This window comes from Phyllobacterium sp. TAF24 (assembly GCF_052113785.1).
Taxonomy (GTDB): domain Bacteria; phylum Pseudomonadota; class Alphaproteobacteria; order Rhizobiales; family Rhizobiaceae; genus Phyllobacterium.
Window position 1 is genome coordinate 1 of sequence record NZ_JBFRDN010000011.1, and the last position, 56149, is coordinate 56149.

The following is a 56149-nucleotide window of genomic DNA, read 5'->3' on the forward strand; positions in this document are numbered from 1 at the left end:
TGATCTCCCCCCTTGTGGGGGAGATGTCCGACAGGACAGAGGGGGGTGAATACATCCACCAACATTGCAGTTGCAGAACACACCTCTCCCATCGCCACGCCCGCTTTTGCGTCTGGCTATTGAAAGGTGGGAAAGACGGGCGATCCAAAGGGGAACGCGGGTGTCTTTATTGGTAGTGCAGTGCATGCGTTCCCCAGAGATTTTCCTGTTTCAACCAAGAAAACTCCCGGATCACCCGTCTCGATGACTGATTTTATCCTTGTGAGATAAAACCTTTCCCCTGCGGTTGGGTTCTCCCCGCAGATGAAATCACCGATCCTTTCCTGACTTCGAAAGTTTTCCGGAGCATTCCCGCCGGAAAGGACACCATCAGAATAAGCGAGGTGAGATGGTGTTGGATAAGTTGGTGTGATTTTTTTGAAAATGGATTGCTGCATTGATGTGGTTCGTGGTTCGACAAGCTCACCATGAGGGAGAGGGCGGGTTGCAACGATGATCGCCAACGTTGCAGAATTATGACTCCCGTTCATCACCTCTCTCCCTCATGGTGAGCTTGTCGAACCACGGACCACGAACCACGAACCACATTCATCCAGCCCCTCCGCAGCCTCCCATCACCTCAATCAAAACCCGAATTTAATCGCCTGTTAAGCAAAACATTGTTTTATGGCCGTGTGATTAATCAGGCCATGATGACCTGATTCCGCATTCCTTCGGGTCATTGCCATGTGGACAAAACAGAGACGGAAAACCAATCGTGGACGGCTTGTCGTGCCGATCCTTGCAACCATGTTTTTCGCCTATTTCGGTTTCCACGCCTATCACGGCGAATATGGTCTTTACTCCACGATCAAGCTGCAGGAACAGACGCAGCTGCTTCGCGCGCAATACGATGCCGTCAAGACTTCGCGCATAGAGCTTGAACGGGAGGTGCAACTTATGCATGATGGGACAATTGAGCGGGATATGCTGGATGAACAGGCCCGCAAAGCGCTGAATGTTTCGCGGCCGGATGAAGTCACAATCATGCGTGGCTCCGGCGATTTGACTATTAACTGATATCCGGTTAATTCACCTTTTATTGTGCATTTTGAACATCTTATTTGCATAGCTCTTATTCAAATCTGCATATTGTAAGTTCTGCTCCTGCTGCTATTGTCACCAGACAAAATAACAGGGAGTGAGATATGGCTACGAGGGCGAAAAAAAGCCCTGCGCGTCCCGCGCAGACCTCTGCTGTCAAAGCACCAAAACCAATCCAGTTCACAAAAGAGCAAGAGCTCGAAGCCTACCGCGAGATGCTGCTGATACGGCGTTTCGAAGAAAAAGCCGGTCAGCTTTACGGTATGGGTTTTATCGGTGGTTTCTGCCATCTCTATATCGGTCAGGAAGCTGTTGTCACCGGTATGCAGGCAGCGCTGATCGAGGGTGATCAGGTGATTACCGGTTATCGCGACCATGGCCATATGCTGGCCTGCGGCATGAGTGCCCGGGGTGTGATGGCTGAGTTGACCGGACGCCGCGGCGGCCTTTCCAAGGGCAAGGGCGGCTCCATGCATATGTTCTCGAAAGAGAAGAACTTCTACGGCGGTCACGGTATCGTCGGTGCGCAGGTCTCGCTCGGTACGGGCCTCGCTTTTGCCAATCGCTATCGCGAAAACGGCAATGTCTCTCTGGCCTATTTCGGTGATGGCGCAGCCAACCAGGGTCAGGTTTACGAAAGCTTCAATATGGCGGCGCTGTGGAAGCTGCCTGTCATCTACATCATCGAAAACAATCGCTACGCCATGGGCACCTCGGTTTCCCGCGCTTCGGCCGAAACTGATTTCTCCCGTCGCGGCATTTCTTTCAACATTCCCGGTATTCAGGTTGACGGCATGGATGTCCGTGCGGTTCAGGCCGCTGGCGAGGAAGCCACGGCATGGGCGCGCTCCGGCAAGGGCCCGATGATCCTGGAAATGCAGACTTACCGGTATCGCGGTCACTCCATGTCTGATCCGGCGAAATACCGTTCCAAGGATGAAGTGCAGAAAATGCGCTCCGAACACGATCCCATTGAGCAGGTGAAGAACCGGTTGATCGAAAAAGGTTGGTCCACCGAGGACGACCTGAAGAACATCGACAAGGATGTGCGCGATATCGTTGCTGATGCAGCGGATTTCGCCCAGTCCGATCCGGAGCCGGATGCATCCGAGCTCTACACCGACATTCTGCTCTAAGGGAGGCGCGATCATGCCTGTAGATATTCTGATGCCAGCGCTCTCGCCGACCATGGAAGAGGGCAAACTGTCGAAATGGCTTGTTAAGGAAGGTGACAAGGTCACTTCCGGCGACGTTCTCGCAGAAATCGAAACCGACAAGGCGACGATGGAAGTGGAAGCTGTCGATGAAGGCACAATCGGCAAAATTCTCGTTGCCGAAGGCACCGACAATGTGAAGGTCAACACGGTCATTGCCGTTCTGCTTGGCGAAGGCGAAAGCGCCGATGCTGCCAGCGCGCCAAAGGCTGCTGCTGCCGAAGCGCCTGCCAAGACGGAAGAAGCACCAAAGCAGGAAGCCGCAGCTGAAAAGCCTGCTGCAACCGTTCCGGCTGCACCAAAGACTGAAGTTGCCGCTGATCCGGATATTCCGGCAGGCACCGAAATGGTGTCGACCACCGTGCGCGAAGCACTGCGCGACGCCATGGCGGAAGAAATGCGCCGTGATCCCAACGTCTTTGTTATGGGTGAAGAAGTCGCCGAATATCAGGGCGCCTACAAGATCACGCAAGGCTTGCTCGACGAATTTGGTCCAAAGCGCGTTGTCGATACGCCGATCACTGAACATGGCTTTGCCGGTGTGGGTGTGGGTGCTGCGATGACCGGCCTGCGTCCGATTGTTGAGTTCATGACTTTCAACTTTGCCATGCAGGCAATCGACCAGATCATCAATTCGGCAGCCAAGACACTTTATATGTCGGGCGGCCAGATGGGTGCACCGATGGTGTTCCGTGGTCCAAGTGGTGCGGCTGCCCGCGTTGGTGCTCAGCACTCCCAGTGCTATGCCGCATGGTACAGCCAGATTCCGGGCCTGAAAGTCGTCATGCCCTATACCGCTGCCGATGCGAAAGGTCTGCTCAAGGCCGCGATCCGTGATCCGAACCCGGTTATCTTCCTCGAAAACGAAATCCTCTACGGTCATTCCTTTGATGTGCCGAAGCTTGATGATTTCGTCCTGCCGATTGGCAAGGCCCGCATCCACAAGAAGGGCACGGATGTTACGCTCGTCTCCTTCGGCATTGGCATGAACTATACGGTCAAAGCCGCCGAAGAGCTGACAAAGCTTGGCATTGATGCGGAGATCATCGATCTGCGCACGATCCGCCCGATGGATATTCCAACCGTGGTGGAATCGGTCAAGAAAACCGGCCGCTGCGTGACCATCGAGGAAGGCTATCCGCAGTCTTCGGTCGGTACGGAAATTGCCACCCGCGTCATGCAGCAGGCATTCGATTATCTCGATGCGCCAATCCTGACGATTGCCGGTAAGGACGTTCCGATGCCCTATGCCGCCAATCTGGAAAAGCTGGCATTGCCGAACATTGCTGAAATCGTCGAGGCCGTCAAAGCTGTGACATACACAGCGTAAAGGGGAGGAAATCGATATGCCGATCAATATCACCATGCCGGCGCTTTCTCCCACGATGGAAGAGGGCAATCTCGCCAAATGGCTTGTCAAGGAAGGCGATAAGGTTGGTCCCGGCGATGTGATTGCCGAGATCGAAACCGACAAGGCAACAATGGAAGTCGAAGCTGTTGATGAAGGCACGGTCGCCAAGATCGTGGTTCCTGCTGGTACTGAAGGCGTCAAGGTCAATGCGCTGATCGCCATTCTGGCGGGCGAGGGCGAAGATATTGCTGCTGCTGCCAAGGGTGGCGGTGACGCTGCTCCCGCCAAGGCAGAGGCTGCACCTGCTCCAGCGACAGCCGAAGCGTCCAAGGAAGAGAAAAAGCCCGAAGCCGCTCCAGCACCTGCGGCAGCCCCGGCTGCTGCTGCCGCTCCAGCAAAGTCTGGCGACCGCAGTTTCTCGTCACCGCTGGCACGCCGCATAGCCAAGGATGCCGGGATTGATCTGGCTGCCGTTACGGGTTCCGGCCCGCATGGCCGCGTGATCAAGAAGGACGTTGAAGCAGCAATCTCTGGCGGTGGCGCCAAGGCAGCCGCGCCTGCCGCCGCAGCATCCGCTGCACCAGCAGCAGCGCCGAAGCCTATGTCTGACGACACGGTGCTAAAACTGTTCGAGGCAGGTTCCTACGAATTGGTGCCGCATGACGGCATGCGCAAGACGATTGCCAAGCGCCTGCTCGAAGCAAAATCAACCGTTCCGCATTTCTACCTGACAGTTGATTGTGAACTCGATGCGCTTCTGGCGCTGCGTGCGCAGATCAATGCGGCATCGCCAATGCGCAAGACCGAAAAAGGCGATGTTCCTGCCTATAAGCTGTCGGTCAATGACATGATCATCAAGGCGATGGCTCTGGCCCTGCGCGACGTGCCGGATGCAAACGTATCCTGGACGGAAGCCAATATGGTCAAGCACAAGCATTCCGATGTGGGTGTTGCCGTTTCGATCCCCGGCGGACTGATCACACCGATCATCCGCAAGGCCGAAGAAAAGACCCTGTCCACCATCTCTAACGAGATGAAGGATCTGGCCAAGCGAGCGCGCGATCGCAAGCTGAAGCCTGAGGAATATCAGGGCGGTACAACGGCTGTTTCCAACCTCGGTATGTTTGGCGTCAAGGATTTTGCCGCCATCATCAACCCGCCACATGCCACCATTCTGGCAATCGGTGCGGGTGAGGAGCGGGCCGTCGTCAAGAAGGGTGAGATCAAGGTTGCCACGGTCATGTCCGTGACGCTGTCGACCGATCACCGCGCTGTTGATGGAGCCTTGGGTGCCGAGCTTGCGCAGGCCTTCAAGCGCCACATCGAAAACCCGATGGGCATGCTGGTCTGAGGCCGCCAATGAAAACGGTTCTCTGCTATGGCGATTCTCTGACCTGGGGGTATATCCCTGACGGGTCAGGGCGTCATGCACTGGAGGACCGCTGGCCACAGGTATTGCAGGCGGAGCTTGGCAGCAGCGTGAATGTTGTTGCCGATGGTCTGAATGGGCGGACAACCGCCTTCGATGATCATCTTTCAGGATTTGAGCGCAATGCTGCCAAGACGCTGACCACGGCGCTTGGCACGCATTTCCCGCTTGATCTGGTCATCATAATGCTCGGCACCAACGACATGAAGACATTTATTTGCGGCAATGCATTGGGTACCAAACGCGGTATGCAGCGGCTGATCGAGATTGTACGCACTGCGCCTTACCAGCTTGGTGTGAGAGCACCCGATATCCTGATCATGTCGCCACCAGCACTTGGTGAGGCAGGCGGGCCGGAATTCAGGCTGGTGTTCGAGCAGGGTATCGAGCAGTCGCGCCTGCTCTCAGCCTATTATGACGATGCCGCCAAAGAGGCCGCTTGCGGCTTTTTCGATGCGGGATCGGTGGCAAAAACATCGCCTGTCGATGGCGTGCATCTGGATAGAGACAATACACGGGCAATCGGCAAAGCCATTGCACCAATCGTTCGAGGCATACTCGATATTTAGTTCAGTCTTAGGAGGACCCGAGTCTTGGCCAATAATTACGACGTGATCATCATTGGTTCCGGTCCGGGCGGCTATATCGCTGCCATCCGTTCCGCGCAGCTGGGATTGAAAACCGCCATTGTGGAGCGCGAGCATCTTGCCGGTATCTGCTCCAACTGGGGCTGTATACCGACAAAGGCGCTGCTTCGCTCGGCCGAAATCTTTCACTATGCCGAACATGCCAAGAATTACGGCCTGAAGATTGAAGGCAGCGTAACCGCTGACCTCAAGGCAATCGTTGCGCGCTCGCGCGGCATTGCCGAGCGGATGAATGGCGGCGTCGGCTTCCTGATGAAGAAGAACAAGGTGGATGTCATCTGGGGCGAAGCCAAGCTGACCAAGCCGGGTGAAATCATCGTTTCCAAGACCACCAAGAAGCCGATGGAGCCGCAGGCACCGTTGCCCAAGAACGCCTTGGGTGAGGGCACCTACACGGCAAAACACATCATCATTGCAACCGGCGCCCGTCCGCGCGCGCTGCCGGGTATCGAGCCGGATGGCAAGCTGATCTGGACCTATTTCGAGGCGATGAAGCCGGAAGAAATGCCAAAGTCGCTGCTGGTCATGGGCTCAGGCGCCATCGGTATCGAATTCGCCTCGTTCTATCGCACCATGGGTGTTGATGTGACGGTGGTCGAAGTGATGTCGCAGGTCATGCCTGTCGAAGATACGGAGATTTCCAACTTCGCCCGCAAGCAGTTCGAAAAGCAGGGCATGAAGATCATCCTTGATGCCAAGGTCACCAAGGTTGAAAAGTCGGCCAACTCGATCACCGCCCATGTGGAAAAGAAGGATGGCAAGGTCGAAAAGATCACCGCTGACCGTATGGTTTCGGCTGTCGGCGTTCAGGGCAATATTGAAAATATTGGCCTTGAAGCGCTTGGGATCAAGACGGATCGCGGCTGTATTGTCATCGATCCTTATGGCAAGACCAATGTTCCCGGCGTTTATGCCATTGGCGACGTGGCTGGTCCGCCCATGCTGGCGCACAAGGCCGAGCATGAAGCTGTCATCTGCGTGGAAAAAATCGCCGGATTGCCGAATGTCCATCCGATGGACAAGGCAAAAATTCCGGGCTGTACCTATTGCAACCCGCAGGTCGCTTCCGTTGGTCTGACCGAAGCCAAGGCGAAAGCCGAAGGCTACGATATCCGCGTTGGCCGCTTCCCCTTCGTTGCCAATGGCAAGGCGATTGCGCTTGGTGAAGATCAGGGCATGGTGAAAACGGTTTTCGACAAGAAAACCGGCCAACTCCTTGGCGCGCATCTGGTCGGTGCGGAAGTCACTGAACTCATTCAGGGTTTTGTTGTCGCGATGAACCTTGAAACCACCGAAGAAGAACTGATGCATACGATCTTCCCGCATCCGACCCTGTCGGAAACGATGAAGGAAAGCGTGCTGGATGCCTATGGACGCGTGTTAAACGCCTGAGTTTCGAAAGGATTACCGGCCCGTTGGTCACCATCAAGGATAGTAAACCCTGGATTCGCCTGTCATGGGCAATCCTCAAATGGTCGACACTGATCGGCTTTGGGCTGGGGTTTGTCGCATCCGCCTTGAGTCTGCTTTCCGGCAACACCATATCCATCAATGGCACCGCCATTGGCGGTTGGGCCGGTGTCTGGACAGTGACTTTGGCCTGCGGGTTGGGCGGTTTTCTTTTCGGTGTTATATGGGCTCTGGTGTTTCGTGCCATTGCAATTGCGTCAGGACGATAGAGCGAGMAGAGATGACAGATCAACCAGTCAGTATCATGAGCATGCCAGGGGTCGGTTTCTTCGGAATGCTGCTCATCGGTTTCATCGCAGGATATATCGCTGAGAAAGCGATGAACCGAAATCACGGCTTGTTCACCAATATTCTTGTTGGTATTGCCGGGTCTTTCGTCGGTGGCACACTTGCCGGATTGTTGAATTTCAACTTTTACGGCTTTTTTGGAAATCTGATCGTTGCGACTGCTGGTGCAATTATCATTCTGTGGATTTTTGGCAAAGCCAGATCCTCAAACTAGGACATTGTGATGGTAACGGTTCTCGATACGATCGATCAAAAACGGCGCCTGCGGCATCCTGAAAAGGCGCATCGACCGGATACGGAGCTTCTAAAGAAGCCGGATTGGATTCGCGTCAAGGCGCCTGTTTCCAAGGGCTATTCGGAAACGCGCGACATCGTCCGTTCGCACAATCTCGTGACGGTTTGCGAAGAGGCTGGCTGCCCCAATATTGGTGAATGCTGGGACAAGAAGCACGCGACCTTCATGATCATGGGCGAGATTTGCACACGCGCCTGCGCGTTCTGCAATGTTGCAACAGGCTTGCCGACGGCGCTTGATCCGAACGAGCCTGAAAATGTCGGCAAGGCCGTCAAGAAGATGGGTCTGACCCACGTTGTTATCACTTCCGTTGATCGTGATGATCTGCCCGATGGTGGTGCCCAGCATTTTGCCGACGTCATCAACGCAATCCGCGAGATTTCACCCGGCACCACGGTTGAAATCCTGACACCGGATTTCCTGCGCAAGGATGGCGCTCTGGAGATCGTTGTTGCTGCGCGTCCTGATGTGTTCAACCACAATCTCGAAACCGTGCCGTCCAATTATCTCAAAGTGCGTCCGGGTGCCCGTTACTTCCATTCCATCCGCCTGTTGCAGCGGGTGAAGGAACTTGATCCGACAATTTTCACCAAATCCGGCATCATGGTCGGTCTTGGCGAAGAGCGGAACGAAGTTCTGCAACTTATGGATGATCTGCGCTCCGCCAATGTGGATTTCATGACCATCGGCCAGTATCTGCAGCCAACGCGCAAGCATCACCCGGTTCTCAACTATGTCACGCCGGATGAATTCAAATCCTACGCGACGATTGCCAAGACCAAGGGTTTCCTTGTGGTTGCATCGAGCCCGCTGACCCGTTCATCGCACCATGCGGGTGACGATTTTGCCAAGCTGAAGGCTGCACGCGAGGCGCTGCACGCCAACAGAAGCTAACTGAATGCCGAAATTCGATACGACACGCCCTGTGGTGCATCGGGCCGAGCAGATGTTTGATCTGGTCGCCGATGTGGAAAGCTATCCACAATTTCTGCCCATGTGCGAGAGCCTGAAAGTGCGCTCGCGCAAGGAGCGGGATGGCAAGACCCTGCTGATTGCCGATATGACTGTTGGCTACAAACTTATCCGCGAGACATTTACCAGCCAGGTTCTGCTCAAGCCGGACGAGAAGGTCATCGAGACCAAATATATCGATGGCCCCTTCCGTTATCTCGACAATAAATGGCAGTTCGTGCCATTGGCCAATCCTGAGCATTCCGAGGTAAAATTCTATATCGATTATGAATTCAAAAGCCGCACACTCGGTTTTTTGATGGGATCGATGTTCGATATTGCCTTTAGGAAATTCACCGAAGCCTTTGAAAAACGCGCTGACCAGATTTATGGGCGGGGGCCTTAGAGCCCATATTTGATTGATTTCTCCGGCTAAATATATGCTGCTGATTGCCTATTCTCATGGGGGCAACGTTGTTATCTGCAAAAGTTGCAAACCAATCGCGCGTGGTTCGACAAGCTCACCATGAGGGAGAGGGGTGGGTTGCAAAGATGGTGACCAATGTAGCAAATCTTGGCTCCCTTTCATCATCACTCTCCCTCATGGTGAGCTTGTCGAACCACGAACCTGCAATATTTTTGGCACATCAAGCGATTGATCGCGTCTGGCCGATTCAGCTAAAGCAAGAGCGCAATCAGCATGGGAGACAATGATGCGCCGCAGTGAGTCCGATTTTACAGTTCATATGGAAACGCCATCCATTGACGATTACTGCCGGTTGCGTGCGATCTCGGGCCTGAGCCTAAAGAGCAGGGAGGCGGCTGCCATTGGTTTGCCGAATACGATTTGCGGGGTAACGATTAAACTGGATGGCAAGGCTGTCGGCATGGGCCGTATCGTCGGGGATCGTGGCTGTTTTTATCAGGTGGTGGATATTGCCGTTGACCCTGATCATCAGGCACGCGGGCTTGGCAAAAAGATCATGACAGCGTTAAAGGCATATCTGGATGCGGAAGCGCAGGAGGGGGCTTATGTCAGTCTCGTCGCTGACGGTCCGGCAAAATATCTCTATGCAAAATTCGGCTTTGAGCCTGTGACACCGGAAGCAATCGGTATGGCTTACCGGGTAACGCGCAGCTGATTTCAGATAAGTGTTTTGAGCACCAGATCGAGCGCCGTATTAACTGCGGCGTGACGGATGCTTGCGCGGCCATGATCCGGGAAAATATGGCGCACCGCCTGTGGTGCCTGTCCTTTGAGGACGACGCCAAACCAGACAAGCCCAACCGGTTTTGCGGCGGAACCGCCGCCGGGACCGGCAACACCTGTGACCGACACGGCAATTCCCGCGCGGGAATGCTTCAACGCACCCGCCGCCATGGCAAGCGCCACTTCCTCCGATACGGCGCCATGTGTGTCTATGAGTTTCGAGGAGACACCAAGCATGTCGTGCTTGGCTTCATTGGAGTACGTGACGAAGCCGCGATCCACCACGTCGGACGAACCAGATATATCGGTAAGGGAGGCCGCAATCAGGCCGCCTGTGCAGGATTCCGCTGTCGCCAGCAAAACGCCTTTGGCGCGGCAGGCTTCCAGAACCGCGATGGCCTTTACCTCCGCAATCAGCCCGCTCATTCCGGCAAACCACCGGGATAGATCACCGACGCAGTGGCGATGGCGGCAATGCCTTCCTTGCGGCCGATAAAGCCCAGTTTCTCGTTTGTTGTCGCCTTGACCGAAACGCGGTCGGGCGTAATTCCAAGCATTTTTGACAGAGCTGCGGTCATTGCCGCGCGATGAGGACCAACTTTCGGTTCTTCGCAGATCAGGGTGATATCCGCATTTGCGATCCGTCCGCCCGCTGCTTTGACGATCTTTACCGCATGTTCGACAAAAATATGCGAGGCAGCGCCTTTCCATTGTGGATCGGATGGCGGGAAATGCGTGCCGATATCGCCAGCGCCGCGTGTGGCCAGCAGGGCATCGGTCAAGGCGTGCAATGCCACATCCGCATCGGAATGGCCGTTGAGCTTGTGGTCATGCTCGATGAACACACCGGCAAGCGTCACACCATTGCCGGGTTCGAAGGAGTGGACATCGTAGCCATTGCCGGTGCGCACATCCGGAAAGGCGGCATGTCTCTCGGACAGGCGGTCATCAGCCATATCAATATCCTTTGCCCAGGTGAGTTTCGTGTTGTCAGCCGAGCCCTCGACAATGCGCACCGGCAGACCCTGCCATTCGGCAATGGCGGAATCATCGGTGAAATCAGAGCGGCCAATGGCGAATGCTGCATCATGCGCCGCCATGATCGGCTCATAGGGGAAAGCCTGCGGCGTTTGGGCGGCATAAAGCCCGGCACGCGGAACCGTGGCGCTGACCATGGCATCATGGCCCGCTGCCTTCAGCGTATCGGAAACGGCAAGTACCGGCAGAACACCGATATGCGGCGTCAGATTGAAGATCACCCGTTCAAGCAGATCAGCGGAGATGAAAGGGCGCACGCCATCATGGATAAGCACATGATCCGGAGCATTGTCTTTGAGGGCAAGCAGTCCAAGCCGCGTTGATTCCTGCCGTGTCGGCCCGCCCGTGACTTTCGTCACCTGCAGGGCATAATCACCAGCTGCCTGCGCAAAAAGCGTTTCGTCTTCCTTATGGATGACCACAACGACATGATCGATGAACGGACAGCCGAGAAAAGCACGCAGCGTATGCGCCAGAACCGCTTCACCGCCGATCTTGCGATATTGCTTTGGTCCTTCAACGCTTTGGCCCGCGCGTTCTCCGCGACCAGCCGCCACAATGACGGCTGCTACCCGCATCTGTCTGTCGTCTGTACCTGCCGCCACACTTCTCTCCGTAACTTCCAACTGCGTTACCTGTTGCCGAAGCGAAAGACCAGAGGTTTAAACGAAAACTAGTCACTTCCAGGTGCTCTTTGCCTTGCCTAACCAGGTGTTCCTGTCTAAAGGATAGGCGATTGGAAAATTGCATACGAAACAGGCAATAGTGACGTGACTGATCTGCATCAACCACTCAACATAGGCGGCGTTGTCCTGCGTAACCGGGTGTTCCTTGCGCCAATGTCCGGGGTTTCCGACCTGCCATTCCGCCAGCTGGCGTGGAGGGCAGGAGCGGGCATGGTCGTGTCTGAAATGGTTGCAAGCGCGGAACTTTGTACGCGTGAGCGCGGTAATCTGCTGCGGCTGCGCGGTGATGGTCTTGGCACACATGTGGTACAGATCGCCGGGCGTGAGATAAAGTGGATGGCGGAAGCCGCGCGCATTGCCGAAGGTGAGGGCGCGCATATTATCGATATCAATATGGGCTGCCCGGCTAAGAAAGTGACGGGCGGTTTTTCCGGCTCGGCGCTGATGCGCGATCTCGATCACGCTTTGACGCTTATCGAAGCGACTATCGGTGCAGTCAAGGTTCCTGTGACGCTGAAAATGCGGTTGGGCTGGGACGATGACACCATCAATGCGCCGGAACTTGCTAGCCGCGCCGAACAGGCCGGTATCCAGATGGTGACGGTGCATGGGCGCACACGCTGCCAATTCTATGAGGGCAAAGCCGATTGGCGCGCAATCCGCGCCGTGAAAGATGCGGTCTCGATACCGCTTGTTGCCAATGGCGATGTGCTGAACCGTGATGACGCAACCGGTATTCTTGAAGCTTCCGGTGCTGATGCCGTCATGGTCGGACGGGGTTCCTATGGGCAGCCATGGCTTCCCGGACTGATCGTGCATGGCAGTAAGAGCAGCCAAAACACTGATATGATTGCGGATTACGCTGTCGCCCATTACGAGGCGATGCTGGCCCATTATGGCGAGCAGACAGGCATTCGCCATTCCCGCAAACATCTTGGCTGGTATCTGGAAAAGCACGGTGTTGATATCAGCGCCGCTGAACGCGCCGGGATTATGACCGAGACAAACCCGCGTCTGGTTGCTGGACGCCTGCATGCCGCGCTCTCGCGGTCTGACGAACACGACATGAAGAAGGTTGCATGATGACGTCGGCAGACAATGTTACGATGGACGACAAGTTGGCAGGCACTGTTCTCAATGCCATCCGCCATCCGGTGATCATGCTCGATGAGACGGGGCATATTTCCTATGCCAATGCCGATGCGGAAGCCTTTTTCCGCTCCAGCGCCAGCATATTGAGCCGCAATACGCTTGAAATGCTGTTGCCATTCGGCAGCCCGTTGCTGGCTCTCGTCAAACAGGTGCGCGAAAGCCCGTCGCCGATCAATGAATATCGTGTCGATGTCTCTTCGCCGCGTCTTGGACAGGACCGGATCGTTGATCTCTATGTAACGCCCGTCAGCGAAGCACCGGGATCAATCGTTATCCTGTTCAAGGAACGATCCATGGCCGAGAAGCTCGACCGCCAGATGACCCATCGGGGTGCGGCACGCTCGGTGACGGGCCTCGCGTCAATGCTGRCACACGAGATCAAAAACCCGCTCTCAGGAATTCGCGGTGCGGCGCAGCTATTGGAAACCGGGCTCAATGATGATGACCGTGCGCTGACACGGCTGATCACCGATGAGACTGACCGGATCGTCTCGCTTGTCGACCGCATGGAAGTCTTTTCCGACGAGCGACCAATCGAGCGTGAAGCCGTTAATATTCACGTCGTGCTTGATCATGTGAAAGCCATTGCCAAGAACGGCTTTGCCAGCCACATCAAATTCCACGAGGATTATGACCCGTCACTGCCCTATGTCTTCGCCAATCGCGACCAGTTGGTGCAGGTCTTTTTGAATCTGGTGAAGAACGCCGCCGAATCCATCGGGACAAACGAACCGGGCGAAATTACCCTGTCGACGGCCTTCCGGCCCGGTATTCGCCTGTCTATTCCGGGCATTCGCAACCGCGTGTCACTGCCATTGGAATTCTGCGTGCAGGATACTGGAGCAGGTGTTTCGCCTGATATCATGCCGCATCTCTTTGATCCGTTTATCACAACCAAGCCCAATGGTTCGGGTCTCGGCCTTGCGCTTGTTGCCAAGATTGTGGGCGATCATGGCGGCGTGATCGAGTGTGATTCCGTACCGCGCAAAACCACGTTCCGCATTCTGATGCCCGCATGGCAAAGCGATCCTTCGGTCGAGGATCATGCGGATGAAATGATTATTACGAAAAAGGCAGGGTTCTGATCATGAGCTTGGGAAGCATTCTCGTCGCGGATGACGACGCAGCAATCAGAACAGTCCTCAATCAGGCACTTTCGCGTGCCGGTTATGATGTGCGCATCACATCCAATGCCGCCACCCTGTGGCGCTGGATTTCTGCTGGCGATGGTGATCTTGTTATCACCGACGTGGTAATGCCGGATGAAAACGCCTTCGACCTGTTGCCACGCATCAAGAAGTCGCGTCCAGATTTGCCCGTCATCGTCATGAGTGCGCAGAACACTTTTATGACCGCAATCCGCGCTTCGGAGGCGGGTGCCTATGAATATCTGCCAAAGCCCTTCGATCTGACCGAACTGGTCAGCATTGTTGGCCGCGCTTTGAAGGAACCGAAGAAAAAGCCGGAAAAGTGGGCCAATGAAGAACAGCCCGACACGATGCCTCTGGTTGGCCGTTCGCCAGCCATGCAGGACATTTACCGTGTTCTCGCCCGCATGATGCAGACCGACCTCACAGTGATGATTTCAGGTGAGTCCGGCACAGGTAAGGAACTCGTAGCGAGTGCGCTGCATGAGTATGGCCGCCGTCGTAAAGGTCCGTTCGTTGCCATCAATATGGCGGCTATTCCGCGCGATCTGATTGAATCCGAGCTTTTCGGCCATGAGCGCGGTGCCTTCACCGGCGCGCAGAACCGCTCAAGCGGCCGGTTTGAACAGGCCGATGGCGGCACGCTGTTCCTCGATGAAATCGGCGATATGCCGATGGAAGCGCAGACGCGGCTGCTGCGGGTGCTGCAACAGGGCGAATATATGACGGTTGGCGGTCGCACGCCGATCAAAACAGATGTGCGTATCGTGGCCGCGACCAACAAGGATCTGCGCACGCTGATCAATCAGGGCATGTTCCGCGAAGATCTCTATTATCGCCTGAATGTCGTGCCGCTGCGCCTGCCTCCGCTGCGCGAGCGCGGCGAGGATATTCCCGATCTGGTCCGGCATTTCTTCAAGATGGCGGCAAAAGACGGTCTGCCGGAAAAACGCATCACTGCCGATGGTCTCGATCTGATGCGCCGCTATCCTTGGGCGGGCAATGTGCGCGAACTGGAAAATCTGGTGCGTCGTCTGGCTGCGCTTTATCCGCAGGAAGAAATCAATGCGGATGTGATCGAAGCGGAGCTGAAAGCCGATCTTCGCCCGACCGAACCTTCCTCCAATTCAATGTCCAACGAGGATATAACCATTGCCCAGGCGGTGGAACTGAACATGCAGCGCTACTTCCTCTCCTACGGCGATGATCTTCCGCCGGTCGGGCTTTATCAGCGTGTGCTTGAGGAAGTGGAATATCCGCTCATCCTGTCATGCCTGACAGCCACCCATGGCAACCAGATCAAGGCAGCGGAACTGCTAGGGCTCAACCGCAACACGCTGCGCAAGAAAATCCGCGAGCTTGGCGTGAACATCTACAAGAACACCAAGAGCGATCTGGGGCGGTAACGCCGCGTTTAGAAATCTAGCGGCGCGTTGTCGATTACTTCTTTCATCACGAAAAAAGTCCGCGTCTGGCGAACACCGGGCAGGGCGATGAGCTGGCTGCCGTGAATGCGGTTGAAGTCGGCCATGTCCTTGACGCGGATTTTGAGGAAATAGTCGAAATCGCCAGCGACAAGATTGCAGTCGAGAACAAAACTCAGTTTTGTCACCGCTTGCTCGAATTGGGCAAAACTCTCAGGGGTTGAGCGGTCCAGCACCACGCCGACCATGACAAGCGCACCACGGTCGACTTTTTGCGGCTGCACCATCGCCCGCACGGTCTTGATATACCCGTCTTCAAACAATCGCTGTGTCCGCCTGTGGCAGGTGGCGGGACTGACATCGGTAAGCGTTGCCAGTTCCGCATTGGTCAACCGCCCATTCTTTTGCAGGTGCCGCAACATCTTCATATCGATACGATCGAGATCACCAGTCATGAAAGAATCTTCCATTGTTCAACCAAGATACAAGAGATTATCGTATCAAGCGAAATTTTGAAGATCAGTTTCGGAAATTTTAAGCTTAACTATGAGAGCACCTTTCTCTTGATGGGTGGTAGCGTTTTGCCAGCAACAATGTTCCATCAAGGGGAAAACTATGCTGGAAAAATTCGAACGCTATCCACTGACATTCGGACCGACGCCTATCGAGAAACTAAGCCGACTGTCGCAACATCTCGGCGGCAAGGTGGAGCTTTACGCCAAGCGCGACGATTGCAATTCCGGGCTGGCATTTGGCGGCAACAAGCTGCGCAAGCTTGAATATATCGTGCCGGACGCGATTGCTTCGGGTGCCGATACACTTGTTTCCATTGGCGGCGTGCAGTCAAACCACACCCGCATGGTTGCGGCGACGGCTGCAAAGATCGGTTTCAAATGCCGTCTCGTACAAGAAAGCTGGGTCCCGCATGAGGATGCTGTTTATGATCGCGTGGGAAACATCCTCTTGAGCCGCATCATGGGCGCTGATGTGGAAATGGTGGATGAAGGCTTTGATATCGGTATTCGCGAAAGCTGGGAAAATGCCATCGAAGATGTAAAAGCCAAAGGCGGCAGGCCCTATGCCATTCCAGCCGGCGCTTCGGTGCACAAATATGGTGGACTTGGTTATGTCGGCTTTGCTGAGGAGGTGCGGGCACAGGAAGCGCAACTTGGTTTCAAGTTTGACTATATCATTGTCTGCACGGTAACGGGATCAACCCATGCGGGCATGCTGGTTGGTTTCGCCAAGGATGGGCGTGAACGCAATGTCATCGGTATTGATGCCTCGGCAACACCTGCACAGACCAAAGCGCAGGTGCTGGAGATCGCACAGCGCACGGCAGAGCTGGTCGAGCTGGGTAAGGATCTGACCGAAGCAGACGTAATCCTGAACGAGGATTATGCCTATCCGATCTACGGCGTACCGTCCGAGGAAACCAAGGCGGCCATACGACTTTGTGCGCGCCTCGAAGGTATGATCACCGATCCTGTCTATGAGGGAAAATCCATGCAGGCCATGATTGATCTGGTCAATAAAGGCTTCTTCCCTGAAGGGTCAAAGGTGCTTTACGCCCATCTCGGCGGTGCCCCGGCGCTCAATGGCTATGCCTATACATTCCGTAATGGTTAGCTAATTGCGGCAAAGTCGTTGTGTGGCTGGGAGGCGAAAGAAACATGTCTCCCAGCTGTATTATTAATTTAATCGACTAACTAGTTTTCCGAGGCTTCTCTTGATCAGGCTGTCAAGTAGAATCCATAGATTCTGTAGGATACCAACATAATTCTCATATTGCGTTTTTTAAGATAATAATGCAATAGGCCAAAGCATTGGGAAGCTTTGTTACTATGGGAAGCTTTGCTATTATCTGAATTTCACAGTGGTCCTTTGAACACGAAAAATGCACCGGCGCAGATCATGGCAAAACCTACGAGATGATTGATAGTGATTTTCTCGCCCAGATACATCACCGAGAAACCGGCGAAAACCAGAAGGGTAATTACCTCCTGAATCGTCTTCAACTGGGCTGCGGAATAGATTTCGTGGCCATAACGGTTTGCTGGCACAGCAAGGCAATACTCGGCAAAGGCAATCATCCAGCTGACAAGGATAACCAGAAAAAGAGGCCGGTTTTCAAACTTGAGATGCCCGTACCAGGCAAATGTCATGAAAACATTGGAGCCAAGCAACAGGAGAATGGGGCGAATATAATCAAAGGATGGCATGAGGTGTCCTTGGCTGTGGCGAGGTGTAGCGAAAGGCAGTAACGTTCAATCAATCAGAACGATCCGGACATATGGCTTTTGCGCGCACCATAGGAAATGTGACGTATTGCCCATAGGCTGACGTAATGTAGCGCAGCTATGAAAGGAGTGAAGATTGACGGGAGATATGAATCAATGAGATTTTTCATGGGCGGCCATTTGGTTGCCCGCAGCATACAAGGTGCATTCAGTCTCATTCTTTTTCCGACCCTTCTGACATAGAGTAATTGCTCGCTTTGCGGCCTCTTCCTGGGTTCGTGCCCATGTTGTCCAACCCCAGGCACCCTCGACGTTTGTTGCAAACGCTTTTTCGTAGGACTGCATCGCCAGATATTCCTTAAATGCATCGTATCCCCGCGAGGACATATTGTCGGGTGGCAACAAATTGGCGTTTGACAGAGTAACCAGTTCTTCATTGGAAAGTTTGTTCTTCTTCAGGAAGAGAGCGACCCGTTGCCACCAGAAGCTTTCCGGAGCGGATATCAAAATGGTGTGGCCATCGTCCTCGAAGGCAGCCGTTTGAAAAAACTCTGCCACACCACCTGCTTGCCGGTAATTATCAAACATTTTCCGGCCAAGAGTTGGCGAGAATGACATGTCGTTAGCCGAATATATCCAAAGAGTTGGGATATGGGCTGTCTGTCCGTAAGATTTGATCGCATTCATGAGACCATTCTGGTCGCAAAACCGCCCTTTCTCCGGAGCGCCACGTCCGCCGTCAAAGTTGATGACAGCCTGCACACCCGGTGGATTCAAGGCACCCGTTGCAAGCACTCCGAAGCCGCCAGAGGACATTCCAATGAGAAGCGCCTGATCACTTGATGCCCAGGGTTGGTCCCGTATCGCTTTCAATGCGGCAATGAGATTGTCACGCGTAACTTTACCCGCCCTCGCATGCCTAGGGGACTTGCAGGTGCCGCCCCCATATTCATTATCGCCAGTTGATTTGCCGTATCCCTGCCGCAGGACGACAACGGCGGCATAGCCATGCCGGGCAAATGCAATGGCGGGAGAAGAGAAGCGATTTGGGTTAAGTTTGCGATCGCTCGCATCTCCGTTGGTACCGTGTGTAATCAAGGCAATGGGAAACCGTCCAGACTTGTTCGGGCGCGTTACAAAAGCATCGAGAGTTGCCTGCCGGCCATCCTGCAAAGTCACCTTCAGTAAAAGAGGTTCTCTTACCAAACCATCAAGTTGCTCATTGACTTGCCGCGTTCGATTTTCATCCGCAACGCTGGCGGACATTGCGCCAAGCAGGATCGCGGCAAACACCAAGGTACCGTTGCGCAATGCGATGAAGAGCTGACGCATCGTCCGATTTTCCAAGATTGAAATGAGACGCTTCAAAGACATCCCACTTGTCACCAAGCAACCGATAAATTCGTTCTACGAGGCGGTAAGCGGGCGTTGAGGCGCGCGTGTAAATTGCATGAAGATAAAGCCTGCGGCAAGAAGCGTAACTGCAAAACTCAGGAACGATAGCAGACTGGTCAGATGGCGCGGAATATCACTCCAGCGCGGACGAATAATATTGGCGGTATTATAAGGATCGCCGCTGTACTGGCACATGACAAACGACCCGCCATTGCGCACAAGTTCGGCATCAATATCGGAGACCAGTGCGTCAACAGTGGTCCTGTGCTCAGGCATGTCGCGCATATAGACCAGCACCGCCTTCACTGCAGCCAGATAGGCATGCGAGCACGCGTTGAAAGGGCTCTCCTCGTCGGTAACACTGCCGGGAACGATGCCCCAGAGACAGTAGCTGTACTGAATATTGGTGTAGTTGACGAGCCGCCGGAATGTTTCGTCGGTGCGGGTCATCCGTGTCGCAAGGTCAAGGATCGGCTTGCGATAATTGGCAATGATGGCCATTTCACCGTGGGATAGACTTGGAATGGAAATACCTGATGTATCGGTGCCTGCGCTGCTGCGATGTGCCCATGCAAGCGAGTTTGGTGATAAAAACAACAGTATGCAGGTGATGATGGCTCCGGCAAGCGGACCAATTGCGCGTCGCCGATATTTTCCTGATGTTTCCGATCTCATAACAATCCAATCGGCGGCGGGAGACGCGTCTATAAGAGTCGGGCCTGAACGCCGCAATGCAGGCGTTCAGGCAAGTCGATCAGCGAGCGGTTTGCAAGCGGTAGCTTGGACGGTGCGAAGCCAAAACCCGTTCAGCCAGAACGCCGAAGACAAGGCCGATGGTCGTCCAGATGACCACGTGCAAGCCAAGCGAGGCAACGCGGAAGTTCCATAGAACGGTCGGTGAAAACTGTTCCGGAACTTCGTTGACTGCCGGCAGAAGATACTGCACGAGAGCAATGAAAACGACATAGGCGGCACCGGCAATCAATGCCGAATTCCACGCACCATGCTGGGCACGCAGGCGATTTGCCAGTCCCGTAGCTGCAGCAAGAGCACCGACAGATACCACCAGCATAACAAAGAACAATTCCGTTCTGGCGGCAATCGTATCAGGATTGCCGACTGCCGGCGGGTTCATGGGATATTTGACGGCGGGCACCAGCACAATCGCAATGAAACCAGCCAAGGCGAGCAGCGCCGCCGTTGCACGCGGGCTGAATGAACTGACCCGGCCATGGGCAAAAGCGAAGACCAGAGAAAACAGTCCACCAAGAGCTGTGCTGAAAACAACAACGCCGGTGAAAAGGCCAAGGCCAGCCTGCGTTTCGCGGGAGACGATCTCAGGTTCGGCGACTTCACCGGCGGCCTGGCTCATCTTTTCCTCGAAAGCAATGGCATGATCGACCTGTGGTTCACCGAAAACCCGGGCAAAACCAAAGGCCAGCAAACCAGCCAGCAAACCCGCGATCATGCCGCGGATCAAAAGGTTTCTAGTCATTGACCGATCTCCTTAATGGCAGGGGAAGCCGAGAAGATGGCGGCCGTCATGCACAAATTCATGCACATACATGCCCGAGAAGAGTGACATTGCGCCTTCTTCCGCGCCGATAAAATAGATCGCAAGCAGCAGAAGCAGGCCGCCAAAAATGGCCCACGGCAGAACTTCACCAAGAGGAATTGGTGTGACGCCGGCAGCAGGCGCTAGAGTGATATCGGACATAAACTTTCTCCCAGAATGACGCGTTCGATAACGGAATGAATGATGCTACGGTTAGGGTCTGGCTTACAACCAGCATATGAACAGCTGACTGAATTACAGTGGCGCGACCGCTCCGGAATTTCACCGGCTTCCAAACCCGCAACTCCACGTTTATATCTGTGCGCGCTGCACGCTGTCAATGAACGGCCATGGGGCTGTTTTCGTATTTTTCTCAAGAGTTTGCAGGGGATATTTTGACAAAAGCCACGCGTTTGACATTTGTTTGTCACGGAGCGACATCAGCGACGCATGCGGGTGCATTTCCGCTTGATGAAGCGCTTGCTCCGGGAGAGACACAGCGCACGGCTGGATTCGCCGGTCAATTGCGCCATGCGCACCATTTTTTGACCAGCCCTGCGCTGCGTGCGCGGCAGACCGCCGAAGCCTTAGGGCTGGAAGCCACAGTCGATGCAGCCATGGCAGATATGGATTATGGACGCTGGGCAGGAAGAACGCTCAGCGATATTCATGCGTCAGATCCTGATAATGCCGGGAACTGGATGGCTGATCCAGATTCGGCGCCACATGGGGGCGAATCCTTCAATGATCTTCTTCAAAGGGTTTCGAGCTGGATGGAGGCGCATTTGGATGATGGCGGTCATACTATCGTCGTGAGCCATGCCTTGGTCGTCCGTGCTTCCATTCTCTATACTTTGCAGGCACCCGTTTCCGCATTCTGGCGTATTGATGTTGAGCCGTTGAGTTTCACCGAACTGCGCAGCGATGGGCGTAGATGGATGTTGCGGGCCTGTGCCAATTTGCCATCGCCTATAGAAGGCAACACGACATGAACGGGCCAAAATCCGGCTTAATTTCCACTGCAACTGTGTAACAGCGTCTTCTCAACCATCGCCTCAAGGAGTTCCCATGTCCAAGCTGCCCCATATTCTCACCCTTGCCGCCATTCTCAGCATCGGCATAGCGGGCGAGGCACTTGCGCACGCACATCTGAAAAGCGCAACACCTGCCGAAAACGCAGTTGTAACCACATCGCCGAGCGAGCTTGATCTGACATTTTCGGAAGGGCTTAATCTGAAATTCTCGTCGGCAACTTTGACCGGAACAGACAAAACCGCCGTTGCGACTGATAAGGCGAAGTTGGCAACGGGCGATAACAAAACAATGGTGATACCAATCTCCAAACCTCTTGCGGCGGGTGGATACACGGTCAACTGGCAGGTGCTTTCAACCGATGGCCATAAGACAAAGGGCAGCTACACCTTCACCGTTAAGCCCTGATGGAACCGGAAACCGCGCTCATTCTTTGCAGGCTCATTCGCAACCTATCTGCGATGTTCCTGTGGGGTGCGTTTGCCTATCTGGCGTTGCTTGTACCTCAAGCTCTTAGATTGGACATCGGGCAACGCCTTCGCACTGCGCGTGTCAGCGCCATTATTCTGGCTATTGCATCGACATTCCTGGCGCTTCCGTTTCAGGCGGGAGCCATCGGGCAGGGCTGGAGCGACGCTGTTGATCTATCGACGATCCGGGACGTTTTGCTCGAAACCAGCGTTGGTAACGCCTGGCTCATTCAGGCAATTGCCGCATCGCTGCTCACGCCCGCGCTCGTCTTGCCAATGCGAAAAGCAATTGCTGTCACCGGGGCTGGATCTGGATTGCTCCTGATAAGCTTGGCTTTGTCAGGCCACGCAACAATGCAAGATGGTTGGGTTGGCTTGGCCCATCGTCTCAACGACATGGTGCATGTCCTATCGGGCGGCGCGTGGATCGGAGCGCTGATCCCGGTCATGTTGGTTCTTCGCCTGTTGCGCCAGCCCGGATATCATCAGTCTGCGCAATTGGCGCTGATGCGATTTTCCACGGCAGGTCATATTGCTGTTGCGCTTGTGATCATATCCGGTGTGATCAACACCATTCTTACCCTTGGACATATTCCAAAGGACTTTGCCTCGCCCTATCAGGCATTGCTGGCGTTGAAGATCATCCTCGTAATCCTCCTGACGGCGCTGGCCATTGTAAACCGCTATATTTTCGTGCCGCGCATGCGAACCCGCAATGTAAATTCGATACAGGCGATATGGTATGGAACGCTTATGGAGATTGTTTTAGGGGTTGGCGTGCTCGGGCTTGTGGCATGGTTTGGTATGCTTGAACCCGTGTGAAACTGCTTACGTGCGATGGTTGCAGGCCGCCCGTCATCCGGAAAAAGCCAGAATATGATTCTTGAGGCGCGAGCCTCCCAAAGAGTTGGGAGGCTGGCAAAACGCAATCTGGTTCTAGCAAGAGGGACAGAACCGGAATCCGGTGCCTGTTTTTGCCGATGTTTTAACCGCGCTTTCGTTTCAGCCTAGGGACCGATGCCCTATGCTCAGGCCAATCGTAAGAGAATGGCCCATGAAAAGCATATCCGACTTGAACAGCAGATCATCCGGGCGAGCCGGGAACAGCACTCCGGTAGAGCAGGGCCATCAGGTATTGCTCTCCGGTGTCGTCGGACGTTCACCAAAATCGGCAAAGCGCACAATGAGCCAGTATTTCAAGACGTTGTCGGATGTGGATGCGGCGCGTAATCAGGTCGATACAGCAAGACGCGCAGCTGATGAGAGCTTGAACAAGGCCAAGGCGGCACCAAAACCGCATGAAATCACCAACCCGGCCTTCGTCGCTCTTTTTGAAGCACACCAGCATGACCGGGAAGTGCTTTTCGCTGCCATGCGCACACTGGATCGTATGCAGGAAGTCTTGCGATCAGAGTCCGAAAAGGCAGGTCAATTTACACAGGACGATAAGTTTTCGCTTTAAAAACACGAAAGCTAAAAGTGTATAACTGACCGGCTTGATTGTATTTTGCAGACTTTTGCGTTTCTCCAGACTATCAATCCGTTGTTTGATGTCATCAACAACGGAAAATCTGCGTGAAAAAACTCATTTCCCTGATCGTCGTGGCAAGCTTTGCCTGTTTTAACCTGTCGGCGGCAGCGCGGGCAGAAAGTGCCGCAACTGAATTGTTCCAGAAATATCTGGCCAATGGCCGGATCGGTGAAGCCGATGAGCAAATGATTGCTCTGGCTGCCAAAGCCACTGACAACGCCGATGCGCAACTCGGTCTCGGACTCGTACGCTCGGCCCGGGCATTCGAAAAGCTGTCACAATCGCTCTATCGTTATGGATTTGGCTCTAAATCCGATGGTTATGAGATGTTTCTCGGACGTGGTTCCAGCGAGATTGCCAGAAATTATAAACCCGAGCCCATCACCTACGATCAGTTTCGCGGGATTCTTGCAGCATTCATTGCTGACCTCGATTCCGCCGACAAGGCGCTTGCGGCCGTTGGCAACAAGCCGGCAAAGCTGAAGGTCAATCTTTCCGTTGCGCGGTTTGACTGGAATGGTGACGGGACAGTCGGCCCGGAGGATCACATTGGCCGAGCTTTCTCAGATACGGATGAGAAGGGCGAGCCTGTACCATTCATCGTTGGTTTTGACACCGCCGATGCGAAATGGCTGCAAGGTTATGATAATCTTCTGATGGCTGTCGCCAAGGCATGGCTTTCCCACGATTTTTCCGAAAGCTGGAACAGCAGTTTCAGTGTTGTCTTTCCGCGAGCCGTCTCGACCATGTCAGAGGCCAATGGCAAGGGCGGCGAAGACGAGACGATGTTCGGTGTCAGAAAAGCGCAAGCTGATGATATCGCCGATTTTGTTACACTCATCCACACAATCCGCTGGCCGGTTGCTGACAAAGCCATGTGGAGCGAGGTGCGCGATCACCTGAAAAAGGTCATTGTTCTCAATCGCGAAACCTGGGCGCTGATTGACAAGGAAACTGACGACGATCACGAATGGCTGCCAGGACCAAAGCAGAAGAGCGGTGTTCTGCCGTCCTTTGATGTGACGCCTGAACGTATTCAGGCCTGGCTTGCCGTGCTCTCACAGTTTGAAGCGGCCCTTGATGGCAAGATCCTCGTTCCTCACTGGCGCTTTGACAAAGGCATCAACCTTGCAAAGGTTTTCGACGATCCAAAACCCTTTGACTTGGTGCTTTGGGTAACTGGCCCGGCAGCCGTACCGTATCTGCAGGATGGTCCGGCCATGACCAGCGGTGAATGGAGCCAGATTACCAATATCTTCGAAGGAAACTTTGCGTCCTACGCCTTTTACTTCAACTAGAGTAAAAAGGATAAAAGACCGGCGAGATACGAGCTGCCGCAATGGGATGCGTGATTTCTGATCACGTTGCTCCATTGCGGCAACCGCTCGGGCAGTCAGCAATGCTGCTGGACACAAATGATCGGTCTGGGGTTGGAAACGAACAGATTATGCAGGGAAAACGTGAGAATGAGTCCGTCGGATTTTATGCGCGATTCTGGAGTTTCGTTGTGCGCAACCGTGTAAGCATACAGGATTTGGGTATTTTGCTGGCGATTTTGCTGGTGCTTGCCTATGTGGCTTTTCAGATCGATATTTTCGAAACCGAAGGAAGCGTCAGTTCAGGCGAATTGCTGATCGAACTGGATGAGACGCTACTGCTCGGGTCCGTCCTTGCACTTGGCTTGCTCGGCTTTGCCATAAGGCGTTATCTAGAGCAGAAACGTGAAATCGCGCGCCGGATTGAAGCAGAGAAACAGGCCCGCATTCTGGCCTATCAGGACCCTTTGACTGGCCTTGCCAATCGCCGGCAATTCGAGGAAGCGTTGCGGATGGCAGTTGCGTCTCCGCCACGCACCGGCGCCGTTCATGCTGTGATTATTCTTGATCTTAATGGCTTCAAACAGATCAATGATGCCTATGGTCATGGTGTCGGCGACGACGTGCTTGTTGTGATTGGCCAAAGGCTGCAGCGTACCATTCGCGATGGCGATCTTCTTGCGCGGCTTGGCGGCGACGAATTCATTATTCTGGCCCAGCATTTGGCTGGAGCAGAATCTGCCGCCAATATCGCTTTGCGTATCGTCGATGAATTGCGCGACCCCATCATTGTCGGGTCCATTCATTATGATGCAGGCGCAGGTATTGGTATCGCATTGTTGCCAACGGATGCTCACTCGGGTGAAGATGCTGTACGCAAAGCTGATGTGGCACTCTACCGTGCCAAGGCAGAACGCCGTTCGACTTTCCGCTTCTTTGAACAGGATATGGACAGGCTCGTGCAGGAGCGCGAACAGCTTGAGCGTGATTTGCGCGCCGCTGTTGCCAATGATGGCATCAATGTCCGCTTTCGACCGTCATTTGACCTGCGTTCCGGCAAGGTGATCGGCTTTGAAGCTGTGCCAAGCTGGATTGCTGGTGATGGCAAGGAAGTGCCACCTGAACGGTTTCTGCCCATAGCGGAGGAGACAGGGCTGATTTACGCCCTTGGTCAGCGCATTTTTGAAAAAGCGTTCATGGCGGCCAGACAGTGGCCAGCCAATGTTACCCTGTCGATCGATGTGCTTCCCGGACAGCTTAGAGACCGGGAGTTCGGCAAGACAATCCTGCAATTGCTTCAATCAACCGGATTCGCCGCGCAGCAACTGGATATAGAAATCACCGAAAGCCTCGTCGTGCATGATCTGGAGGCAGCCAAGCTGGCACTCGGGCCGCTGCGCGCAGCTGGAGTGAGATTAACCCTCGACAATTTCGGCACGGGTTATTCCAACCTCTACCACATACAGGAATTCAAGCTCGACAAGATCAAGATTGACCGCCGTTTCATCGAGAACATGAACGAGGAAGAAACTGCGAAAATGGTGCGCGCACTTGCCGGTCTTGGGCAGGGGCTGGGATTGGTGGTCAGTGCAGATGGGCTGGAGGGGCGTGCAAACAATGAAACGCTGCTGCGATCCGGTGTCGATCAGTGGCAATCATCAGGGGATCTCGTGACAATTGAAGAAACAGAGCGCTTCTTTAAACCTTAGTCAGCCAGTGATACCGATTTATTCAGCCTGTTCCGGACAATAAACTTTCGCATAAATCTTGATAAGAACAGCCTCGTTTTTCGAGGTCTTTTCTTTCATTCATTGTATTGAAGTTCACGTCGTCTAAAGTGCGGCAAACAACAGGAGAAACACCATGAAAATCAGTGCGCGCAATCGCTTGAAGGGCACCATCGTCGAAGTCACCAAGGGAGCCACGACGGCCCATGTGCGTATCGATGTGGGCGGATCAATCGTCACTGCATCCATCACCAATGAGGCAGTTGATGAACTGCAGCTCAAGGTCGGCAACAGCGCCTACGCGGTTGTGAAAGCGTCTGATGTTATGGTCGCTGTCGACTGATCACCGCTGAGCGCCGCGTGCAAACACGCGGCGTTACTTTTTCGTGCGGCGCAAAAGCTCGATTGCTATGTGCAGCACATCTTTTTCCTTGATGCCGACGGTCACATCTTCGAAATCATCGATCGTTTCGCCATCCACAAGGCGGATCGGGTTGTGTCCCTTGGCAACAATCATAGTCCTGACACGGCGCGGAATTGCCGGAAGCAGAAAGCGTTTGACGCATTCCACCAGAACCTCGCGCTTGTTGGGAGCTAGCTTGCCAAGCTTTTCGCGCAGCAAAGACCCAAACATGTTACCATCAGCAAAACCAAATTTGCTATCAAGATCAAAGGCATGCAGCTGGTATTCAATGTGAGCCATTTTGCTCTCCCCTAGGCATCTGTCCAGAGTGACAGATTTTCTATGCCTCGATACATCAGAGATATGGTGATCGCCCCTCGGGTTTTCACGTTCTTTTTTGTGTTGTTGACACCAGATGTTACATTGAGCCTGAAAATTTGATAATTCAATTGCGCTTTGCGACGAGCTTTCATTGTCACAGCGCGCCGGGTAGGTTACAGGATGCATATCTGCGGTGCTGCACGATGCGGCGCACTGTAGCGCAACCGGTAATATTGCCGAGGGCGCCTCCAGCAGATATCCAGATGACACATACAAGGACTACCCCGGATTGAAACACCTTAATGAATTTGCCGATCGCCGCAAAGCGGCGGCCGAGGCTAAGCAACTGCTTCTCAAAAAGTTCGAAAAAGCACCAAAGCCGACAGACCCTGAAATGTTGGCCAAGCGTGCGGAACGGGAAGCAATCGCCGCTGCGCGCGCAGCCCGGCAGGAAGAACGCGAACGGATGAAGCAGGAAGAGCGGGACCGCAAACTTGCGGAAGCCGCCGCCATTGCCGAAGCAGCAGCGGCTGCAGCAAATGCGATTCAGGCTGAATCCAGCAACCGCATTGCCCGCGTTGTTGCTGACGAAGCCGAACGCAAGGCCGAACGTGATCGCCGCTACGCTGCCCGTAAAGCCAGGCAGCGCTAGTTGCTCTGACGCCTACATTCAGTTGCTGTAAGCACCAAGATAATCCAGCTTGCCAATGGGAACGCCATTGTGCCGGAGGATGTCGTGTGCCGTGGTGATGTGGAAAAAGAAGTTCGGTAAAGCGAACTTCAACATGTAGCCATGTCCGTCGAGATGTGCCTTGTTTTCGCCGAAACTCAAGGTCACTTCGCGCTGATCGCTGGTATCCAGCGCTGATGCATCAAGGCCTTCCAGAAACGCCACCGTATTGGCAATGCGTGTTTTCAGATCGGCGAAACTTGTCTCGGTATCAGGAAAGCTTGGTGTTTTGACATCGGTCAGGCGGCCAATCGTTGCTTTGGATGTGTCGCTGGCACGCTGGACCTGACCTGAGAACGGCAGCATATCAGGTGCAAGACGGGCATTGACGAGTACGTTGGGGTCGATCTTCTTTTCAGCGGCATAGGCCTCGGCTTTGGCAATCAGCGCCGAGAGAATTGAAAAGCCACGGATAAAGACCGGGACTGAAATCTGGTACATTGAAAGCGACATGGAGCGTTCCTTCCGGGAGCATACTTGTTTGGCATATTGCGCTTCCGACCAATCGGAACAGCAATCGCCTCAGGCAAATATATGCGGCTCGCCAAGGACTTCAATGCGTACGTGATCGTCAATTGAAGGCAAATTGACAGCAGAACATTTGATCTGCACTGGCGCAGGTGTCCCACCGTTGAAAACGTTCTGATTATCAAGGATCGCAACCATCAACGTGCATACGGCACCGCCGAATTCAATATCAACCACCTTGCCATAGCGAACGGTATTTTCTGGCGTCTTCACGGCTTCGTTTTCGGGCACGGTGACGAGTCTCAACTGTTCCGGGCGCAGCATGATCTGCGCAGAGCCAAGACGCTTGTTGGTCTTGGCCGCAAGGCGCCCAAAGGCGCAATCAACCCACCCATCGCCAAGTTCGGCCGGCAAAAGAATGGCATCGCCGAGAAAGGATGCTGTCGTAGGGTCTGTCGGGTTGAGATACAATGTGCGCGGCGGGCCTGCCTGAACCAGTTTTCCCTGTCGCATCACAGCAACATGATCGGCAAAGGACAGGGCTTCTGCCTGATCATGCGTCACCAAAATGGTCGTAATACCAGCTCTCTTCAGAACCTCAGCAACCACTTTGCGCATGCTCTCACGCAAGCCCGTATCGAGAGCCGAGAATGGTTCATCGAGCAGCATCAATTGGGGTTGCCGTGCCAGTGCGCGGGCGAGGGACACCCGCTGCTGCTGTCCTCCCGACAGTTGATGCGGCCGACGGTGAAGCATAACGCGGTCAAGTTCCACCATGTCCATAAGTTCCAGAATGCGCGCATCACGATCCGGGCTGCGTTTGTCCAACCCGAACCCGATATTGGCGGCAACGGTCAGATGTGGGAACAACGAACCGTCCTGTGTGACAAAGCCTACGCTGCGACGATGCGCAGGAACAATCGAGAGGCCTTGCGCCAGAATCTCGCTGTTAAGCGTTATCCGGCCATTATCGGGCGCTTCAAAGCCGCCAATAAGACGGAGCAATGTTGTCTTGCCTGACCCTGACGGACCCACAATGGCGGTGCGGCTGCCCGCTTCAATGGAGAGCGTCACATCATCAACAGCTGTGGTCACGCCATAGCGTTTTGTTACGCCCTGAATGTCGAGAAAACTCATCGTCCAACAATCCGTTTTGATTGGGCGTGCAGTAAAAGTGTCAACGGGAGTGACAGCACGACCATCATCAGTGCATAGGGTGCCGCCGCCGCATAATCAATCTCACTGGTCAGCGCCCAGAATTCCGTGGCCAGCGTGCGTGTGCCATTGGGCGCGAGCATCAGCGTTGCCGTCAGCTCATTGGTAATGCCAAGGGCAACAAGTGCAATGCTCGCGGCAGCGCCCGGTGTTGCCAGTCGCATGGTAATCTGCATGACGGCCTGTGCGGGCGTTCGTCCAAGGGCCATGGCGGCCCTTTCGAGTTCGACCGGAGCCTGCGCGATGCTGGCGCGCAGGCCCACCAATGCCCGTGGCAGGAAAAGCAGGGCATAGGCCAGAAGCAGCGTCGCTGCGGTCTGATAGAGCGGCAGGACAACGCGTACCGTGATCGTTACAAGCGCCAGTGCAACAACAACCCCGGGCAGGGAGCCAACATAGTAGTGGCAGGCCTCAAGCACACGTTGAACGCGGCCCGGCGCTCTGACGGAAAGCCATGCCATGGGGATGACCGCAACCGTGGCCAGAAGTGCCCCGGCAACAGCCAGAAAAAGTGTAGTGGAAAATGCCGTGCTGATGGCATCAAGATTCCAGACAGCCGTTCCTCCGGCAATAAGCCAGCGGGTCAGTGTCACAAAGGGAACACCGAGCGCCAGTGCCGTGGTAATCAAGGGAATCAGCAGACAGGGAAGGGTAAACCAGCCGAGCCGATGTTTGGTGATCGGACGCGCTGAACCCGAGCCCACACGTGCATAACGTTCATTGCCGCGGATCAGGACTTCAAGCCCCAGCAAGCCCGCGCAGCACAACACAAGTACGCCCGCCAGCATATTGGCAGCAGGGCCGTTGAACGTGGACTGGAACTGGTCGACGATTGCCGTCGCAAAAGTATCGAACCGGATCATAACAAAAAGGCCGTATTCCGCCAGAAGATGCAGGCCGATCAGCAGCGAACCGCCGCAAATGGCAAAGCGCAGCTGTGGCAGCAATATGCGAAAAAAAACGCGCCACGGACCAAGCCCAAGCGATGCGCCGACATCTTCCATGGCCGGATCGACACGCCGCATCTGGGCAGCAACCGGGAGATAAAGAAACGGGAAATAGGCAAGCACGGAAACGAGAACCCCGCCGGACAGGCCATGCAGGCTTGGCGCAATGCTGATCCAGGCATAGCTGTGGACAAATGCCGGCACGGCAAGCGGCGCAACGGCTAGCCACGCCCAAAGCCGCGCGCCGGGCAGATCAGTGCGCTCCGTGAGCCATGCGAGGCTGACTGCGAGAATGATCGACAGCGGGATCGTCCAGACTTCCAGCAAGACCGTATTGATCAGAAGTTCCCCGACACGGCCGCGAAACACCAATGCAATGACCGTATCCCAGCCGGTCTGAACAGTAACCCAGATAACAAATCCGAGTGGAAGCAGGCTAAAAGCCGCGACAATGCCCGCAAGGCCAAAAACAGACAGGAACGGCAAGCGGCGCCTGACTTTCAGTGGCACCGGCGGCAGCGGCGAAGCGGCTGTGCTGCTTATTGATCCTGATGATACCAATTCACATTTGCTTTCATGGGCATGGGCGCTTCGCAGCGGCCTGTTTGGCCTTCTTATCTGAAGGAAAATAGAAGAACACCCCCCGCAGGACCAAATGTCGCTGCAGGGGGTGCCCGTAGGTTTTTTCAGTACCTGATTGTCGGCGTCGGGATTACAGCAGGCCCGCAGCAGTCATCAGATCAGTGACCTTCTTGCTGTTGAGCTTGGAAGGTTCAACCTTCGGGGCCTGCAGATCAGCCAAGGGAACGAGTGCAGCATTGGATGCAGCATCCTTGCCAACAGCATACTCGAAGGAATCGCCGTCCTTCAGGATTGCCTGACCAGCCTTGCCCGTAACCCACTTCAGAAATGCCTGCGCGTCTTCCTTATGCTTGCTTGAAGCGAGGACACCGCCACCGGAAATGCTGACAAATGCACCCGGATCTTCATGCTTGAAGTAGTGCAGGGAAACATTCTTGGTATTTTCGCCTGTCTTGGCCTTATCACCAAAATAGTAATAATGATAAATGACCGCGCCTTCGATTTCGCCTGCGTTAACGGCTTTCATGGCGACGCTGTTGCCCTTATAGGCCTTCGAATTTTCTTTTAGCGCCTTCAACCATTTGGCTGTGGTTTCTTCACCTTTCAGTTCCAGAAGCGCACTGACGATGGCCTGAAAGTCAGCGCCGGCTGGTGCTGCACCCCAGCGGCCTTTCCAGCTGGTATCAGCAAGGTCGAGCAGTGACTTTGGCAGTTTGTCTTCAGTCAGCTTGGTCTTGTCATAGGCAAACACTGTTGAACGGGCAGCAACGCCGGTCCAGCGGCCATGTTCGGGGCGGAAATTCGCTGGAACCTGTTCAAGCACGGCCTTATCAAGCGGCGCGAACAGCTTGGCATTGTCAACGAGAACCATGCCGGGGGAGTTTTCCGTCAGGAATGCATCGGCCGGTGAGGCGGCGCCTTCCTGAACGATCTGGTTGGCCAGTTCCATGTCTTTACCGTTACGGATCGTGACTTTGATGCCTGTTTCTTTGGTGAAGCCATCAGCCCATTCCTTGGTCAGGCTTTCGTGCTGGGCGTTATACACAACGATGCCATCGGCATTCTGCGCCATAGCGGGTGTGGCAATGATGGCGACCGCGAACGCGGCGACGCTTGCAATAGTCGGAAAGTTGATCTTCATAAAAACTCCTTTGATTTGTATAGCTTGCAGAGCAAATTTGAGGTTGCTCCAGCAACTGCCCCAGAACCATTCAGCCATACAAAACATGAAATATTTAGTCAACAATAATGGGCGCATTTTTGATCCCAGAATCGCGATCACGAAGATGTTATATGTCCTGTGAAAGAGTGTGATTTGCCATACCAGTCAAAGAGGAATCTACTAAATTTCTGCCCGTGAATTTTGTCTGCCAGTCTTTGACGACAAAAGCGGCACAGCAAAAAACTTAGCCATATCAGGGAGTGTGTCATGCCTTTTTCAAGCAGAGACCAACGCATCCACTCCACCACGGATTGGGACATCATGCAGCACGCCCATGACCGGGCATCAAAGATGCTTGATCGCTGCCCGAAAACCCATGTGCGTTGCAACCAACTCGCCAAGATCGTGATCGCCATCTATGAAAGCGGTGTCCACGATATTGATGAACTGGCGGTGATGGCGGCGAACCGCGAACTCAATGTTCTGGCGGAGAAGGGGCTTTTTCAGCAACCCTTTCGTTTTACACCAACCGATAAACACCCGAAAGTACTCCATTCGTAAGGCACTCGTCTAAAGCACGCGACTGGCGGCAACCCAGAGAGTGTTTTTGCGCGCGTGCCAATCTGGTATCACCGTTTGCGCCATATCCCGATTGGATTCGCTTGCGGAGAGACATTCATGACTATGCAATTCCACTGGCTGAACGAGCCAGCATCCTTTCGGGGTGATGCCCACGAGCTTACGCTTTCAACGGGTGAAAATACCGATTTCTGGCAGCGGACATTCTACGGTTTCGAGCGCGACAATGGCCACGCCTACCTCACTCCCGTCAGCGGCGATTTCAGCGCGAGCGTCACTGTACGCGGTGATTACAGGGAGCTTTATGATCAGGCGGGACTGATGCTTCGCATTGATCATCAGAACTGGATCAAGACTGGCATCGAATATACAGATGGTCTGATGCATTTCAGTGTCGTCGTGACCAACCGGATTTCTGACTGGTCGGTTATTCCACTGCATGGCGCTCGTACCGACGATGATGTGCATATAAGGCTTACCCGCCATGACGACGCCGTACGTGTTCAGTTTGCGATCAATGATGCGCCATGGCAGCTTGCGCGCCTTGCCCCATTTTCCAATGCAGATGCATCGGTCGGTATCATGGCATGTTCACCGCAGCGGGCAGGCTTTGAAGCGACCTTTCGGGATTTGCAGGTCGGCCCGGCAATCGCGCGGGATCTCCATGCGGAGTAGGGCAGGTTTCTAGCTGGCGAACAGTTCCGGCCGCTTGGTCTGCAACTGCAGAAGCATTTTCCCCATTTTGGAAATATGATCTTCCATTGTAGCCACCGCGCGTTCAACGCTCTTATCAGCAATGGCAGCGACAATCGCCTCATGTTCTTTGAGCGTCTCAACCATGCGCGTTTCGTAATGGAGGAGGAGGCGACGCACCCGATCAATCTGGCTGCGCTCCTTCGAGGCGATCTCGCGCAAGCCAACCAGACCTGCAGCATCGCAGATCATATCGTGAAGCTCCTCATCAAGCGCATAGAAGCCTTCAAAATCTCTGGAATCGGCTGCCTTACGCTGTTGCGCCAGATTGTTCTGAAGACGTATGATCGTCTCTGATGAGCTTCGCTCCGCTGCGCGCCGGATAGCAGCGGTTTCCAGCGCGATACGGACAAACTGGGCGGTCTCGATCTTGTCGAGCCGCAATCTTGCGACGAACGTCCCGGTTTGCGGGTAGATTTCAACCAGACCTTCATCGGCGAGACGATTGATGGCATCGCTGACAGGGGTGCGTGATACACCAAGCTGCAGGGCTACAAGCTCTTTCCGGATAGCTTCGCCCGGAGCGAGCTGCGATGAAATGATGGCCTGGCGCAGAATGGAATAGACCTGATCCTTGCGTGTGACCGCGACAACTTTTTGTTCCCGGTAGTTCTTGCCGCCTGATCCCAACTGCACGTTCCAAGCTCCCCGAAATGCCCAATTCAAAAGATTCGATCCAACCAATTTCATTGGAATGAAGCATTTGACTCCCGCCCAATAACATCTAACATGTTACATATTAGCTTGAAAGAATGTTTTGGGAGGAACATTTTGGATAGTCATCTGCCGATCGTATCAATGCGCGGCATCAGCAAATCATTTGCCCATATTGTTGCTCTGCGCAGCGTCGATCTCGATATTTATCCAGGCGAGATTCATGCTGTCATGGGAGAGAACGGTGCGGGTAAGTCGACGCTGGTGAAAATCCTCAGTGGCGTGCATCGTCGCAGCGGCGGTGACATGCTTGTGCGCGGGCAGGAGGTCGATTTCGCTTCGCCCAAGGAAGCCGAGCGTAACGGCATCGCCATCATCCATCAGGAACTTAACCTCATCCCAAGTCTCAGCGTATCCGAGAATATTTTTCTTGGCCGCGAGCCTCTTATCGGAGGCTTGTTTATTGATCGGAGCAGCATCGAGAAGAAGAGTGCCGAACTGCTTGGCAGATTTGGCATCGATATCGATCCACGCGCCGATGTGGAGAATTTGCGGGTGGGCGAGCAGCAGCTTGTGGAAATTGCGCGCGCTCTGTCCTTGAATGCTGATGTACTCATACTGGACGAGCCAACCTCTGCATTGTCGGAAACCGAAGCGCAGAGGCTGGCGAATTTCGTGCGGGAACTGGCCCGAAATGGTGTCGCCATTGTCTACATCTCGCATCGCATGAACGAAATTTTTGCATTGGCCAACAAGATCACCGTTCTGCGCGACGGGAATTTTATCGCCACGCGCAAAGCGCAGGATTTGAGCGAACGCGATCTCATCCGCATGATGGTTGGCCGGGATCTGGCCGCTCCCGAACCGAAAGCAGACGTATCAGACAGACCGGTCGTGCTTTCCGCACGCAATCTCGGCCTTCGCCGCCCCAATTCACGCGGCAGCATGCATAATGTCGTCGATGATGTGAGTTTTGATCTGCATGCGGGCGAAATCCTTGGTATTGGCGGGTTGCTCGGCTCGGGCCGCACGGAAGTGCTTGAACTCATTTTCGGAGCCGCGACAGGCGATCGTTTTGGCACAGTCATTCGTGGTGGTGCGCGTCTTAACGCCCGTTCGCTGACGCCTCGACGTTCAGTGACCAAGGGTATTGCTTTCCTGACTGAAGACCGGAAGGGAACCGGCCTGTTGATGGATGCTGATATCCGGTCAAACGCCGTGTTGCCTTCACTGCCATGGCTCGCAGCGCTTGGCTGGATCAACCGGCGGCGTGAAAACCCTGTTACAAATCGGGTGATAAAATCGATGCATGTGCGTTGTGATGGCCCGGATCAAAAGATTGATCAATTAAGCGGTGGCAACCAGCAGAAAGTCGTGCTGGGCAAATGGCTGGAAACCCGGCCAAGCGTCGTGCTGCTGGATGAACCAACCCGCGGCATCGATGTGGGCGCGAAAGACGAAATCTACGACCTTTTGAAGAAACTCGCGCTGTCAGGCGTGGCCATCATCATGGTGAGTTCGGAATTGCCGGAGCTTCTCGCACTTTCCAGCCGTATCCTGGTGATGTGCGAAGGCAAGGCCACCGGCATCATTGAAAATGCCGAGTTTTCCGAAGAACGGGTGATGGAGCTGGCGACGCCCTTGGGAACAGCCCTTTCGAGGGACGCGGCATGACACCAACAAGCGAGCAGACCATGCAGTCATCCCAACGCAATCTGGGCCGGATCAAAAGCGTGCTCAACGCAACCAAGCTTTATTGGGGATTGGTACTGCTGTTTCTGGTTGGCATCTTCTCATCTCCCGTCTCGTCCAAAGGGCACAATATTTTCCTGTCCTATGGCAACCTGTCCGATGTTTTCAGGCAAATTTCCGTCACGGGAATTACGGCTGTCGGTATGACACTGGTGATCCTGATATCAGGGATCGACCTGTCTGTCGGATCGGTCCTTGCGCTCGGTTCCGTCGTTTGCGCCATGCTTTTGACCAATGAAGGCTGGTCGGCAGCCTATTCGATTGGCGTGCCCGCTATTTTCATTCTTTCATTTCTCGTGGTTCTGGGGGCGGGATTATTCATCGCAAAGGCTCGCGACCGGTCGGTCGGTGAGCAATCGGATAATCAGACGCAATTAAATCGCATCATTGCCCTCGTCGCCATTATCGGCGCAGCGGCAATCGCCTGGTGGGTCGCATCAGGCGCAGATGCAAAGGCCGGAGTGCTGCTGGTGCTGGTTGTGGTTCCGGCGGTTGGTTTCATGCTGGGAATGGTCAATGGCCTCGTCATTGTCGGCGGTCGTCTACAGCCGTTCATTGTGACGCTCGCCATGATGGTTGCTGGACTTGGTATTGCGCGCCTGACTGCAGGGCAGAACACGGCAGTCTGGCCTGTCTACACAGGCAGCAATGCAACTGAAAACTTTGAGTTCCTTCGCTCGTTGATCTTCGGGCTGGTGCCCGTGCCCGGATTGATCTTCGCAGGCATTATCCTGCTATTCTGGGTAATCCTCAAATATACGAAGTTCGGACGCTATATCTATGCAATCGGCGGCAATGAAGAGGCCGCGCGCCTTGCCGGTGTGCCGGTCTGGCGCGTGAAAATCACCGTTTACGCCATCTCGGGCTATCTCGCTGCGCTCGCAGGCATTCTTTACGTTGCGCAATACCGGCAGGGAAAGCCCGATGCGGGCATGGGACTGGAGCTTGATGCAATTGCCGCCGTGGTTATCGGTGGAACCAGCCTCATGGGTGGCCGCGGTTCGATGATCGGCACACTTGTCGGCGTGCTCATCTTCGGTTTCCTCAGCAATATCCTGCAGCTGAACAATATCGACAGCAATACGCAGCTGGTGCTCAAGGGCATCATCATCATCGTTGCAGTGTTGTTGCAGGAGCGACGCTCCAGCGGATGGCTGTTTTTCCTCTCCCAGCTAATGACAGCCAATCCTTCAAAGAAATCCGCGCCCGACAAGCCAGAAAACAGGCAAGGGCAGGGTGAATGAACTGACAGCAAAGAACATCACGACAGAAAATAACAGGGAGGAAATCATGCATCTGACACGCAGACATTTTGCCAAATTGGCAATGGCAACCGCCTTCATAGCGCCACTGGCACTTCACATGCCAAGCGCGGAGGCCAAAGACAAATACGTCATCGGTTTCAGCCAGACCACGACCGTCGAACCTTGGCGCGTCCAGTTCAACAAGGATCTGGTGGCCGAAGCCAAGAACCATCCGAATGTCGAATTGCTTGTAGCGGATGGACAGGACAAGACGGAAAAACAGGTCGCCGACGTCGAGAATTTCATCCGGCAGGAGGTCGACGCTATCCTGATTTCACCAAAGGAATCGGCTGGCCTGACCGGCGTTGTGGAAAAGGCCATGGATGCCAATATTCCAGTGATCGTACTTGATCGCAATGTGGATACGGACAAGTTCACCCAGTGGATTGGCGGCGATAACGTCGTCATCGGTGAAGCCGCCGGACAACATGCGGTGGAATTGCTTGGTGGCAAGGGCAAAGCCAAAGGCACTGTGGTTGAAATCTGGGGCGGTCTCGGCACGCAGGCCAGCCATGATCGCAGCGACGGTTTCCACAAATATACCGACGCGGAGAAGGGCATTACCTATCTGTTGGACAAGCAATCTGGCGACTGGAAGCAGGATCAGGCCTATAACATCATGGCGACGGCCTTGCGCAACCATGAAGATATAAGCTTGGTCTATGGCCATAATGATCCCATGGCCTACGGTGCTTATCTCGCCGCCAAAGACGCAGGGCGCGAAAAGAACATTCTGTTCCTTGGCGTTGATGGCCTGCCGAATGAAGGTGTCCAGTGGGTCAATAAGGGCGAGCTTGCCGCCACATTCCTTTATCCGACACCGGGCGCTGAGGGATTGCGGCAGGCACTGAAAGTACTGGCTGGCGAAAAGGTCGAAAAGAAAATCGTCCTCGATACTGAAACCATTACCAAGGAAAATGCGCCCGAAATTCTCAAGAAGAACGGGCTCTAATTATTCACTGAGCCAATAACCGGCGTACCCATCTCAAAAACTGGGTACGCCTCTGCATGATTTTCGCCCCAAGGCTCAACGCGCATTTGATGCCGTTTTGAAAAAAATCAGGGAACGATGTCGGATAGTGCTCCGTTCAATCGTCCTAGGGCAGTTGAAACAAGTGAGGAGATCAAAATGTCATATGTTGATGGATTTGTACTCGCCGTACCGAAGGACAAGATCGACGCGTATAAGGCCATGGCCAATACAGCTGGCGGCGTCTGGAAAGAATATGGAGCACTCGCCTATGTGGAATGCATTGGCGATGATGTTCCCTATGGTGAACTCACATCCTTTCCGCGCGCGGTACAGGCCAAGGAAGACGAAGTCGTTGTATTTTCGTGGATTGTCTATAATTCACGGGCGGAGCGGGACGAGATTAACAAGAAGGTCATGGCCGATCCTCGGCTTGACAGCGATAAATGGGAAATGCCTTTTGATGGCAAGCGCATGATCTATGGTGGCTTTCAGTCCTTCATGGAACTCTGACAGCCGATTCTGTCGTCAATGGCCAAGCACATTCAGGCCGAGAATAGCAACGGCATAGGCCAGGCACGGAACAAACCACAGCAAGGCCCATCCGCCGATTCGGCGGTGGGTCAATGCTGCGCCAATGGGACCGCCAAGCGCGCTAATCGGCCAGCCGCACATCACGTAAAAAATCATGCGCGATTCAGGCGTCACGCCGCCATCCGATGCCATCACAGAAATCCCGGCAAAGAACAGGGCAAGCGGAAAGCACAAAAGGCAGAGGACCGCGCCGAATATCACCAGTGCTTTTAAGCGCATGGATAATCCGTGGAGATGATGGCTTTAATCAACCCGCCGCCAGGTCGAATCTTTGCAGAGCAGCCCGCCAAGCACGCAACCTGACAGTTGAATGCCCTTGTCCGAAAGCTTGGCTTTGCCGGAATAGGTCTTGCCATTTTCTGTGTTGTAGAGAGAACCGGTATAGGTTCCCGAATCCGTCGGCTTCAATGTGACTGCCTGTATTCCCACAACCGGCCGGTCGCGCTTGGACGCATCAGGGTTGTTGACGTCATTAACAGGGTTGCTCATCCAGATCACCGTGCCGCAAATACCCGCGCCGCAATCGCTCAGCCGCACCTTTGTGCGTCCCGTATCATTGACATAGGTGCCCGTTATATCGGGCGCCTGCGCCATGGCGGGCACAGCCATCGCCGAGACGACAAGCAAAGACAAGGTCAATTTTTGAATGTTAAACAACGAGTATCTCCTGAATGCAAAACGATATTTCCTACCCCTGCATTAATACTCCGGCTAAATTTTGACGCGAGCGTTACGCTCGCCTTTTCTTTCTCTGAAATTCATACAATTTGGATTGCGCACGGAAATATTAAGGTAAGCCAGCGGGCTATTTCATCGAATTTCCGCCGACTTTTAACGCATCAATTAGGTTCACTAGTGAATCTCCAAGTAAATTCTGCACAACTTTCAACGACAGGGCGTTGCATTTCCGCCACAATGTGTTGCATGAGTGCAACGTGGTTGGGATGGCATAAGCGATGCTCTTATCAAATTCGGTCAATCAGTTCGGGAATTCGCTCACGGCTGCCGCTGGCGGCAACACGCAGCGTTTTTATTCCCGTATTGGTGTTATCACGGTTGTGCTGGCGCTTTTGACCACCGGTATAACGTTTTTCATCTTGACCGGAATGACACCGGTTCGCCCTGACAGCAACATTTCCTTCTTCCTCACCAGTATCAATGCGGTGCTGATTCTCGCGCTGATTGTTCTGATCGGCCGGGAAATCTATCGTATCAGCCAGGCCAGAAACCGGGGGAAGGCTGCTGCACGACTGCATGTGCGTCTTGTTGTACTGTTTTCGCTTGTCGCCGCCGTTCCGGCCATGCTTGTTGCAATCGTCGCTTCCGTTACGCTTGACCTTGGACTTGATCGCTGGTTCGAGATGCGAACAACGACGATCGTCAATTCCTCAATCAGCCTTGCCAATTCCTACATTCAGGAAAGTGCCCGCAATTTGCAGGGAACAACACTGGAAATGGTCAGCGATGTGGATTCGCAGCGCTCGCTCTACAATCTTGATCGCACCAGCTTCACGCGGTTCCTTACCCAGCAGGCGAATGGGCGTGGCCTGATTGGTGCTTTCATCATCCGTTCCAGCGGAGACGTGGCCGTTCGTGCCGATATACGCACCAGCATAACAATACCGCCCGTGGCAAAATCCATCTTGAAGACAGCTGAAGATGGCAGGCCGGTTCTGATACCGCCGGAACAGACCAATCTGCTGAGTGCTGTTGTGAAGTTGCAGCAAATACCCGACATGTTTCTTTATACGGTCCGCCCCGTAGACGGAGACATTCTGAACTCCATGCGGGCGATTGAGAGCAACACGCCGGAAGCGCGCCAGCTCGCCGCCAACGGCGTTAACACACAGATTCTGTTTGCGTTGCTTTATTTCGGACTCACCCTGACATTGCTCTTATCGGCAATCTGGACAGGTATTGCGGTGGCCGACAGGCTTGTGCGTCCTATTCGCCTGCTGATCGGGGCGGCGGGTGATGTCGCGACGGGTAATCTCGATGTGGCCGTGCCCGTGCGCCGTTCTGACGGCGATGTTGGCTCGCTCTCCCAAACATTCAACACCATGGTGCGCCAGCTTGGCACGCAACGTCGTGATCTTGTAGCAGCGAAAGACCAGATCGATGAACGCCGCCGTTTCTCGGAAGCTGTGCTGTCAGGTGTCACCGCCGGTGTGATCAGCGTAGACGGTGATGGCATTATCGGCATCATGAACCGATCTGCAGAAACCATGTTCGAGCTTGATCCGGTCACCGCTGTTGGCAAGAATCTGACGGCACTTGTACCTGAGATCGGGCTGGTTTTCGAAGTGGCCCACGCCACAGGCCGCCCGGTTTATCGCGAACAGGTGTCTATGTCGCGCCGTGGCAGCGCCCGCACATTCAATGTTCAGATCACGGTTGAAGACGCCGAATCCGCAGAACATTCCTATGTCGTGACGGTGGATGACATCACCGATCTCGTTGAGGCACAGCGGTCCTCGGCCTGGGCCGATGTAGCGCGGCGCATTGCCCATGAAATCAAGAACCCGCTGACGCCAATTCAGCTGTCCGCCGAACGTATCCGCAGACGTTATGGCAAGGTGATCACCGAAGACCGCGAAGTGTTTGACCAGTGCACAGAAACAATCATCCGGCAGGTGGGTGATATCGGCCGTATGGTGGATGAGTTTTCATCCTTTGCCCGCATGCCCAAGCCGGAAATCAAGGCGATGGACCTGCGCGAAGCACTGCGCGAGGCTTCATTTCTTGTGGAAGTCAGCCGCAGTGATATCCGCTTTGAGCGGGATTTTGGCAACGTTCCGCTTGTGGGTCAGTTTGATGGCCGATTGATCGGCCAAGCCTTCGGAAACGTGATAAAGAATGCAGCGGAAGCTATTGAATCCGTTGTTAAAGAAGGGCTAGGGGAGGGGCACATCCGCGTCCGCTCCAAGCAAGAAGGGGATGAGTTGATCGTCGAAGTTACCGACAATGGCAAAGGCTTGCCACGGGAACATCGGCAGCGCCTGCTCGAACCCTATATGACAACGCGCGAGAAGGGCACAGGCCTTGGCCTCGCAATTGTCAAAAAGATCGTCGAAGAACATGACGGTCAAATTGAATTGCACGACGCCCCTGAAGATTTTTACGGCGGACGTGGTGCAATGATCCGCATGATATTTCCAACTACCCCTACCGATACACAGACAGCCGAAAATACCACTCAATCGGCGAAACAGGTGAATTCAAATGGCATCTGACATTCTTGTCGTCGACGATGAAGTCGACATCCGCGAGCTTGTTGCAGGAATATTGAGCGATGAAGGCCACGAAACCCGTGTGGCTTCCGACGCTGACAGCGCCTTGGCTGCGATCGATGATCGCATTCCCCGGCTGATCTTTCTGGATATCTGGATGCAGGGCAGCCGTCTCGATGGCCTTGCCCTGCTGGACGAAATCAAAATCCGTCATCCGGAGATTCCGGTGGTGATGATCTCCGGTCACGGTAATATTGAAACCGCCGTTTCAGCCATTCGCCGCGGCGCCTATGATTTTATCGAGAAGCCATTCAAGGCAGATCGCCTGATCCTCATTGCCGAACGGGCACTGGAGACATCGAAGCTACGGCGCGAGGTTTCGGATCTGCGCAAGCGTTCCACAGAGAGTTTTGAACTGCTCGGCACATCACTGTCGATGAACCATTTGCGCCAGACGATTGAGCGCGTTGCACCGACCAACAGCCGTATCATGATCACCGGCCCATCGGGGGCAGGCAAGGAACTCACTGCCCGCGCCATCCACGCACTTTCTGCCCGTTCAAAGGGGCCATTCGTCAATTTGAATGCCGCAACCATTACCCCGGAACGGATGGAAGTGGAGCTGTTCGGCACCGAATCCGACGGCGGCGAACGCAAGGTCGGTGCGCTGGAAGAAGCCCATGGCGGTATTCTGTACCTCAATGAAATTGCCGATATGCCGCGCGAAACGCAGAACAAGATTCTGCGCGTTCTCGTTGATCAGCAGTTTGAACGGGTAGGCGGCACCAAGCGCATCAAGGTGGATGTGCGCATCATCTCTTCCACCGCGCAGAATCTCGAAGCCATGATTGCCGAGGGCCGTTTCCGCGAAGACCTCTTCCACCGGTTGGCCGTTGTGCCGGTTATCGTTCCGCCTTTGGCCGACCGCCGCGATGATATTCCTGCGCTTGTGGAGTTCTTCATGACGCAGATTGCCGAACAGGCCGGTATTAAGCCACGCAAGATCGGTCCGGATGCCATGGCTGTGTTGCAGTCGCATTCCTGGCCCGGCAATATCCGCCAGTTGCGCAACAATATCGAACGGCTGATCATCCTTGCACGCGGCGATGATCCGGAAGCGGTCATTACAGCCGATCTGCTGCCCGCGGAAATCGGTGACACCTTGCCAAAGGCTCCAACCGAATCCGATCAGCACATCATGGCTTTGCCCCTGCGCGAGGCACGCGAGCGATTTGAGAAGGAATATCTCATTGCGCAGATCAACCGGTTTGGCGGCAATATTTCCCGTACGGCGGAATTTGTCGGCATGGAGCGCTCGGCATTGCATCGCAAGCTGAAATCACTCGGCGTCTGACCGGTTCAATCCGCTCTAAGACGTCATTCAACATGGCAGTATTCGGTTGCGACTCTCCCGGTTTTGCGGGAAAGTCGGCGGCCTTTGCTCTCCAGCATCGGCTTTTATCATGGGAGTGAGGAATGTTTCGTCCTGTCAATCCGTCCGGTCCTTCCATACCGGGCCTGTCTCAGGCCATGCTGATCGAAGGCGGCAAGCTTCTTATGCTCTCAGGGCACGTTCCTTTCGACGCAGAGGGGAAAATTCCGACGAAGGATGTGGCCGCACAGCTTGATCTGGTCTTTGCCAATATGGAGGCAACGCTTAAAGCAGCTGGCACAGATTTCAGCAGTATTGTCCGGCTGACCTATTACATCAGGGATTTTGATCAGGCCATGTTGCCGGAGATACGCGCTGTTCGTGATCGCTGGGTGAACACGCGATGTCCTCCGACCAGTAGCCTCATCGGCGTAGCTGCACTGTTTCATCCTGACGTTATGATCGAAGTGGACGCTATGGCCGTCATTGCCGAAGGTAAGATTGGCTGATGCGTGTCATCATCTGCGGCGCAGGGCAGGTAGGATATGGTATCGCCGAACGTCTGGCGGCCGAAGACAATGATATTTCGGTTATCGATACCTCGGCTGAGCTTATTCAGGTGATACGCGATACGCTAGATGTGCGCGGGTTCGTCGGTCACGGCGCCCATCCGGATGTTCTGGCGGCGGCTGGTGCCGAGCAGGCTGATATGATCATCGCTGCGACACTCTATGACGAGGTCAATATCGTCGCCTGTGAAGTCGCACACGCCCTGTTCAACGTACCGACCAAAATTGCCCGTATTCGCGCGCAAGCCTATCTGCAGCCGCATTATCAGGATCTGTTTTCCCGCGATCATATGCCCATCGACGTCATCATTTCCCCTGAACTTGAGGTGGGTGAAATGGTGCTGCGCCGTATCGCCTTGCCTGGTGTGAGCGATGTCGTGCGCTTTGCCGATGAGAATATTGTGGTGATGGCGATCGAGTGTCTGGAAGACTGTCCCGTCATCAATACGCCACTCATTCAGCTGAGCGATCTTTTCCCCGATCTGCCTTCAACGGTCATGGCGATCATCCGCAGCGATAAATTATTCATTCCGCGCTCGGTCGATCAGCTTTTTGCGGGTGATATAGCCTATGTGGCGACGACTAAGGCGCAGGTGCGGCGCACGCTGGCCTTGTTCGGACACGAGGAGCCTGAGGCCACACGCATCGTTATAGCGGGCGGTGGCAATGTCGGTCTCTATGTTGCCCAGACCATTGAGGCAAAACAGCCCAAGACCAAAGTCAAACTGATCGAACCCAATCTGACACGCGCGAATGCCATCGCCGATGGTCTGCGCCGTTCCATGGTGTTGCACGGCAGCGCGCTAGACCAGAAACTTCTGCTTGAAGCGGAAATTCAGGATGCGGACCTTCTGGTGGCGCTGACCAATGATGATCAGGTCAATATGCTGGCGGGCGTCATGGCCAAGCGCCTTGGCTGCAAGTCCAGTCTCGTCCTCATCAACAACCCGGATTATCTGGACCTAAGCAAATCTCTGGGTATCGATGCCCATATCAGCCCGCGCAGCGTCACGATTTCGCGCGTGCTCCAACATGTGCGCCGGGGCCGTATCCGGGCCGTACATAGTGTCCAGAAGGGCCGGGCGGAGATTATAGAGGCGGAAGCACTCGAAACCTCGCCGCTCGTTGGCGCGCCGCTGCGCGATCTCGATCTACCCGATGGTCTTCGTATCGGCGCGATCTATCGCAATGGTGAGGTGATCCGGCCCGATGGTTCTGTTCGCATCAAGCCGCAGGACCGGGTGGTTATCTTCGCAACTGCAGAAGCCGTCAAACAGGTCGAGCAGATGTTCCGCGTCAGCCTCGAATTCTTCTGATCAGCAGAAAGAAGCGCACAAATGAAACTGCAACTCCTTCGCAATGCCACACTAAAACTTGACTATGCTGGTTCCACGATCCTGATCGATCCGTTTTTCGCACCAAAACACAGCCGTCCATCGTTCACGGGCCGTTCGCCCAACCCGATGACTGATCTTCCGGTATCTACGGACGAAATCCTAAAAGGTGTCGAACTTGTTCTCGTCTCCCATCTGCATGCCGATCATTTTGATCCAGTAGCGCAGGAACTCGTTCCCAAGCATTTGCCCTTGATTTGCCAGCCGGGTGACGAAGAGACGATCCGATCTTTCGGCTTTACGGATGTGACGCCGCTGACCGCAGATATCAAGTGGAAGAACATTCGTCTGACGCGCCGGGACGGCAATCACGGCACTGGCGCGGTTCTCCAGCTCATGGGCAATGTAATTGGCTTCACAATCGAAGCGGAGAACGAGCCCTCCATCTACTGGGCAGGTGACACAATCCTCTATCCGCCGGTGCGTGAAGCCATCGAGACGACACAGCCTGATATTGTCGTTACCCATTCGTGCGGTGCCAAGTGGGATGGCGTTCTGATTGTCATGGATGCCGAGCAAACCATCGAGGTCTGCCGGATTGTCCCGCAGAAGACAAAAATCATCGCAACGCACATGGAAGCTCTTGACCACGCGACGGTCACCCGCGACGATCTCAAGGCTTATGCGCAAGCGCAGAATATCGATTCCCATAAGCTGATCATTCCTTTCGATGGAGAAACCCTCCATCTCACAGCCCCCAACTCATGAGACCAATCATGTCAAAGACTTACGCTTTTGTCGGCAACTTGAATCGCAATGCTTTGCCCGATGAGGGAAAGGGTATCAGCGTCTTCAGGTTTGACGACAAAACCGGTGATCTCACACTCGTCAGCGAGTATCTCGCCATCGACAATCCCGGCTATCTGGCCATCGATGAGAAGCGCAAACGTCTCTATGCAGCCGTTGAAATTCCCAGCTGGAACGAGGGGATGGCAGTCGCTTTTGATATCGACCCAGCAACGGGCGCGCTGTCCTATATCAATATGCAGCCCACACTCGGCAATACGACCTGCCATCTCGGCTTTGATCAATCGGGCGAAACCATTTTTGCCTCAAACTATACCGTCGCCGATCTTGGCGAGCGTCCGGGCAATGCGGTGGCTGCTTTCGCAATCCGCGCCGATGGCGGGTTGGAACCAGCTTTTGCTGCCGCTATTCATGAGGGCAAGAACGCGATCCTGCCGACGGACAAGCGCCAGCATGGTCACTGCGCCGTGGTCAGCCCTGATAACCGCACGGTATTTGTCTGCGATCTCGGCCTTGACCGGATCATGGCTTACAAGCTCCCGGCCAAGGGCGGAAAGCTTGAACTGGCAGCAACGCCATTCACGCAGCTACCCGATGGAGCAGGGCCGCGCCATCTGACATTTCATAAGAATGGCAAAATAGCTTACGTTATCAATGAATTGAACAGTACTGTTTCAGTTCTTCATTATAATCCTGAAACCGCTGAATTGACGCTTGGCCAAACGCTTCCCTCTATCCCGGCAGACTTCAAGGATACCAATACCTGCGCTGAGATCGCCGTGAGCGCCGATGGCCGCTTCCTCTATGGATCGAACCGTGGTCACAACAGCATTGTCAGCTATGCCATTGCCGCCGATGGCAATATCTCGCTGATTGGCTGGACGCCGTCACAAGGCCTTGGGCCGCGCAATTTCGTGATTGATCCTTCGGGCAAGTTTATGCTCGTTGCCAATCAAAAGGGCGGCGGTATCGCTGTATTCAGCCGCGATATCGAAACTGGCGCACTGGAAGACACCGGCAAGCGCGTCGACCTGCCAACGCCCATGCGCATCGTCTTTGGCCAGTTCGAATAGGAGTTCTACCGATGTCCCGCATTGCCTATGTCAACGGTCAGTATATCCCGCATGCCAGCGCCGGGGTTCATATTGAAGACCGTGGCTATCAATTTGCCGATGGCGTTTACGAAGTCTGTGAAATTGCCCGTGGCAATATCATGGACATGACGCGCCATCTTGATCGGCTTGGCCGGTCGCTCTCGGAACTCCGGATTGCCTGGCCGATGAACCGCAAGGCGCTGCAGGGTGTGATTGCCGAAGTTGTAAGGCGCAATCGTGTCCGCAACGGTCTGGTTTATCTGCAGGTGACCCGCGGTGTCGCCAGGCGCGACCACGTATTTCCTTCGGCTGATACGCCGCCGTCTATCGTCATTACTGCCAAACGCACTGATCCCAATGCCTCCGCTGCCCGCGCCGCGAAAGGCATCAATGTCATCACTGTGCCGGAGAACCGCTGGGAGCGGGTGGACATTAAATCTGTCGGCCTTTTACCAAATGTTATGGCGCGCCAGCAGGCCAAGGAGCAGGGCGCTCAGGAAGCATGGTTTGTTGATCCTGACGGCACCGTAAAAGAGGGCGCAGCAACAAATGCATGGATTGTCACCAAGGATGGTGTTTTGGTGACCAGACAGGCAGAAACCGGCATTTTACGCGGTATTACCCGCACAACCATCTTCGATGTGGCCAAAAAACTCGGCCTAAAGATCGAAGAACGCGGCTTTTCCGTCGAGGAAGCCAAGCGAGCGCGCGAGGTTTTCATGACGGCAGCCACAACTGTTGTCATGCCAATCGTTGCGATTGACGGCGAATCGGTGGCAAATGGACACCCGGGAACGATCGCACTTTCGTTACGAGAAGCGTTTTTTGACATTGCGGAAAAAACGCCATCCTGTTAACCGGAGTATGAGGGGACTAACAAAGCTATTTTTCACCTCCTGCAGGAGTAGGTTTTTCTGCTCCCGTTGCCGAATTTTGTATGAGACACGTTTGCTGATCGCATAAAAGGACAAAAACAATGGCTGAACGATCGCAGAATCTTCAGGACCTTTTTCTGAACTCCGTCAGAAAACAGAAGATTTCTCTGACAATTTTCCTCATCAATGGCGTCAAACTGACCGGTATTGTCACTTCCTTCGACAATTTCTGTGTGCTGTTGCGCCGCGACGGCCATTCACAGCTCGTCTACAAACATGCCATCTCGACCATCATGCCGAGCCAGCCTGTCCAGATGTTCGAAGCTGAGGCCGAAGACAGCGACTGAGATAACATTTGACCAAAGAAACACGGCGTAACGCGCAAAATCCTGGCGAAACCACCAATAATGGTGAGACCGCCAGAGAAGCCACGCGTGCAATCGTCATTGTGCCGGTTCTACCGCAACGCTTTTCCGTTGGCGGCAAGGACGATGACCATGGCCGCATGAAGCACCAGCCCGAATTCCAGCGCAGCGACGATGCGCGGCTGGAAGAGGCTGAAGGTTTGGCGCGTGCCATTGATCTGGATATTGTCCATTCTGATATCGTGAACGTTTCGGCGCCGCGTCCGGCCACTTTGCTGGGCACGGGCAAAGTTGAAACCATCCACGAGATCATCGAAGCCTCCCACGCGGAATTGGTGATCGTCGATCATTCGCTGACGCCGGTACAGCAGCGTAATCTCGAAAAAGCGTGGAATGCCAAGGTTCTCGATAGAACCGGGCTTATCCTCGAGATTTTCGGACGGCGCGCACAGACGAAAGAAGGCGCCTTGCAGGTGGAACTCGCCCATCTGACCTATCAGAAGGGCCGTCTGGTTCGCAGCTGGACCCACCTTGAACGTCAGCGCGGTGGCGGTGGCTTCCTCGGTGGTCCGGGTGAAACGCAGATCGAGGCCGACAGACGCGCCTTGCAGGAAAAGATCCTGCGCATCAAGCGCGAGCTGGAAACAGTCGTGCAGACACGCACATTGCATCGGAGCAAGCGCAAAAAAGTGCCGCATCCGGTCGTGGCGCTTGTCGGCTATACCAACGCGGGCAAATCAACGCTGTTCAACCGGCTGACCGGAGCAGGGGTTGTGGCCGAAGATATGCTCTTCGCCACGCTTGACCCAACACTGCGCCGTATTCGGCTGGAACATGGCGAGACCATCATCCTGTCCGATACGGTGGGTTTCATCTCTAGCCTGCCAACGCACCTTGTCGCTGCCTTCCGGGCAACATTGGAAGAGGTGGTGGAAGCCGATCTCATCCTGCATATCAGGGATATTTCCGATCCTGACACCGCCGCACAGTCAGAAGATGTACACGCGATTATGGCCAGTCTCGGCATTGAGCGCGGCGATACAAAACGTATTCTTGAAGTGTGGAACAAGATCGACAAGCTTGATGAAGCAGGCCGCGAGTCCGCACAGCGCCTCAGTGCCGCGGTAAAGGGCATTGAACACCCTATCCCCGTATCGGCAATCACAGGTGAGGGCGTCGATGCTCTGCTCAAGGAAATCGAGAACCGTATTGCCGGCAAGCTTGAGCATGTCAAGATAACCTTGCGCCCCGACCAGATGCGCCTGATGGACTGGATTTACCAGCATTCCAGCAATGTGAAGCGCAAGGATCTGGACGACGGCTCGGTGTCGCTCACCATGGATATGACCATCGCGTCGCACGCCAATCTCGACGAGAAATTATTGCGCCGGAACAACGGGTAAGCCGCGTTACTTCGCGGTTTTTGCTTCCTGCCAGAGTGCTTCCATTTCATCAAGCGTTGCCGCGTCAAGCGTCTGTTTCTGCTCGTTCAACTTGCGCTCGATATAATGAAAACGGGAGCGGAACTTTTCGTTGGTTCCGCGCAGGGCGCTTTCCGGTTCGAGATTCAGATGGCGGCCGAGATTGACGATGGCAAACAAGAGGTCGCCATATTCTTCTTCCGTATTCTTCAGGTCGCCATTAGCGATAGCCTGCTTCAACTCGCCGATTTCTTCCTCGATCTTGTCGAGAATAGGCGCGGCCTCCGACCAGTCAAAGCCTACCTTGGCGGCCTTCTGTTGTAGTTTGAGCGCGCGCATCAGGGCAGGGAAGCCATGCGGAATATCGTCAAGGAAGCCGTTTGGCTCCACGGCACCAAGGTTGAGTGCAGCGCGGCGCTCACGCCGTTCCGCCTTTTCCTCGGCCTTGATCTTGTCCCACATGCCTTTGGCCATACCGGCGCCACGCGCAGCTTCTTCGCCAAAAACGTGCGGATGGCGGCGGATCATCTTGTGAGTGATCGCCTGAACCACATCGCCGAAATCAAACGCCTTCAGTTCTTCGGCCATGCGCGCGTGAAACACGACCTGCAGCAGTAAATCACCCAGTTCTTCACGCAGATCATCAATATCATCACGCTCAATGGCATCGATCACCTCGAATGCTTCCTCAAGCGTATAGGGCGCGATGGATTTGAAATCCTGTTCAATATCCCACGGACAGCCGGTTACAGGCGTGCGCAGAGCTTGCATGATGTCGAGAAGGCGGGTGWTGTCGCGGGATGGTTTCATGGAAGCATAATAGGACAGGAGCAGGGTGGCTGATATCACGGAGCTCAAAAGCCGCGTGCTTGTCCACAGGATCGGTTAGTGTTGGTGCAGCGATATCGGGCCAATCACGTCATAGACAATCTTCACGCCGTCAATTGTATCGGGCAAATCAGCTTTTTCAGGCACATGATCGCGTAGATTGACCTTGATGGCATAGGAGTCACCGATGCGGATCAGGCCGACGCCGACGACGGTCCCGCATGATCCGGCAATCTCTTTCGCTTTCGGCTTGGCAAGCCGCGCCTGTTCGATGGAGGTGCTCATGTCCTTTAATTTAGTGCATCCTACAGGCTGCGGCTAGAGCCCGGCCATATTAAAGCTGGCGAGGGGTGTTTTTCACACTCAAACGGGCATCGTCAGGCCCAATTGTTCCAGCACAATGGCAAGGTCATTGGCAAAGGTCACGCCCTTGCCATTGGTGCCACCCTGATCACTGCCAGCAAACAGCAGGGCACATGCATAGCCTTTTTCGTCCATGATTACCGATCCACTATCACCGCCGGAACTGAACGGACCGCTGCCCGATGTTTCGATTTCAATCTGGCTATCAAAACCGATATCGCCAAACTCATAGCTGACAACAACATCATCGACTTCAATTGCCGTAACCGTGCCCTGCGTTATGCCGGTTGTTCTGCCGACCTTGAATACTTTGTCGCCGGGACGGAGCGGGGTCTTGCGCAATCCCTTGAGCTTCCCAGCACCCGTTAAAGTGACAGCATCAAAGCCGATATCCGCATCGATTGAAGCAATGGCCGCATCAACCAGATTGTTCATGCCTGATTTAACGGGCACAAAGGCGAGCAGTTCGCCCACCTTGTCCTTGTTTTTCTTGCCGCCATCATAGGCGCCGGGCTGCAGGATCGCATCGCCGATCTTCGCCTTGTTCTCATTGGCCAGCACATGATTATTGCTGAGAATGACTGTCTTGCCACTCTCCGTATGCTGCGCAAAACCACCGAGCGTACCTGCCGTGATGGAAAAATGTCCAATCGATGCGCCAATCAGCAGAGGTCTTTGCCGCAACTGATGCCACGGCAAGGCTGCGGGGGCTGCATCTGCACCGCCTTTGAATACCGTGCCGATATAGGTGATATCTGCTTTGTTGCGGGCGGCTTCCTCGATCTGGGCGCGCAGATGGATATTGGTTTCAAGCGCGCGCCGCTGAACGCGCACAGCCAGCCGATAATCATTCTTGCCATCACCGGCAGCAATGCCAAGCGCAATTCCGCCTTCGGCACCAGTCAGGCGCCGTATTGCTGTGGAACGGACGATCCGGTGTTCGGCGCGAATTTCGGTAATAAGAGGTTTTATGATCTGTTCGGCGATCTCTGTTTTCAGGGCACGTACAGTTTTTAAATCCACGGTGGTCATCCTTTCTTGTGTCTACAAGTCCAGGGCACGTGTGCGACTCGCAATAAGCTTAGCGACGCATATTCAATTTGGCGAGCGACGATAGGGTGAATTCAAAGCCGTTGGAGAGAGTAGTCCAATGGGAAAGAGAGCCAGTGCAGACGCATTGGCAAACATCGATACAAAGATCGCATAAGATAGATTATGGAACTAAACCATAGGCCAAAAACAATCTAAATGGTCACCACAGGTCTATTTTAAGCTCGATACGAAATTTGCTGGCATCATGGAATGACGCAGGCTTAAACGGAAATTCCAATTTGGGCGCCGGTTGTGGTTTGTTATCGGGCAGCCAGACAACCGAGATCTTGACCTCTTTGGTAGCTTGGAAGCCAAGACCCAATTCACGCGTGGTTTCCTTGCCGTTTGTCTTCACACTTGCCGACCCCGAATAGCGATTGTGTGTAGCAGAAAGTTGCAGTGAGCTATTGGTGGCACGAAGTTTGTTGTCGAAATCCGTGCTGGCAATCGCCTTGAAACCGCGTGCGGCAGCCTCGACATCAAGTGAGCCTCCGGCAAATTTCAGATCTTTATCAACCGTCAGACTCGTGTGGGCCTTGATATCCGGATCAGCCCAACTCGCATTGATATGGAAATTGAGTTCCTTTTTCAGAGCGTTGAAATAGACACTGGCGTTGGGATTGGCGCCGTTCATTTTGAGGCCGATGGAACCGGGTTTGGCGTCCCATACCATGAGGTTATCGGCATTGGGCAAACGCGTTTTCAGCAGGGTCTGTTGGGCCAATGTCGGGACAATGGGCTCGCCCATGGGGTCGTAACCGCCCATCGCCGTGCAACACCGACCGCCGATCTGGCAATTCACAGCAAAAAGCACACAGCCATCACTTGTCAGTCCGGCAACACTGTGGTGCTGCGTGTTTCTAAGGGTGTACTTCCCACAGCATGATAGAGAATTGTCGATAACCGCGTCGAGAGAATGACCACCAAAAACGATGCCTGACTGCAAGCCTTCACCAAAAAGCGGACGGCTTGAAAGCGGTATCAGACGAAAATCATCGCCTAATGTTGTTGTTTTCGGGCCTGTCGGTTGCGTGCGCGGTACTAATCCCATGTTCTACCTGCCATATTAGGTCGTTTGCTCGGCAAATTCGCGAGGCAATAACACCGTGAAGTCTGGCGGCAAGTAATACATCGCTGTCCCGGTATTTCAATCTATCAAAGGTCAGAACGTGAAACTAAAATGCACTATCCGATATTGGATGACACAGAAAAAATAGCGAATTAACTCGCAATATCAGCGATTTTTGCTTTTGCCGCCTTCATCAATGCCCGTGGTTCTGCCGGAAAAACGAAGTTTGTCCCTCCTGCTGCAGCCCACACAACATCAAACTGCATCAGCGTTTCGTCCGCAAAAGCCTTGATATCGACCAGGTGGCCCAATGGCGATACGCCGCCAATGGCAAAGCCGGTTTCCTTGCGGATGTGTTTTGGATCGGCTCGATGCAGTGTTTCGCCGGTCAATTTTGCTGCTTTGGTAAGATCAAGCTGTCGTGGCCCGGAAACCAGAAACAAATAAAGCTGCTGCGTGTCAGTGCCTTGAAAGATCAGCGATTTAACAATCTGCGCAACCGTCACACCGCATTGGATTGCCGCATCTTCGGCCGTATGGGTTGAATCGGCCATCTGGCGGATTTCGATCTCAAGACCCGCTTCGTGGGCCGCCTGACGGACGCGCTCAACACTTTTGCTCATGCCTCAACCTCAAATGAGAGGCCATCAAAGGCCGGTTCCACATTATCAGGCGTGCCCTGCATGACTGTTTCATAATCCAGCGGTACGTGCATATGCGTAAGGATTGCTCGACGCGGCTTTAGCTTATCGATCCATTCCATTGATTCATCGAGAGAAAAATGGCTTGGATGTGTGCGGTATTGAAGGGCATCAATGATCAGAATATCAAGGCCATCCAGTTGCGCTGCTGTCGTCTCCGGAAAGGCGCTGACGTCGGAACAATAGGCCACATCACCAATCCGGAAAGCCAGGGACAGGATATCGCCATGCACCTGCGGTAGTGGCAGAAAACGGATGGAACCGCCCGCTCCTTCAATTTCAAAAGCTTCGTGATGCACGATCTCGTGTGGCTGAAGGATCGGTGGGTAGCTGGAACCTTCAGGCGTCTTGAAGCAGTAGCCAAACCCCTCAACGAGGCGGCGCTGCGTTGCCAGATCGGCATAGATATCCATCAGGCTGCGCCGGTCGATGACAAAGGTCCTGAGATCATCAAGTCCGTGAATATGGTCCGCATGCGCATGGGTATAGACAACCGCATCGAGCCGTCCGGAGCCGAAATCGATCATCTGCGAACGGAAGTCCGGCCCCGTGTCGATAATCACAGTGGTAACGCCACCATTATCGGCAATACGCTCCACCAGCATGGACGCACGGCGGCGACGGTTTTTGGGATTGTCAGGATCGCAATTGCCCCAGTCACCATTAATGCGCGGCACGCCCGGAGACGAACCGCAGCCGAGAATGGTAAAGCGCAAGCGATCAGGCATGAGCGGGCCTTGGCATCTTGGTGAACAAGCGGAACACATTGTCAGTGGTCAGCCTGCCAATTTCCTCAACGCTGACGCCAATGGTCTCCGCCAGAACGGCAGCGGTATGCGTGACAAAGCTCGGCTCGTTGCGCTTGCCACGATGCGGCATTGGCGCAAGATAAGGCGCGTCCGTTTCCACCAGCAACCGGTCACGCGGTACATTTTTGGCGATTTCGCGAATGTCCGGTGAATTCTTGAATGTCAGAATACCGGAGAAGGAGACATAACCGCCAAGCTCGACGCCGACGCGCGCCAATTCGGCACCGGAGGAAAAGCAGTGCAGAATGAAAGGGAAGGCGCCCTTCCCTGATTCTTCACGCAAGATCGAAATCATGTCCTCATCGGCGCTGCGGGCATGAATAACGAGCGGCAAGCCCGTTGCGCGTGCGGCAGCAATATGTGTGCGAAGCCCGTGCGCCTGCGCTTCCGGCGGTGCATAATCATAATGATAATCAAGCCCCGCCTCACCGATCGCCACGACTTTCGGGTGCTCGGCAAGTTTGATCAGATCATCGGCAGTAATGTCGAGTTCCTCATGCGCATTGTTTGGGTGCGTACCAACCGAGGCATAGACACTGTCATATTGCTCGGCGATTTTGATGATGCCGTCAAACTTGCGAACGCGCGTACAGATGGTCACGAGCCGCACAACGCCAAGATCCAGCGCCCGCTGGACAATGGCATCGCGTTCCTCGGCAAAATCCGGGAAATCCAGATGGCAATGGCTGTCGACAAGCATGAAAGATCCGGTTCCTGATCAGGCTTCTTTGTCAGTCTCGACGTAACGCGGGAAAATCGGCTGCGGCGCAGGCAAGTCCGCACCGGGCACAAGTTCGCTGCCACCAAGCAGATCGCTGAAGTTACGTTTGGCTTCAGGCACCGCCAAAACATCAAGCAGCTTCGCCGCTGAGCCCGGAATGAACGGCTGACACAGGATACCCACGCGCCGGATCACTTCCGCCGTCACATAGAGAACCGTTTCCATCCGCGCCGGATCGGTCTTTTTCAGCGCCCAAGGCTCCTGCGAAGCGAAATACCTGTTGGCTTCGGCCACAACGGCAAAGATCGCTCCAAGCGCCAGATGCATGGCTTGGCTTCCAACAGCCTTGCGCGCGGTTTCCAGCGCTGCCACCGCCTGATCGAGGATTGCCTTGTCGACATCCGTCAATGCGC

63 protein-coding genes (1 of these 63 cut by a window edge) are annotated in these 56149 nt (G+C 54.4%); 38 read left to right on the top strand and 25 right to left on the bottom strand.

Annotation, left to right across the window (positions count from 1 at the left end):
* Positions 1-116: 116 nt before the first annotated feature.
* A complete protein-coding gene (locus AB4Y96_RS11565) occupies positions 117-530 on the bottom strand; it encodes a hypothetical protein (protein ID WP_441917463.1) in 414 nt (137 codons plus the stop codon).
* A gap of 196 nt (positions 531-726) precedes the next feature.
* Here AB4Y96_RS11565 and AB4Y96_RS11570 point away from each other — a divergent pair, with 196 nt between their 5' ends.
* The 11 genes from AB4Y96_RS11570 to AB4Y96_RS11620 all read left to right on the top strand — a co-directional run bounded on the left by AB4Y96_RS11570 (position 727) and on the right by AB4Y96_RS11620 (position 9870).
* Positions 727-1059: an FtsB family cell division protein gene (locus tag AB4Y96_RS11570; protein WP_091886052.1), complete on the top strand. Its 333-nt coding sequence runs from the start codon at positions 727-729 to the stop codon at positions 1057-1059.
* Positions 1060-1187: 128 nt separating this feature from the next.
* Entirely contained in the window at positions 1188-2219 is a 1032-nt protein-coding gene (gene pdhA, locus AB4Y96_RS11575) for a pyruvate dehydrogenase (acetyl-transferring) E1 component subunit alpha (protein WP_091886049.1), read from the top strand.
* 13 nt (positions 2220-2232) lie between these two features.
* On the top strand, positions 2233-3627 hold the full coding sequence (locus tag AB4Y96_RS11580; protein WP_441917465.1) for a pyruvate dehydrogenase complex E1 component subunit beta: 1395 nt from the start codon (positions 2233-2235) through the stop codon (positions 3625-3627).
* Positions 3628-3643: 16 nt separating this feature from the next.
* On the top strand, positions 3644-4999 hold the full coding sequence (locus AB4Y96_RS11585; protein ID WP_441917467.1) for a pyruvate dehydrogenase complex dihydrolipoamide acetyltransferase: 1356 nt from the start codon (positions 3644-3646) through the stop codon (positions 4997-4999).
* An 8-nt stretch (positions 5000-5007) separates the two neighbouring features.
* Complete coding sequence (locus tag AB4Y96_RS11590; protein ID WP_441917468.1) at positions 5008-5646, top strand: SGNH/GDSL hydrolase family protein; 639 nt, start codon at positions 5008-5010, stop codon at positions 5644-5646.
* Positions 5647-5670: 24 nt separating this feature from the next.
* The gene (gene lpdA, locus AB4Y96_RS11595) at positions 5671-7116 is read left to right on the top strand and encodes a dihydrolipoyl dehydrogenase (protein ID WP_091886035.1); all 1446 of its coding nucleotides are present in this window, start codon (positions 5671-5673) and stop codon (positions 7114-7116) included.
* 23 nt (positions 7117-7139) lie between these two features.
* Positions 7140-7403 (top strand): hypothetical protein, encoded by a 264-nt coding sequence (locus tag AB4Y96_RS11600; protein WP_441917470.1) that lies wholly within the window; start codon positions 7140-7142, stop codon positions 7401-7403.
* A 35-nt stretch (positions 7404-7438) separates the two neighbouring features.
* Positions 7439-7696 carry a GlsB/YeaQ/YmgE family stress response membrane protein gene (locus tag AB4Y96_RS11605; protein WP_244518522.1) on the top strand — a complete coding sequence of 86 codons (258 nt, stop codon included), beginning with the start codon at positions 7439-7441 and terminating at the stop codon, positions 7694-7696.
* A gap of 9 nt (positions 7697-7705) precedes the next feature.
* Positions 7706-8671 (top strand): lipoyl synthase, encoded by a 966-nt coding sequence (gene lipA, locus AB4Y96_RS11610; protein WP_441917472.1) that lies wholly within the window; start codon positions 7706-7708, stop codon positions 8669-8671.
* A 4-nt stretch (positions 8672-8675) separates the two neighbouring features.
* Positions 8676-9134 (top strand): type II toxin-antitoxin system RatA family toxin, encoded by a 459-nt coding sequence (locus AB4Y96_RS11615; protein ID WP_113097112.1) that lies wholly within the window; start codon positions 8676-8678, stop codon positions 9132-9134.
* A gap of 307 nt (positions 9135-9441) precedes the next feature.
* Positions 9442-9870 carry a GNAT family N-acetyltransferase gene (locus tag AB4Y96_RS11620; protein ID WP_441917475.1) on the top strand — a complete coding sequence of 143 codons (429 nt, stop codon included), beginning with the start codon at positions 9442-9444 and terminating at the stop codon, positions 9868-9870.
* Between the two features lie 2 nt (positions 9871-9872).
* On the opposite strand, the gene AB4Y96_RS11625 is transcribed toward AB4Y96_RS11620, so the two are convergent.
* Together AB4Y96_RS11625 and AB4Y96_RS11630 are read right to left on the bottom strand one after the other, a co-directional pair.
* A complete protein-coding gene (locus AB4Y96_RS11625; RefSeq protein WP_441917477.1) occupies positions 9873-10364 on the bottom strand; it encodes a CinA family protein in 492 nt (163 codons plus the stop codon).
* Positions 10361-11554, bottom strand: coding sequence for a bifunctional 2-C-methyl-D-erythritol 4-phosphate cytidylyltransferase/2-C-methyl-D-erythritol 2,4-cyclodiphosphate synthase (locus AB4Y96_RS11630; RefSeq protein ID WP_441917622.1), 1194 nt, complete (start codon positions 11552-11554; stop codon positions 10361-10363). Before AB4Y96_RS11630 ends, AB4Y96_RS11625 begins: the two co-directional genes overlap by 4 nt.
* Before the next feature lie 192 nt (positions 11555-11746).
* Here AB4Y96_RS11630 and dusB point away from each other — a divergent pair, with 192 nt between their 5' ends.
* Genes dusB through ntrC form a run of 3 tightly spaced genes read left to right on the top strand, consistent with a single transcriptional unit; the run spans position 11747 to position 15368 of the window.
* The gene (gene dusB / locus AB4Y96_RS11635; RefSeq protein WP_441917479.1) at positions 11747-12745 is read left to right on the top strand and encodes a tRNA dihydrouridine synthase DusB; all 999 of its coding nucleotides are present in this window, start codon (positions 11747-11749) and stop codon (positions 12743-12745) included.
* Positions 12742-13899 carry a two-component system sensor histidine kinase NtrB gene (locus AB4Y96_RS11640; RefSeq protein ID WP_441917481.1) on the top strand — a complete coding sequence of 386 codons (1158 nt, stop codon included), beginning with the start codon at positions 12742-12744 and terminating at the stop codon, positions 13897-13899. The genes dusB and AB4Y96_RS11640 overlap by 4 nt, the downstream gene beginning before the upstream one ends.
* A gap of 2 nt (positions 13900-13901) precedes the next feature.
* The gene (gene ntrC, locus AB4Y96_RS11645; protein ID WP_441917483.1) at positions 13902-15368 is read left to right on the top strand and encodes a nitrogen regulation protein NR(I); all 1467 of its coding nucleotides are present in this window, start codon (positions 13902-13904) and stop codon (positions 15366-15368) included.
* A gap of 8 nt (positions 15369-15376) precedes the next feature.
* Here the strand turns inward: ntrC and AB4Y96_RS11650 are convergent, their stop codons facing one another.
* On the bottom strand, positions 15377-15841 hold the full coding sequence (locus tag AB4Y96_RS11650; RefSeq protein WP_441917484.1) for an Lrp/AsnC family transcriptional regulator: 465 nt from the start codon (positions 15839-15841) through the stop codon (positions 15377-15379).
* A gap of 160 nt (positions 15842-16001) precedes the next feature.
* Here AB4Y96_RS11650 and AB4Y96_RS11655 point away from each other — a divergent pair, with 160 nt between their 5' ends.
* Positions 16002-17015, top strand: coding sequence for a 1-aminocyclopropane-1-carboxylate deaminase (locus tag AB4Y96_RS11655; protein WP_441917486.1), 1014 nt, complete (start codon positions 16002-16004; stop codon positions 17013-17015).
* Between the two features lie 242 nt (positions 17016-17257).
* On the opposite strand, the gene AB4Y96_RS11660 is transcribed toward AB4Y96_RS11655, so the two are convergent.
* From AB4Y96_RS11660 to AB4Y96_RS11680, 5 genes are all read right to left on the bottom strand, one after another.
* Positions 17258-17608, bottom strand: coding sequence for a DMT family protein (locus AB4Y96_RS11660; RefSeq protein WP_091886000.1), 351 nt, complete (start codon positions 17606-17608; stop codon positions 17258-17260).
* 171 nt (positions 17609-17779) lie between these two features.
* Positions 17780-18958 carry an alpha/beta hydrolase family protein gene (locus AB4Y96_RS11665; protein ID WP_441917488.1) on the bottom strand — a complete coding sequence of 393 codons (1179 nt, stop codon included), beginning with the start codon at positions 18956-18958 and terminating at the stop codon, positions 17780-17782.
* Positions 18959-19033: 75 nt separating this feature from the next.
* The gene (locus AB4Y96_RS11670) at positions 19034-19696 is read right to left on the bottom strand and encodes a hypothetical protein (RefSeq protein ID WP_441917490.1); all 663 of its coding nucleotides are present in this window, start codon (positions 19694-19696) and stop codon (positions 19034-19036) included.
* 79 nt (positions 19697-19775) lie between these two features.
* A complete protein-coding gene (locus AB4Y96_RS11675; protein WP_441917492.1) occupies positions 19776-20516 on the bottom strand; it encodes a CbtA family protein in 741 nt (246 codons plus the stop codon).
* Positions 20517-20528: 12 nt separating this feature from the next.
* Positions 20529-20738 (bottom strand): CbtB domain-containing protein, encoded by a 210-nt coding sequence (locus AB4Y96_RS11680; RefSeq protein WP_091885989.1) that lies wholly within the window; start codon positions 20736-20738, stop codon positions 20529-20531.
* Positions 20739-20971: 233 nt separating this feature from the next.
* Between AB4Y96_RS11680 and AB4Y96_RS11685 the strand changes: the two genes are divergently transcribed.
* The 7 genes from AB4Y96_RS11685 to AB4Y96_RS11715 all read left to right on the top strand — a co-directional run bounded on the left by AB4Y96_RS11685 (position 20972) and on the right by AB4Y96_RS11715 (position 26995).
* The gene (locus AB4Y96_RS11685) at positions 20972-21568 is read left to right on the top strand and encodes a histidine phosphatase family protein (RefSeq protein ID WP_441917494.1); all 597 of its coding nucleotides are present in this window, start codon (positions 20972-20974) and stop codon (positions 21566-21568) included.
* Positions 21569-21644: 76 nt separating this feature from the next.
* Positions 21645-22016: a copper homeostasis periplasmic binding protein CopC gene (copC, locus tag AB4Y96_RS11690; RefSeq protein ID WP_091885983.1), complete on the top strand. Its 372-nt coding sequence runs from the start codon at positions 21645-21647 to the stop codon at positions 22014-22016.
* Positions 22016-22900, top strand: a complete 885-nt coding sequence (gene copD / locus AB4Y96_RS11695) for a copper homeostasis membrane protein CopD (protein WP_441917497.1) — start codon at positions 22016-22018, stop codon at positions 22898-22900. Before copC ends, copD begins: the two co-directional genes overlap by 1 nt.
* 232 nt (positions 22901-23132) lie before the next feature.
* Positions 23133-23540: a hypothetical protein gene (locus AB4Y96_RS11700; protein ID WP_441917499.1), complete on the top strand. Its 408-nt coding sequence runs from the start codon at positions 23133-23135 to the stop codon at positions 23538-23540.
* Between the two features lie 113 nt (positions 23541-23653).
* Positions 23654-24907 carry a hypothetical protein gene (locus AB4Y96_RS11705; RefSeq protein ID WP_441917501.1) on the top strand — a complete coding sequence of 418 codons (1254 nt, stop codon included), beginning with the start codon at positions 23654-23656 and terminating at the stop codon, positions 24905-24907.
* 149 nt (positions 24908-25056) lie between these two features.
* A complete protein-coding gene (locus AB4Y96_RS11710; RefSeq protein ID WP_441917503.1) occupies positions 25057-26634 on the top strand; it encodes a putative bifunctional diguanylate cyclase/phosphodiesterase in 1578 nt (525 codons plus the stop codon).
* Positions 26635-26788: 154 nt separating this feature from the next.
* The gene (locus AB4Y96_RS11715; RefSeq protein ID WP_091885971.1) at positions 26789-26995 is read left to right on the top strand and encodes a TOBE domain-containing protein; all 207 of its coding nucleotides are present in this window, start codon (positions 26789-26791) and stop codon (positions 26993-26995) included.
* Positions 26996-27028: 33 nt separating this feature from the next.
* On the opposite strand, the gene AB4Y96_RS11720 is transcribed toward AB4Y96_RS11715, so the two are convergent.
* Positions 27029-27355 carry a hypothetical protein gene (locus AB4Y96_RS11720; protein WP_441917505.1) on the bottom strand — a complete coding sequence of 109 codons (327 nt, stop codon included), beginning with the start codon at positions 27353-27355 and terminating at the stop codon, positions 27029-27031.
* Positions 27356-27665: 310 nt separating this feature from the next.
* Between AB4Y96_RS11720 and AB4Y96_RS11725 the strand changes: the two genes are divergently transcribed.
* Positions 27666-28028 (top strand): DUF6481 family protein, encoded by a 363-nt coding sequence (locus AB4Y96_RS11725; protein ID WP_091886148.1) that lies wholly within the window; start codon positions 27666-27668, stop codon positions 28026-28028.
* An 18-nt stretch (positions 28029-28046) separates the two neighbouring features.
* On the opposite strand, the gene AB4Y96_RS11730 is transcribed toward AB4Y96_RS11725, so the two are convergent.
* The 4 genes from AB4Y96_RS11730 to AB4Y96_RS11745 form a co-directional block, all read right to left on the bottom strand.
* Entirely contained in the window at positions 28047-28559 is a 513-nt protein-coding gene (locus tag AB4Y96_RS11730) for a DUF1993 domain-containing protein (RefSeq protein WP_113097190.1), read from the bottom strand.
* 69 nt (positions 28560-28628) lie between these two features.
* Positions 28629-29711 carry an ABC transporter ATP-binding protein gene (locus AB4Y96_RS11735; RefSeq protein ID WP_441917507.1) on the bottom strand — a complete coding sequence of 361 codons (1083 nt, stop codon included), beginning with the start codon at positions 29709-29711 and terminating at the stop codon, positions 28629-28631.
* The gene (locus AB4Y96_RS11740; protein WP_441917624.1) at positions 29708-31240 is read right to left on the bottom strand and encodes an ABC transporter permease; all 1533 of its coding nucleotides are present in this window, start codon (positions 31238-31240) and stop codon (positions 29708-29710) included. Before AB4Y96_RS11740 ends, AB4Y96_RS11735 begins: the two co-directional genes overlap by 4 nt.
* Positions 31241-31448: 208 nt before the next feature.
* Complete coding sequence (locus AB4Y96_RS11745) at positions 31449-32459, bottom strand: iron ABC transporter substrate-binding protein (RefSeq protein WP_441917509.1); 1011 nt, start codon at positions 32457-32459, stop codon at positions 31449-31451.
* A gap of 288 nt (positions 32460-32747) precedes the next feature.
* Between AB4Y96_RS11745 and AB4Y96_RS11750 the strand changes: the two genes are divergently transcribed.
* Positions 32748-33041, top strand: coding sequence for a hypothetical protein (locus AB4Y96_RS11750; protein ID WP_441917510.1), 294 nt, complete (start codon positions 32748-32750; stop codon positions 33039-33041).
* A gap of 117 nt (positions 33042-33158) precedes the next feature.
* The gene (locus AB4Y96_RS11755) at positions 33159-33734 is read left to right on the top strand and encodes a DUF1349 domain-containing protein (RefSeq protein ID WP_091885950.1); all 576 of its coding nucleotides are present in this window, start codon (positions 33159-33161) and stop codon (positions 33732-33734) included.
* A 9-nt stretch (positions 33735-33743) separates the two neighbouring features.
* On the opposite strand, the gene AB4Y96_RS11760 is transcribed toward AB4Y96_RS11755, so the two are convergent.
* Positions 33744-34448 carry a GntR family transcriptional regulator gene (locus tag AB4Y96_RS11760; protein ID WP_441917512.1) on the bottom strand — a complete coding sequence of 235 codons (705 nt, stop codon included), beginning with the start codon at positions 34446-34448 and terminating at the stop codon, positions 33744-33746.
* Positions 34449-34583: 135 nt separating this feature from the next.
* Between AB4Y96_RS11760 and AB4Y96_RS11765 the strand changes: the two genes are divergently transcribed.
* From AB4Y96_RS11765 to AB4Y96_RS11780, 4 genes are all read left to right on the top strand, one after another.
* Positions 34584-36140, top strand: a complete 1557-nt coding sequence (locus tag AB4Y96_RS11765) for a sugar ABC transporter ATP-binding protein (RefSeq protein WP_441917514.1) — start codon at positions 34584-34586, stop codon at positions 36138-36140.
* A gap of 20 nt (positions 36141-36160) precedes the next feature.
* The gene (locus tag AB4Y96_RS11770) at positions 36161-37462 is read left to right on the top strand and encodes an ABC transporter permease (protein ID WP_441917626.1); all 1302 of its coding nucleotides are present in this window, start codon (positions 36161-36163) and stop codon (positions 37460-37462) included.
* Between the two features lie 52 nt (positions 37463-37514).
* Entirely contained in the window at positions 37515-38474 is a 960-nt protein-coding gene (locus AB4Y96_RS11775; protein WP_441917628.1) for a substrate-binding domain-containing protein, read from the top strand.
* Between the two features lie 177 nt (positions 38475-38651).
* Complete coding sequence (locus AB4Y96_RS11780; RefSeq protein WP_091885940.1) at positions 38652-39005, top strand: DUF1428 domain-containing protein; 354 nt, start codon at positions 38652-38654, stop codon at positions 39003-39005.
* A gap of 15 nt (positions 39006-39020) precedes the next feature.
* Here AB4Y96_RS11780 and AB4Y96_RS11785 read toward each other — a convergent pair whose 3' ends face one another.
* Positions 39021-39305 carry a hypothetical protein gene (locus tag AB4Y96_RS11785; RefSeq protein WP_441917515.1) on the bottom strand — a complete coding sequence of 95 codons (285 nt, stop codon included), beginning with the start codon at positions 39303-39305 and terminating at the stop codon, positions 39021-39023.
* 24 nt (positions 39306-39329) lie between these two features.
* Positions 39330-39743, bottom strand: a complete 414-nt coding sequence (locus AB4Y96_RS11790; RefSeq protein WP_091885934.1) for a DUF2147 domain-containing protein — start codon at positions 39741-39743, stop codon at positions 39330-39332.
* 299 nt (positions 39744-40042) lie between these two features.
* Between AB4Y96_RS11790 and AB4Y96_RS11795 the strand changes: the two genes are divergently transcribed.
* The 9 genes from AB4Y96_RS11795 (at position 40043) to hflX (ending at position 50135) form a co-directional block, all read left to right on the top strand.
* The gene (locus AB4Y96_RS11795) at positions 40043-42319 is read left to right on the top strand and encodes an ATP-binding protein (RefSeq protein ID WP_441917517.1); all 2277 of its coding nucleotides are present in this window, start codon (positions 40043-40045) and stop codon (positions 42317-42319) included.
* Positions 42309-43670, top strand: a complete 1362-nt coding sequence (ntrX, locus tag AB4Y96_RS11800; protein ID WP_091885929.1) for a nitrogen assimilation response regulator NtrX — start codon at positions 42309-42311, stop codon at positions 43668-43670. The genes AB4Y96_RS11795 and ntrX overlap by 11 nt, the downstream gene beginning before the upstream one ends.
* A 122-nt stretch (positions 43671-43792) precedes the next feature.
* Entirely contained in the window at positions 43793-44197 is a 405-nt protein-coding gene (locus tag AB4Y96_RS11805) for a RidA family protein (RefSeq protein WP_441917520.1), read from the top strand.
* Complete coding sequence (gene trkA / locus AB4Y96_RS11810) at positions 44197-45573, top strand: Trk system potassium transporter TrkA (RefSeq protein WP_441917521.1); 1377 nt, start codon at positions 44197-44199, stop codon at positions 45571-45573. Before AB4Y96_RS11805 ends, trkA begins: the two co-directional genes overlap by 1 nt.
* A 21-nt stretch (positions 45574-45594) precedes the next feature.
* Complete coding sequence (locus AB4Y96_RS11815; RefSeq protein WP_441917522.1) at positions 45595-46359, top strand: MBL fold metallo-hydrolase; 765 nt, start codon at positions 45595-45597, stop codon at positions 46357-46359.
* A gap of 8 nt (positions 46360-46367) precedes the next feature.
* Positions 46368-47471 carry a lactonase family protein gene (locus AB4Y96_RS11820; RefSeq protein ID WP_441917523.1) on the top strand — a complete coding sequence of 368 codons (1104 nt, stop codon included), beginning with the start codon at positions 46368-46370 and terminating at the stop codon, positions 47469-47471.
* A gap of 11 nt (positions 47472-47482) precedes the next feature.
* Positions 47483-48349 (top strand): D-amino-acid transaminase, encoded by an 867-nt coding sequence (locus AB4Y96_RS11825; protein ID WP_091885914.1) that lies wholly within the window; start codon positions 47483-47485, stop codon positions 48347-48349.
* 119 nt (positions 48350-48468) lie between these two features.
* On the top strand, positions 48469-48714 hold the full coding sequence (hfq, locus tag AB4Y96_RS11830; RefSeq protein ID WP_091885912.1) for an RNA chaperone Hfq: 246 nt from the start codon (positions 48469-48471) through the stop codon (positions 48712-48714).
* Positions 48715-48722: 8 nt separating this feature from the next.
* Positions 48723-50135, top strand: a complete 1413-nt coding sequence (gene hflX, locus AB4Y96_RS11835) for a GTPase HflX (RefSeq protein ID WP_441917525.1) — start codon at positions 48723-48725, stop codon at positions 50133-50135.
* A 6-nt stretch (positions 50136-50141) separates the two neighbouring features.
* On the opposite strand, the gene mazG is transcribed toward hflX, so the two are convergent.
* The 8 genes from mazG to metG form a co-directional block, all read right to left on the bottom strand.
* Positions 50142-50963, bottom strand: coding sequence for a nucleoside triphosphate pyrophosphohydrolase (mazG, locus tag AB4Y96_RS11840; RefSeq protein WP_441917630.1), 822 nt, complete (start codon positions 50961-50963; stop codon positions 50142-50144).
* 75 nt (positions 50964-51038) lie between these two features.
* On the bottom strand, positions 51039-51266 hold the full coding sequence (locus tag AB4Y96_RS11845) for a hypothetical protein (RefSeq protein WP_441917526.1): 228 nt from the start codon (positions 51264-51266) through the stop codon (positions 51039-51041).
* 78 nt (positions 51267-51344) lie between these two features.
* Positions 51345-52367 (bottom strand): hypothetical protein, encoded by a 1023-nt coding sequence (locus AB4Y96_RS11850; protein WP_441917527.1) that lies wholly within the window; start codon positions 52365-52367, stop codon positions 51345-51347.
* A 229-nt stretch (positions 52368-52596) separates the two neighbouring features.
* Complete coding sequence (locus tag AB4Y96_RS11855; protein ID WP_441917529.1) at positions 52597-53487, bottom strand: hypothetical protein; 891 nt, start codon at positions 53485-53487, stop codon at positions 52597-52599.
* A gap of 170 nt (positions 53488-53657) precedes the next feature.
* Positions 53658-54128 (bottom strand): YbaK/EbsC family protein, encoded by a 471-nt coding sequence (locus AB4Y96_RS11860; protein WP_441917530.1) that lies wholly within the window; start codon positions 54126-54128, stop codon positions 53658-53660.
* Positions 54125-54934 (bottom strand): MBL fold metallo-hydrolase, encoded by an 810-nt coding sequence (locus tag AB4Y96_RS11865; protein ID WP_091876796.1) that lies wholly within the window; start codon positions 54932-54934, stop codon positions 54125-54127. Before AB4Y96_RS11865 ends, AB4Y96_RS11860 begins: the two co-directional genes overlap by 4 nt.
* A complete protein-coding gene (locus AB4Y96_RS11870; RefSeq protein WP_441917532.1) occupies positions 54927-55715 on the bottom strand; it encodes a TatD family hydrolase in 789 nt (262 codons plus the stop codon). Before AB4Y96_RS11870 ends, AB4Y96_RS11865 begins: the two co-directional genes overlap by 8 nt.
* 18 nt (positions 55716-55733) lie before the next feature.
* On the bottom strand, positions 55734-56149 hold the final stretch of the coding sequence (gene metG, locus AB4Y96_RS11875; RefSeq protein WP_441917533.1) for a methionine--tRNA ligase. 1135 nt of this gene lie beyond the right edge of the window; only the last 416 of its 1551 coding nucleotides appear in the window; its start codon lies off the right edge, out of view — the gene reads right to left on this strand; its stop codon occupies positions 55734-55736.

What these genes read in the sequence shown, in the direction of transcription:
- AB4Y96_RS11755 (WP_091885950.1), top strand. Translation starts at nt 33,159, where the DNA reads ATGACTATGCAATTCCACTGGCTGAACGAGCCAGCATCCTTTCGGGGT.
- AB4Y96_RS11630 (WP_441917622.1), bottom strand. Translation starts at nt 11,554, where the DNA reads ATGCGGGTAGCAGCCGTCATTGTGGCGGCTGGTCGCGGAGAACGCGCG.
- AB4Y96_RS11745 (WP_441917509.1), bottom strand. Translation starts at nt 32,459, where the DNA reads ATGAAGATCAACTTTCCGACTATTGCAAGCGTCGCCGCGTTCGCGGTC.
- AB4Y96_RS11795 (WP_441917517.1), top strand. Translation starts at nt 40,043, where the DNA reads ATGCTCTTATCAAATTCGGTCAATCAGTTCGGGAATTCGCTCACGGCT.
- AB4Y96_RS11710 (WP_441917503.1), top strand. Translation starts at nt 25,057, where the DNA reads ATGCAGGGAAAACGTGAGAATGAGTCCGTCGGATTTTATGCGCGATTC.
- AB4Y96_RS11670 (WP_441917490.1), bottom strand. Translation starts at nt 19,696, where the DNA reads ATGAGATCGGAAACATCAGGAAAATATCGGCGACGCGCAATTGGTCCG.
- AB4Y96_RS11870 (WP_441917532.1), bottom strand. Translation starts at nt 55,715, where the DNA reads ATGCTTGTCGACAGCCATTGCCATCTGGATTTCCCGGATTTTGCCGAG.
- AB4Y96_RS11580 (WP_441917465.1), top strand. Translation starts at nt 2,233, where the DNA reads ATGCCTGTAGATATTCTGATGCCAGCGCTCTCGCCGACCATGGAAGAG.
- AB4Y96_RS11825 (WP_091885914.1), top strand. Translation starts at nt 47,483, where the DNA reads ATGTCCCGCATTGCCTATGTCAACGGTCAGTATATCCCGCATGCCAGC.
- AB4Y96_RS11655 (WP_441917486.1), top strand. Translation starts at nt 16,002, where the DNA reads ATGCTGGAAAAATTCGAACGCTATCCACTGACATTCGGACCGACGCCT.
- AB4Y96_RS11570 (WP_091886052.1), top strand. Translation starts at nt 727, where the DNA reads ATGTGGACAAAACAGAGACGGAAAACCAATCGTGGACGGCTTGTCGTG.
- trkA (WP_441917521.1), top strand. Translation starts at nt 44,197, where the DNA reads ATGCGTGTCATCATCTGCGGCGCAGGGCAGGTAGGATATGGTATCGCC.
- AB4Y96_RS11770 (WP_441917626.1), top strand. Translation starts at nt 36,161, where the DNA reads ATGCAGTCATCCCAACGCAATCTGGGCCGGATCAAAAGCGTGCTCAAC.
- AB4Y96_RS11660 (WP_091886000.1), bottom strand. Translation starts at nt 17,608, where the DNA reads ATGCCATCCTTTGATTATATTCGCCCCATTCTCCTGTTGCTTGGCTCC.
- AB4Y96_RS11845 (WP_441917526.1), bottom strand. Translation starts at nt 51,266, where the DNA reads ATGAGCACCTCCATCGAACAGGCGCGGCTTGCCAAGCCGAAAGCGAAA.
- AB4Y96_RS11650 (WP_441917484.1), bottom strand. Translation starts at nt 15,841, where the DNA reads ATGACTGGTGATCTCGATCGTATCGATATGAAGATGTTGCGGCACCTG.
- lipA (WP_441917472.1), top strand. Translation starts at nt 7,706, where the DNA reads ATGGTAACGGTTCTCGATACGATCGATCAAAAACGGCGCCTGCGGCAT.
- copC (WP_091885983.1), top strand. Translation starts at nt 21,645, where the DNA reads ATGTCCAAGCTGCCCCATATTCTCACCCTTGCCGCCATTCTCAGCATC.
- AB4Y96_RS11565 (WP_441917463.1), bottom strand. Translation starts at nt 530, where the DNA reads ATGAACGGGAGTCATAATTCTGCAACGTTGGCGATCATCGTTGCAACC.
- AB4Y96_RS11855 (WP_441917529.1), bottom strand. Translation starts at nt 53,487, where the DNA reads ATGGGATTAGTACCGCGCACGCAACCGACAGGCCCGAAAACAACAACA.
- AB4Y96_RS11615 (WP_113097112.1), top strand. Translation starts at nt 8,676, where the DNA reads ATGCCGAAATTCGATACGACACGCCCTGTGGTGCATCGGGCCGAGCAG.
- AB4Y96_RS11585 (WP_441917467.1), top strand. Translation starts at nt 3,644, where the DNA reads ATGCCGATCAATATCACCATGCCGGCGCTTTCTCCCACGATGGAAGAG.
- AB4Y96_RS11860 (WP_441917530.1), bottom strand. Translation starts at nt 54,128, where the DNA reads ATGAGCAAAAGTGTTGAGCGCGTCCGTCAGGCGGCCCACGAAGCGGGT.
- AB4Y96_RS11625 (WP_441917477.1), bottom strand. Translation starts at nt 10,364, where the DNA reads ATGAGCGGGCTGATTGCGGAGGTAAAGGCCATCGCGGTTCTGGAAGCC.
- pdhA (WP_091886049.1), top strand. Translation starts at nt 1,188, where the DNA reads ATGGCTACGAGGGCGAAAAAAAGCCCTGCGCGTCCCGCGCAGACCTCT.
- AB4Y96_RS11605 (WP_244518522.1), top strand. Translation starts at nt 7,439, where the DNA reads ATGAGCATGCCAGGGGTCGGTTTCTTCGGAATGCTGCTCATCGGTTTC.
- AB4Y96_RS11735 (WP_441917507.1), bottom strand. Translation starts at nt 29,711, where the DNA reads ATGAGTTTTCTCGACATTCAGGGCGTAACAAAACGCTATGGCGTGACC.
- ntrC (WP_441917483.1), top strand. Translation starts at nt 13,902, where the DNA reads ATGAGCTTGGGAAGCATTCTCGTCGCGGATGACGACGCAGCAATCAGA.
- AB4Y96_RS11815 (WP_441917522.1), top strand. Translation starts at nt 45,595, where the DNA reads ATGAAACTGCAACTCCTTCGCAATGCCACACTAAAACTTGACTATGCT.
- AB4Y96_RS11620 (WP_441917475.1), top strand. Translation starts at nt 9,442, where the DNA reads ATGCGCCGCAGTGAGTCCGATTTTACAGTTCATATGGAAACGCCATCC.
- copD (WP_441917497.1), top strand. Translation starts at nt 22,016, where the DNA reads ATGGAACCGGAAACCGCGCTCATTCTTTGCAGGCTCATTCGCAACCTA.
- AB4Y96_RS11720 (WP_441917505.1), bottom strand. Translation starts at nt 27,355, where the DNA reads ATGGCTCACATTGAATACCAGCTGCATGCCTTTGATCTTGATAGCAAA.
- AB4Y96_RS11700 (WP_441917499.1), top strand. Translation starts at nt 23,133, where the DNA reads ATGAAAAGCATATCCGACTTGAACAGCAGATCATCCGGGCGAGCCGGG.
- AB4Y96_RS11590 (WP_441917468.1), top strand. Translation starts at nt 5,008, where the DNA reads ATGAAAACGGTTCTCTGCTATGGCGATTCTCTGACCTGGGGGTATATC.
- hfq (WP_091885912.1), top strand. Translation starts at nt 48,469, where the DNA reads ATGGCTGAACGATCGCAGAATCTTCAGGACCTTTTTCTGAACTCCGTC.
- AB4Y96_RS11730 (WP_113097190.1), bottom strand. Translation starts at nt 28,559, where the DNA reads ATGTCGCTTTCAATGTACCAGATTTCAGTCCCGGTCTTTATCCGTGGC.
- AB4Y96_RS11865 (WP_091876796.1), bottom strand. Translation starts at nt 54,934, where the DNA reads ATGCCTGATCGCTTGCGCTTTACCATTCTCGGCTGCGGTTCGTCTCCG.
- AB4Y96_RS11675 (WP_441917492.1), bottom strand. Translation starts at nt 20,516, where the DNA reads ATGACTAGAAACCTTTTGATCCGCGGCATGATCGCGGGTTTGCTGGCT.
- AB4Y96_RS11750 (WP_441917510.1), top strand. Translation starts at nt 32,748, where the DNA reads ATGCCTTTTTCAAGCAGAGACCAACGCATCCACTCCACCACGGATTGG.
- AB4Y96_RS11820 (WP_441917523.1), top strand. Translation starts at nt 46,368, where the DNA reads ATGTCAAAGACTTACGCTTTTGTCGGCAACTTGAATCGCAATGCTTTG.
- AB4Y96_RS11780 (WP_091885940.1), top strand. Translation starts at nt 38,652, where the DNA reads ATGTCATATGTTGATGGATTTGTACTCGCCGTACCGAAGGACAAGATC.
- AB4Y96_RS11665 (WP_441917488.1), bottom strand. Translation starts at nt 18,958, where the DNA reads ATGCGTCAGCTCTTCATCGCATTGCGCAACGGTACCTTGGTGTTTGCC.
- AB4Y96_RS11785 (WP_441917515.1), bottom strand. Translation starts at nt 39,305, where the DNA reads ATGCGCTTAAAAGCACTGGTGATATTCGGCGCGGTCCTCTGCCTTTTG.
- AB4Y96_RS11715 (WP_091885971.1), top strand. Translation starts at nt 26,789, where the DNA reads ATGAAAATCAGTGCGCGCAATCGCTTGAAGGGCACCATCGTCGAAGTC.
- ntrX (WP_091885929.1), top strand. Translation starts at nt 42,309, where the DNA reads ATGGCATCTGACATTCTTGTCGTCGACGATGAAGTCGACATCCGCGAG.
- AB4Y96_RS11680 (WP_091885989.1), bottom strand. Translation starts at nt 20,738, where the DNA reads ATGTCCGATATCACTCTAGCGCCTGCTGCCGGCGTCACACCAATTCCT.
- AB4Y96_RS11805 (WP_441917520.1), top strand. Translation starts at nt 43,793, where the DNA reads ATGTTTCGTCCTGTCAATCCGTCCGGTCCTTCCATACCGGGCCTGTCT.